The organism is Actinomadura sp. SCN-SB, assembly GCF_043906805.1.
Taxonomy (GTDB): Bacteria; Actinomycetota; Actinomycetes; order Streptosporangiales; family Streptosporangiaceae; genus Spirillospora.
This window is the reverse complement of sequence record NZ_JBIMPP010000046.1, coordinates 1-57,325: the sequence shown is the minus strand read 5'-3', so window position 1 is coordinate 57,325 and position 57,325 is coordinate 1. Positions and strand designations below refer to the sequence as shown.

The 57,325-nt window shown below is 70.4% G+C and carries 54 protein-coding genes and 1 tRNA gene (1 of these 55 cut by a window edge); 13 read left to right on the top strand and 42 right to left on the bottom strand.

What is annotated here, in order from left to right; genetic code table 11:
- Window positions 1-50, top strand: partial view of a hypothetical protein gene (locus tag ACGWYJ_RS26155; RefSeq protein ID WP_395108970.1) — the end only. It extends 676 nt beyond the left edge of the window; the window shows 50 of its 726 coding nt (coding positions 677-726); its start codon lies beyond the left edge, outside the window; the stop codon is at window positions 48-50.
- Window positions 51-121: 71 nt separating this feature from the next.
- Here ACGWYJ_RS26155 and ACGWYJ_RS26150 read toward each other — a convergent pair whose 3' ends face one another.
- From ACGWYJ_RS26150 to eccD, 9 genes are all read right to left on the bottom strand, one after another.
- Window positions 122-583 (bottom strand): hypothetical protein, encoded by a 462-nt coding sequence (locus ACGWYJ_RS26150; RefSeq protein WP_395108969.1) that lies wholly within the window; start codon window positions 581-583, stop codon window positions 122-124.
- Window positions 580-1,836 (bottom strand): hypothetical protein, encoded by a 1,257-nt coding sequence (locus tag ACGWYJ_RS26145; RefSeq protein WP_395108968.1) that lies wholly within the window; start codon window positions 1,834-1,836, stop codon window positions 580-582. Before ACGWYJ_RS26145 ends, ACGWYJ_RS26150 begins: the two co-directional genes overlap by 4 nt.
- A 585-nt stretch (window positions 1,837-2,421) precedes the next feature.
- The gene (locus ACGWYJ_RS26140) at window positions 2,422-3,816 is read right to left on the bottom strand and encodes a S8 family serine peptidase (RefSeq protein WP_395108967.1); all 1,395 of its coding nucleotides are present in this window, start codon (window positions 3,814-3,816) and stop codon (window positions 2,422-2,424) included.
- Window positions 3,817-3,919: 103 nt separating this feature from the next.
- A complete protein-coding gene (locus ACGWYJ_RS26135; protein WP_395108966.1) occupies window positions 3,920-5,176 on the bottom strand; it encodes a hypothetical protein in 1,257 nt (418 codons plus the stop codon).
- A 37-nt stretch (window positions 5,177-5,213) separates the two neighbouring features.
- A complete protein-coding gene (locus ACGWYJ_RS26130; RefSeq protein ID WP_395108965.1) occupies window positions 5,214-5,570 on the bottom strand; it encodes a hypothetical protein in 357 nt (118 codons plus the stop codon).
- A 197-nt stretch (window positions 5,571-5,767) separates the two neighbouring features.
- Entirely contained in the window at window positions 5,768-6,055 is a 288-nt protein-coding gene (locus tag ACGWYJ_RS26125) for a WXG100 family type VII secretion target (protein ID WP_395108964.1), read from the bottom strand.
- 42 nt (window positions 6,056-6,097) lie between these two features.
- Window positions 6,098-6,418: a WXG100 family type VII secretion target gene (locus tag ACGWYJ_RS26120; protein ID WP_395108963.1), complete on the bottom strand. Its 321-nt coding sequence runs from the start codon at window positions 6,416-6,418 to the stop codon at window positions 6,098-6,100.
- 287 nt (window positions 6,419-6,705) lie between these two features.
- Window positions 6,706-8,112, bottom strand: a complete 1,407-nt coding sequence (gene eccB, locus ACGWYJ_RS26115) for a type VII secretion protein EccB (RefSeq protein WP_395108962.1) — start codon at window positions 8,110-8,112, stop codon at window positions 6,706-6,708.
- Window positions 8,113-8,121: 9 nt separating this feature from the next.
- On the bottom strand, window positions 8,122-9,519 hold the full coding sequence (eccD, locus tag ACGWYJ_RS26110; protein WP_395108961.1) for a type VII secretion integral membrane protein EccD: 1,398 nt from the start codon (window positions 9,517-9,519) through the stop codon (window positions 8,122-8,124).
- 709 nt (window positions 9,520-10,228) lie between these two features.
- Between eccD and ACGWYJ_RS26105 the strand changes: the two genes are divergently transcribed.
- Window positions 10,229-11,209 (top strand): hypothetical protein, encoded by a 981-nt coding sequence (locus ACGWYJ_RS26105; protein WP_395108960.1) that lies wholly within the window; start codon window positions 10,229-10,231, stop codon window positions 11,207-11,209.
- Here ACGWYJ_RS26105 and ACGWYJ_RS26100 read toward each other — a convergent pair.
- Window positions 11,139-11,540, bottom strand: a complete 402-nt coding sequence (locus tag ACGWYJ_RS26100) for a hypothetical protein (RefSeq protein ID WP_395108959.1) — start codon at window positions 11,538-11,540, stop codon at window positions 11,139-11,141. The genes ACGWYJ_RS26105 and ACGWYJ_RS26100 overlap by 71 nt on opposite strands.
- Window positions 11,541-11,839: 299 nt before the next feature.
- Between ACGWYJ_RS26100 and eccCa the strand changes: the two genes are divergently transcribed.
- On the top strand, window positions 11,840-15,823 hold the full coding sequence (eccCa, locus tag ACGWYJ_RS26095) for a type VII secretion protein EccCa (protein WP_395108958.1): 3,984 nt from the start codon (window positions 11,840-11,842) through the stop codon (window positions 15,821-15,823).
- A 30-nt stretch (window positions 15,824-15,853) separates the two neighbouring features.
- On the opposite strand, the gene ACGWYJ_RS26090 is transcribed toward eccCa, so the two are convergent.
- From ACGWYJ_RS26090 to ACGWYJ_RS26045, 10 genes are all read right to left on the bottom strand, one after another.
- Entirely contained in the window at window positions 15,854-17,005 is a 1,152-nt protein-coding gene (locus tag ACGWYJ_RS26090; protein ID WP_395108957.1) for a S8 family serine peptidase, read from the bottom strand.
- A 104-nt stretch (window positions 17,006-17,109) separates the two neighbouring features.
- Window positions 17,110-17,502, bottom strand: coding sequence for a hypothetical protein (locus tag ACGWYJ_RS26085; protein WP_395108956.1), 393 nt, complete (start codon window positions 17,500-17,502; stop codon window positions 17,110-17,112).
- 136 nt (window positions 17,503-17,638) lie between these two features.
- Window positions 17,639-17,947: a DUF1416 domain-containing protein gene (locus ACGWYJ_RS26080; RefSeq protein WP_395108955.1), complete on the bottom strand. Its 309-nt coding sequence runs from the start codon at window positions 17,945-17,947 to the stop codon at window positions 17,639-17,641.
- Window positions 17,948-17,993: 46 nt separating this feature from the next.
- Window positions 17,994-18,833 carry a sulfurtransferase gene (locus ACGWYJ_RS26075; RefSeq protein ID WP_285699094.1) on the bottom strand — a complete coding sequence of 280 codons (840 nt, stop codon included), beginning with the start codon at window positions 18,831-18,833 and terminating at the stop codon, window positions 17,994-17,996.
- Window positions 18,834-18,879: 46 nt separating this feature from the next.
- Window positions 18,880-19,320 carry a DUF4395 domain-containing protein gene (locus ACGWYJ_RS26070; protein WP_395108954.1) on the bottom strand — a complete coding sequence of 147 codons (441 nt, stop codon included), beginning with the start codon at window positions 19,318-19,320 and terminating at the stop codon, window positions 18,880-18,882.
- Window positions 19,321-19,638: 318 nt separating this feature from the next.
- Entirely contained in the window at window positions 19,639-19,953 is a 315-nt protein-coding gene (locus tag ACGWYJ_RS26065) for a thioredoxin family protein (protein ID WP_395108977.1), read from the bottom strand.
- Between the two features lie 211 nt (window positions 19,954-20,164).
- Window positions 20,165-20,905: an anti-sigma factor family protein gene (locus ACGWYJ_RS26060; RefSeq protein ID WP_395108953.1), complete on the bottom strand. Its 741-nt coding sequence runs from the start codon at window positions 20,903-20,905 to the stop codon at window positions 20,165-20,167.
- A complete protein-coding gene (locus ACGWYJ_RS26055; protein ID WP_395108952.1) occupies window positions 20,902-21,417 on the bottom strand; it encodes a sigma-70 family RNA polymerase sigma factor in 516 nt (171 codons plus the stop codon). The genes ACGWYJ_RS26060 and ACGWYJ_RS26055 overlap by 4 nt, the downstream gene beginning before the upstream one ends.
- A gap of 75 nt (window positions 21,418-21,492) precedes the next feature.
- A complete protein-coding gene (locus ACGWYJ_RS26050; protein ID WP_395108951.1) occupies window positions 21,493-22,197 on the bottom strand; it encodes a DUF2993 domain-containing protein in 705 nt (234 codons plus the stop codon).
- Between the two features lie 122 nt (window positions 22,198-22,319).
- A complete protein-coding gene (locus ACGWYJ_RS26045) occupies window positions 22,320-22,580 on the bottom strand; it encodes a MoaD/ThiS family protein (protein ID WP_395108950.1) in 261 nt (86 codons plus the stop codon).
- A gap of 218 nt (window positions 22,581-22,798) precedes the next feature.
- Here ACGWYJ_RS26045 and ACGWYJ_RS26040 point away from each other — a divergent pair, with 218 nt between their 5' ends.
- Window positions 22,799-23,515, top strand: a complete 717-nt coding sequence (locus ACGWYJ_RS26040) for a response regulator transcription factor (RefSeq protein ID WP_285699085.1) — start codon at window positions 22,799-22,801, stop codon at window positions 23,513-23,515.
- Window positions 23,516-23,662: 147 nt separating this feature from the next.
- Here the strand turns inward: ACGWYJ_RS26040 and pstB are convergent, their stop codons facing one another.
- From pstB to mshD, 5 genes are all read right to left on the bottom strand, one after another.
- Window positions 23,663-24,439 (bottom strand): phosphate ABC transporter ATP-binding protein PstB, encoded by a 777-nt coding sequence (pstB, locus tag ACGWYJ_RS26035; RefSeq protein WP_395108949.1) that lies wholly within the window; start codon window positions 24,437-24,439, stop codon window positions 23,663-23,665.
- Window positions 24,440-24,518: 79 nt separating this feature from the next.
- Window positions 24,519-25,439, bottom strand: a complete 921-nt coding sequence (gene pstA, locus ACGWYJ_RS26030) for a phosphate ABC transporter permease PstA (RefSeq protein WP_395108948.1) — start codon at window positions 25,437-25,439, stop codon at window positions 24,519-24,521.
- A complete protein-coding gene (pstC, locus tag ACGWYJ_RS26025; RefSeq protein WP_395108947.1) occupies window positions 25,436-26,416 on the bottom strand; it encodes a phosphate ABC transporter permease subunit PstC in 981 nt (326 codons plus the stop codon). Before pstC ends, pstA begins: the two co-directional genes overlap by 4 nt.
- A 101-nt stretch (window positions 26,417-26,517) precedes the next feature.
- Window positions 26,518-27,624: a phosphate ABC transporter substrate-binding protein PstS gene (gene pstS / locus ACGWYJ_RS26020; protein WP_395108946.1), complete on the bottom strand. Its 1,107-nt coding sequence runs from the start codon at window positions 27,622-27,624 to the stop codon at window positions 26,518-26,520.
- 269 nt (window positions 27,625-27,893) lie between these two features.
- Window positions 27,894-28,781, bottom strand: a complete 888-nt coding sequence (gene mshD, locus ACGWYJ_RS26015; protein WP_395108945.1) for a mycothiol synthase — start codon at window positions 28,779-28,781, stop codon at window positions 27,894-27,896.
- Window positions 28,782-28,921: 140 nt separating this feature from the next.
- On the opposite strand from mshD, the gene ACGWYJ_RS26010 reads away from it, so the two are divergent.
- Window positions 28,922-30,598: a bifunctional metallophosphatase/5'-nucleotidase gene (locus ACGWYJ_RS26010; RefSeq protein WP_395108944.1), complete on the top strand. Its 1,677-nt coding sequence runs from the start codon at window positions 28,922-28,924 to the stop codon at window positions 30,596-30,598.
- A 71-nt stretch (window positions 30,599-30,669) separates the two neighbouring features.
- Here the strand turns inward: ACGWYJ_RS26010 and ACGWYJ_RS26005 are convergent, their stop codons facing one another.
- The 5 genes from ACGWYJ_RS26005 to ACGWYJ_RS25985 form a co-directional block, all read right to left on the bottom strand.
- The gene (locus ACGWYJ_RS26005; RefSeq protein WP_395108976.1) at window positions 30,670-31,695 is read right to left on the bottom strand and encodes an inorganic phosphate transporter; all 1,026 of its coding nucleotides are present in this window, start codon (window positions 31,693-31,695) and stop codon (window positions 30,670-30,672) included.
- 182 nt (window positions 31,696-31,877) lie between these two features.
- Window positions 31,878-32,495: a DUF47 domain-containing protein gene (locus tag ACGWYJ_RS26000; protein ID WP_395108943.1), complete on the bottom strand. Its 618-nt coding sequence runs from the start codon at window positions 32,493-32,495 to the stop codon at window positions 31,878-31,880.
- Window positions 32,496-32,952: 457 nt separating this feature from the next.
- The gene (locus tag ACGWYJ_RS25995; protein WP_285699075.1) at window positions 32,953-33,168 is read right to left on the bottom strand and encodes a hypothetical protein; all 216 of its coding nucleotides are present in this window, start codon (window positions 33,166-33,168) and stop codon (window positions 32,953-32,955) included.
- Window positions 33,169-33,293: 125 nt separating this feature from the next.
- Complete coding sequence (locus tag ACGWYJ_RS25990) at window positions 33,294-37,265, bottom strand: hypothetical protein (protein WP_395108942.1); 3,972 nt, start codon at window positions 37,263-37,265, stop codon at window positions 33,294-33,296.
- Window positions 37,266-37,352: 87 nt separating this feature from the next.
- A complete protein-coding gene (locus ACGWYJ_RS25985) occupies window positions 37,353-37,874 on the bottom strand; it encodes a gamma carbonic anhydrase family protein (protein ID WP_395108975.1) in 522 nt (173 codons plus the stop codon).
- 436 nt (window positions 37,875-38,310) lie between these two features.
- On the opposite strand from ACGWYJ_RS25985, the gene ACGWYJ_RS25980 reads away from it, so the two are divergent.
- Window positions 38,311-39,507: a DivIVA domain-containing protein gene (locus tag ACGWYJ_RS25980; protein ID WP_395108941.1), complete on the top strand. Its 1,197-nt coding sequence runs from the start codon at window positions 38,311-38,313 to the stop codon at window positions 39,505-39,507.
- Window positions 39,508-39,599: 92 nt separating this feature from the next.
- Entirely contained in the window at window positions 39,600-40,133 is a 534-nt protein-coding gene (gene def, locus ACGWYJ_RS25975) for a peptide deformylase (RefSeq protein ID WP_395108940.1), read from the top strand.
- 12 nt (window positions 40,134-40,145) lie between these two features.
- Here the strand turns inward: def and arfB are convergent, their stop codons facing one another.
- The 6 genes from arfB to ACGWYJ_RS25945 all read right to left on the bottom strand — a co-directional run bounded on the left by arfB (window position 40,146) and on the right by ACGWYJ_RS25945 (window position 45,911).
- Window positions 40,146-40,571 (bottom strand): alternative ribosome rescue aminoacyl-tRNA hydrolase ArfB, encoded by a 426-nt coding sequence (arfB, locus tag ACGWYJ_RS25970; RefSeq protein WP_395108939.1) that lies wholly within the window; start codon window positions 40,569-40,571, stop codon window positions 40,146-40,148.
- A gap of 181 nt (window positions 40,572-40,752) precedes the next feature.
- Entirely contained in the window at window positions 40,753-41,757 is a 1,005-nt protein-coding gene (locus ACGWYJ_RS25965) for a S1C family serine protease (RefSeq protein ID WP_395108938.1), read from the bottom strand.
- A gap of 132 nt (window positions 41,758-41,889) precedes the next feature.
- On the bottom strand, window positions 41,890-43,374 hold the full coding sequence (locus ACGWYJ_RS25960; RefSeq protein WP_395108937.1) for a sensor histidine kinase: 1,485 nt from the start codon (window positions 43,372-43,374) through the stop codon (window positions 41,890-41,892).
- Window positions 43,374-44,102, bottom strand: coding sequence for a response regulator transcription factor (locus ACGWYJ_RS25955; RefSeq protein ID WP_395108936.1), 729 nt, complete (start codon window positions 44,100-44,102; stop codon window positions 43,374-43,376). The genes ACGWYJ_RS25960 and ACGWYJ_RS25955 overlap by 1 nt, the downstream gene beginning before the upstream one ends.
- A gap of 261 nt (window positions 44,103-44,363) precedes the next feature.
- Entirely contained in the window at window positions 44,364-45,128 is a 765-nt protein-coding gene (locus ACGWYJ_RS25950) for a crotonase/enoyl-CoA hydratase family protein (RefSeq protein WP_395108935.1), read from the bottom strand.
- A gap of 9 nt (window positions 45,129-45,137) precedes the next feature.
- Entirely contained in the window at window positions 45,138-45,911 is a 774-nt protein-coding gene (locus ACGWYJ_RS25945; protein WP_395108934.1) for an SDR family NAD(P)-dependent oxidoreductase, read from the bottom strand.
- A gap of 157 nt (window positions 45,912-46,068) precedes the next feature.
- On the opposite strand from ACGWYJ_RS25945, the gene ACGWYJ_RS25940 reads away from it, so the two are divergent.
- Both ACGWYJ_RS25940 and ACGWYJ_RS25935 read left to right on the top strand, forming a co-directional pair.
- Window positions 46,069-46,917, top strand: a complete 849-nt coding sequence (locus ACGWYJ_RS25940) for an SDR family oxidoreductase (protein WP_395108933.1) — start codon at window positions 46,069-46,071, stop codon at window positions 46,915-46,917.
- Between the two features lie 37 nt (window positions 46,918-46,954).
- Window positions 46,955-47,974, top strand: coding sequence for a DNA topoisomerase IB (locus ACGWYJ_RS25935; protein WP_395108932.1), 1,020 nt, complete (start codon window positions 46,955-46,957; stop codon window positions 47,972-47,974).
- 95 nt (window positions 47,975-48,069) lie between these two features.
- On the opposite strand, the gene ACGWYJ_RS25930 is transcribed toward ACGWYJ_RS25935, so the two are convergent.
- The 5 genes from ACGWYJ_RS25930 to ACGWYJ_RS25910 all read right to left on the bottom strand — a co-directional run bounded on the left by ACGWYJ_RS25930 (window position 48,070) and on the right by ACGWYJ_RS25910 (window position 50,736).
- A complete protein-coding gene (locus ACGWYJ_RS25930; RefSeq protein WP_395108931.1) occupies window positions 48,070-48,837 on the bottom strand; it encodes a metallophosphoesterase in 768 nt (255 codons plus the stop codon).
- Window positions 48,834-49,091 carry a BON domain-containing protein gene (locus ACGWYJ_RS25925; RefSeq protein ID WP_395108930.1) on the bottom strand — a complete coding sequence of 86 codons (258 nt, stop codon included), beginning with the start codon at window positions 49,089-49,091 and terminating at the stop codon, window positions 48,834-48,836. The genes ACGWYJ_RS25930 and ACGWYJ_RS25925 overlap by 4 nt, the downstream gene beginning before the upstream one ends.
- Window positions 49,088-49,699, bottom strand: coding sequence for a hypothetical protein (locus ACGWYJ_RS25920; protein WP_395108929.1), 612 nt, complete (start codon window positions 49,697-49,699; stop codon window positions 49,088-49,090). The genes ACGWYJ_RS25925 and ACGWYJ_RS25920 overlap by 4 nt, the downstream gene beginning before the upstream one ends.
- Window positions 49,700-49,750: 51 nt before the next feature.
- Complete coding sequence (locus tag ACGWYJ_RS25915; protein ID WP_395108974.1) at window positions 49,751-50,194, bottom strand: family 1 glycosylhydrolase; 444 nt, start codon at window positions 50,192-50,194, stop codon at window positions 49,751-49,753.
- Window positions 50,195-50,325: 131 nt separating this feature from the next.
- Complete coding sequence (locus ACGWYJ_RS25910) at window positions 50,326-50,736, bottom strand: PaaI family thioesterase (RefSeq protein ID WP_395108973.1); 411 nt, start codon at window positions 50,734-50,736, stop codon at window positions 50,326-50,328.
- A gap of 30 nt (window positions 50,737-50,766) precedes the next feature.
- On the opposite strand from ACGWYJ_RS25910, the gene ACGWYJ_RS25905 reads away from it, so the two are divergent.
- The 3 genes from ACGWYJ_RS25905 to ACGWYJ_RS25895 all read left to right on the top strand — a co-directional run bounded on the left by ACGWYJ_RS25905 (window position 50,767) and on the right by ACGWYJ_RS25895 (window position 55,954).
- Entirely contained in the window at window positions 50,767-52,050 is a 1,284-nt protein-coding gene (locus ACGWYJ_RS25905; protein WP_395108928.1) for a cytochrome P450, read from the top strand.
- A gap of 43 nt (window positions 52,051-52,093) precedes the next feature.
- A tRNA-Lys gene (locus tag ACGWYJ_RS25900) sits at window positions 52,094-52,166 on the top strand.
- A gap of 485 nt (window positions 52,167-52,651) precedes the next feature.
- Window positions 52,652-55,954, top strand: a complete 3,303-nt coding sequence (locus ACGWYJ_RS25895) for a hypothetical protein (RefSeq protein ID WP_395108927.1) — start codon at window positions 52,652-52,654, stop codon at window positions 55,952-55,954.
- Window positions 55,955-56,356: 402 nt separating this feature from the next.
- Here ACGWYJ_RS25895 and ACGWYJ_RS25890 read toward each other — a convergent pair whose 3' ends face one another.
- On the bottom strand, window positions 56,357-56,614 hold the full coding sequence (locus ACGWYJ_RS25890; protein ID WP_395108926.1) for a hypothetical protein: 258 nt from the start codon (window positions 56,612-56,614) through the stop codon (window positions 56,357-56,359).
- Between the two features lie 413 nt (window positions 56,615-57,027).
- On the opposite strand from ACGWYJ_RS25890, the gene ACGWYJ_RS25885 reads away from it, so the two are divergent.
- On the top strand, window positions 57,028-57,325 hold a 298-nt coding region (locus ACGWYJ_RS25885; protein ID WP_395108925.1), incomplete at its 3' end, for a hypothetical protein.

Genomic DNA, 57,325 nt, shown 5'->3' with positions numbered 1-57,325 from the left:
CCGGAGAGCTCGGCGTCGAGGTCACCAACACGCTGCGCTTCACCACCTGAACCCGGCCGACCCGCGACCTCACGACCTCATGCGCCCGCCGCGGCCGACCGGCCGCGGCGGGCGCTTCGTCTCAGCCGCCGATGACCCCGCCGGGCACGGGCGGCTCGCCCGGTCCCGGCAGCCCCCCGCTCCGATCGGACACGTCGGACGCGCGCCAGCTCAGCGCCGGGACGTCGGGACGCCCATCGGGGAAGCTCGTCCCACCCACGTAATGCACGAGCGCGTCGGTGAACTTGCGGGCGATACGGATCGCGTCGGGCATGTCCCCGACCGCCCTGACCTCCACCCACCACACGGGCGTGCCGACCCGGGACGCGAACTCGGGACCCAGCAGCCGCGCGATCTCGCTTTGCAGCGTGACCTGCACCGGGTCCTCGATGGACACCAGCAGGCGGCCGTCACCGTCGTACAGCCGGGTCGCCTCGGGCTCCCCACCGCGCAGCTCCAGCGGCTCCCCCATGGCGACCAGGCCGTCCGCCACGGCGTGCACGTCCGGGCGCCGGCGCACCAGCGCGATCAGGTCGTGGCTCATCGGGACGTCCCGGGAACCGACAGCGAACGCGCGAACACCTCGTGCACGATCCTGTTCACGGCCGACCGAGTGTTCGCGCCGACCTTCGTCATGTCCAGCGCGCTGCCGGTGGCGGCGTGCCGGTCGTAGGGGACGTGCACCACGGGCAACCCCCAGGCCGTGAGCATCTGCTGCGCCCGGTCCAGGTCGGCGCCCACCTGTTGCGCGTGCGAGACCATCGCGATGACCGTGCGGGGCAGCAGGTCCTGCTGGTTGTTGCCGGCGAACCATTCCAGGGCGCCGCGCGCGCTGAGCGCGCCGTCCACCGTGCCGGGCGTGACCAGGACCAGGCCGTGCGACGACTTGAGGATGCCCCGGTTGAGCTCGGTCAGGATGCCCGCGCCGCAGTCGACCACGACCGCCGACAGGTACCGGGTCACCACGCTCAGCGCCGTCTGGAAGGTGCTCAACGTGAACTCCCCGGCGATTCGCCCGCCCCGGGTGGACGACATCACCCACAGCCCGTCCGGCGTCCGTGACAGGAACTGCGCGGCCTCCTCGAACGTCCGCGGGTGCGTGGTCGCCAGGTCGAACAGCGACCGCTCCGCGTGCACGCCCAAGCGCAGGGGCAGCGACCCCAGCTCGGCGTCGGCGTCGGCCGCCAGGACCCGGTCGGCGCGGTGCCGTGCCAGCTCGGTCGCCACCAGCGCGGCCATCGTCGTCTTGCCCGCGCCGCCGCGTACCGACGCGACCGCCAGTTGCCGGCAGCTCGGCACCGACTGCCGCATGAGCTCGGCGAACGCCGCCTCCTGCTGCGCGTTCTGCGCGCCGCCGCCACCGACGGCCTTGCGCACGCCACGGCCCATCCGCCGCACGAACGGGTCGCCGTGCCGGACCTTGCGCACCAGGTCTTCGGCGGGAGGCCGCGACTGCCCGGCGACGGGCTGACCGGGCGACGCCTGCGGGTACTGCTGATGGGGCTGCGCAGGCTGGACGGGCTCCTGCGTCGCCGTGCCGGGGTCGTACTCCTCGTCCGGTTCCACCCCCGCCAGCACGCCGAACGCCAGGGACGCGCCGAACGCGCCGGTCTCGGGCCTGACCACCGACGGGAACTCGGGCGCCTGTTCCTGCGCCGCCTGCGCCCCGGTCTGCTGCCGGTCGCCCGCGTCCTGTCCACCGTGGAACGGCGGCGGTGGAGGCGGAGGGGGAACGACACCCTCGCGCTGCTGAGGCTGCGCCTCGGGAGCGGACGCGGACGCCGCTGCGGACGCCACGGGCTGTTCCAGCACGGGCGGGGCAGGCGGCGGCTCCGCGACCGGCGATTCCACGACCGGCGGCGGAGTGGGAGGAGGCGATGGCGGCGGCGGGACGGCGGAGGCCGCCGTCGACTGACGCTCCGGCGTGGAGGCCACGGGCGGAGGCGGCGGGGGTGGAGGAGGCGGGGGCGGGGGCACCGCGTCAGCGGTATGCGAGTCCGCCGACGGCGAGGGAGCGGGAATGGGCTCGGGACGTGCCTCCTCCGTGGGAGAGTCCACATCCCACGGTTCTCGCCTCGAAGGCGGTGAGGACGGCTCAAGGGCCGCCAGTCCCCGCTGAGACGCACCGAGCTCCCGCAACACGCTCTGCTGCCACCCCGACTCGGACACCTGCCTCCTTTCTCCGCCGCCAGCGTACGAGACTCCCGGCCACCCCGCACCGCCAACCCCCGAGAGATCGCAACGCGAGGATCAAAGGGCCGTAACGGACCCGGGGCCGCCACCATGGAGACACCCAAACGGACCCCACGGACAGTGCGCCGACCGGCGCAGGCGGAGAGGTACGCCCGGAAGCGCGCTAGACGAACTCGGCGGAGCCAGGCCCTACTGCGGCGGCGGCTGCTGCGGAATGTCCTGGTGGGTCTGCGGCGGGTAGCCCTCTTGGACGGGCGGCTCGAAGCGTGGCCGCTGCCCCGGGGGCGCCGACTGCGGACGACCCTCCATGCCCTGGGACGGGTACGCGCCCGAGCCCGGCTGCGACGGCTGCCCAGGCCCGGGATAGGGCCCCGTGCCGAACGTCGGCGGCGCCCCCGGCACCGGCCCCACCGGCCCCGCGGCGGCCGGCTTGGACCTGCGGGTCTTGTACAGCGCGAAGAGGATGGCCAGGACCACGACGAGCAGCATTCCGAGCATGCCGAACAGGCCCGTCCAGTCCGTCAGCGGCTTGTCGTCAGAGCTTCCGCCACCGGCGGCGTTCTGCGGATCCGCCTCTTCCTTATGCGTGGCCGCCCACTTGTCGTACTCCTCGAACACCGGGTTGGGGGTGCTCTTCGGGATCATCCCCTCGAAGATGCGATAGGGCCGGGTGAAGCCGTACCCGGTCTGGTCGTCCTTGCCCTTCGGGCCGATGTCCTTCGCGGACGCGACCAGTTGGCGGACGACCTCCCGGTTGTTCCACTCGGGGTGCGCCGACCGGATCAGCGCCACGATGCCCGAGGTCAGCGCCGACGCCTGGCTCGTCCCCGCCTTGTTGAAGTTGAGGCTGCCGTCGGCGGAGACGCCGGACGCCAGCACACCGGGACCGGCCACCTTGACGTACGGCTGGCGCTGGGTCCGCACCCACGGCTTGGGAGTGATGTCCGCCGCGCCGACCGAAAGGACACCGGCACAGTTCGCGGGGTTGTTGGACGCGTTGGCGCCGTTGCCGTCGTTGCCCGCGCCCGCGACGACGACCGCGTCCTTCCTGATGGCGTGGGCGATCGCCGCCTGCATGTCGGCGGGGCACGGCCCCGGCGCGGCCTGGGACAGGTTGATGACCTTGGCGCCGCGGTCGGCCGCGAAGCGGATCCCCTTGGTGAACGCCGGGCTCGACTGGCCCACGACCGGCAGGATCTTCGCCTCCGGCGCGACGCCGAGCAGGCCCGTGCCGGTCCCGCGTGAGGCGATCAGCGTGGCCATGCGGGTGCCGTGGCCGCCATCGGAGAAGCTCTGGTTGTCCGTGCGGGCGTCGCCGCCACTCCCGGTCTGGAAGTCCGCGCCGGGCAGCACCGCGCCGGACAGGTCCGGCAGGGTGGCTTGGACGCCGGTGTCGATGACCGCGACCGTGACGCCCCGCCCCTTGCCATGCGGCCACAGGCTCTTCTCGACGTCCCAGATGCCGAACCACCATTGAGCGGGATGCGGTTTCCGCGCGGCCGCGGCGGCGCCGGGAGAGGCCGTCGCTCCGATCATCAGGACGGCCAGACCAGCGCTGACCGCCGCTCGGCTCCACCGTCGCATCAGCGTCCTCGCAATTCAGCTCGCACAAGTGGCGACATGGGAGAGTCAGCGTAATACGCAGCCTCTTCCCATGCCGCCACAATCGGTCAACCCGCCTGAAAAGTCACCCGATCACCGGCGGGGCGGTCTCGTCGTCACCGCCCCAGACGTCCTCGTCCTCGGTCAGCCAGGTCGAACGCTCATGCTCCTCGTCGTTGCCACGTCCACCGGCGCCCGCGCCCATCGGCATGCCGCCCATCGGCATGCCTCCGGCGCCCATGCCGCCACGGCCGAGCGCTCCGCCACCGGGGAAGGCTCCCCCGGCCCCGCCGAGGCCCGCACCGGCCGGCATGCCGCCGGGACCACCGCCCGGGGCACCGCCTGGCAGACCGCCCGGTGCGCCACCGCCGAGGCCGCCACCCGGACCGCCGCCCAGGCCGCCACCGCCCAAGCCGCCACCGGGCATGCTCGCCAGGTCGCTGCCGGGACCGCCACCAGGACCGCCGGGGAAGCCCGGACCGCCGGGCGGGTCGCCGATGCCACCCGGGCCGTTGGGGCCGCCGCCGGGGCCGCCGCCGGGGCCGCCACCCGGACCCGGGAAATCACCGGGGCCGGTACCGGGCGGAGCACCACCGGGCGGACCGCCGGTGTTCGGCATGCCGCCGGGAGGCGGGCCGCCGCCGGGCATCTCGGGGCTCCCCGGAGGCTGCCCGGGGGGCGGAGGCGGCGGCGGCCAAGGCGTATCGACGTTGGTGGACGGCATATTGATCGCAATTTCCCCAGGAAACTGGTCGTTCGTCTCCACCGTGCCCTGGTTGATCTGCTGCAGCACGTCCTCGGCCTGCGCGTTGTTGCCGAGGAAGGCGGAGACGGCGGCGGGGCCGAGGCCGGTGATGCTCACGGCGCGCTCCGCCCACACCGAGACCTCATGCACCCAGTTGTCGTTGGCTCCGCCCGATCCGTACTGCTGCTTCCACTGGGTCTGCTTGTTCTTGTGGTTGTTGAGCGCCGTCTGGCTCTGCCTGCTGGTCTCCTGGATCTCGATGGCCTGGCGGTACGCCTTGTTCATGTTGTCCAGGGCCTTGCGGGCGGCGTCGTCGCTCCCCCAGGCGTCGATCATCCGCTCGGCCTGCCGGTACAGCAGGTTGATGGTCGTCTCCATGCGGGAGGCGAGACTGCCGTACGTGTTGGCGGCGGTGGCGAGCTTGTCCGGCTTCATGCCGTCGACGATCCGCTTGAGATCGTCGTAGTGGTCTTCCCAGAGCTGGATCTTGTTCGTCCAGCCGGAGATGCCTTCGTCGTGCGTGTTGAGCTGGCTCTGCCGGATCTGCCCGCCCCCGATGGAACCAGGCGGTGGGGGCGGCGGGGATGGAGGACTCATTCGCGATCACACCCTCTCTTGTCAACCGCCTGCGACATCAGTCGAGCCTCGCACGGTTACGGACGCCGGCCGCAGAGTTGTCGTCGGCGTCGCGGTAATTCTGCTCCGAATTCTCCAAAGCGGTGATCACTGCCTCGTACGCCTGGACGAATGCCTGGTGCGTATTCCCGATCTGGTCCCTGGCGTTTCTGATCGTCTGGTGCAGTGACCTGCCCGCCGTGTAGTCACCCATGGCCTCGACCGGAGGGAAGGAGTCGTCGATCTTCTCCTTCCACCGGCCGTCGTGCAGGTTGTTCATGTCAGCGCGCAGAATGCGCGCGATATCCTTGAGCGTGTCGTGATCGATCCTGACTTCTCTGGTGCCAAGCGGCGGCAGATTTCTGGGGTGCCCCACGTCTTTTCACACCTCCTGTCGGCATTTCGCCGACTGATTCATCCCCATCGGCCGTCACCACAAGTCAGGACGGCACATCATGCGTTCGTCCAAGGGGACCGGGCCGGGCCCTGGTCGGTCAGGTGACCAGGGCCCGCTGGCCGGTCAGGAGGCCGGCACGCGCTCGCGCGTATCTCGGCCGGGTCCCATACGGGAGCTCAGCTCCAGATGGTGGAGTTCGACCGTTCGGCCTGCTGGTAGTTCTCGTTCGCGTCACGGATCGCCAGCCCGAGCTGGGCGACGACGTTCTGCATGTCCTTGGCGGCGGCGTCCCACTGCTTCTGGAAGACCCAGTAGGCCTCCTGCGCCGAGCCCTCCCACTGGTTGAGCTTCGTGCGCAGCTTGCCCTCCAGGTCGTTCAGCTCGTCCATGAGGGCGCGGGCGGCCTGGCTGAACTGGGCCTCACCCTCGGTGAGGCCACCGAAGTTGGCCCTTGTGTAGCTCATCTCTCTCCTTCAATCCAGAGTCGATCACCGTGCGGGTGAGTGTCAGGTACTGCCGTTGAGCAGGGCCTGCACCTTGTTCACGGCCTGCTGGGACATCTCTTCCTTGGACTCGTAGGTGATCTTCGTCTGGACCAGGCTCTCGTGCATTCCCTCAAGGGCCCTCAGCACCTTGTTGAAGTCCTCGTTGAAGCGGTTGAACACCTGCTCGAACGCCATGGAGGCTTCGCCCTCCCACATCGAGCGGACCTGGTTCTTGTGTCCCTCGAGCTGGCTCTGGAGCCCCTTGATGATGTTGGCCGACGCGTCCACGTCGTTGGCCGCCTGCTGCATCGCTGCTCTGTCGACGGCAGACTGCTGTCCCATCCGTCACCTCCAGTGACTGGTTGTCAGGACCCGCGGAGATCGTGCGGGCAGAGGCGCCCGGGTCGTCGCGCCGTATGCCCCCGGGTTTCGGCAGCACGAAAGCCCCTGTGGCTGATCTTGAGCGGGGGGTCGCGCGCCGCAGAGTATCCACCAGAATACGGTCTTGATCGTAGGGTGTCCATCCCCTTACCGGGGGCCAGGACGCCTTACTTCTCGCACCCTCTCCTTTCACAGTTCGTTGGACGATCGTTGATCAGTCGCGGTTCGGCCGGATCCGCAAATTCTGATCAGTTCGCTGATTGAGCATTCAACGGAACGGTGGTCGACACGGCGGCCGGATCGAGCACCGGTCCCTGAGCGATCAGGTCCAGAACGCCGGCCGGGACCTTCGAGGCGTCCCCCGGCAGCGCGTACCCGAGGCTCTCCGCCGCCTGAGCGTCCTTGATCGGGAACCGCTTGCCCTCGGCCACCAGGTAATACGTGGTGACCTCGGCGGCCTTTCCGGGGCTCGGCACCCGTCCGGCCAGCGCCGCGCTGCCGGGCGGGAACACCATCTGGTCGGCGCCCACCGGCTGCGGCCCGCCCGGCGGGGACGGCAGCGACCCGCCGATGGCCAGCTTGGCGTCGGAGTTGCCGGTCGGGTCGTCGTAGACCGCGCACAGCGCGCTGCTCTCCTGGTACGGGGCCATGGCCGGCGCCCTGCCGTCCAGCCGCGCGTCCCGCACCTGCTGCCGCGACTGCGGCGTGGAGTTCACCCGGCCCGCGTCCACGGGGATCGCCTGGACCTGCTGGTTGCCGTACGCGGCGCGGGTACGCGGGTCGGCGACGAGCAGGTCCCGCTGGATCGTGGTGATCGGCGCCAGCCCGTCGGCGAGCAGCACGTACGCGGCGGCGTTGCCGGAGGAGGTGTTCACGCCGAAGACCTGGCCGACCCGCCCCGGGCCGAGCGGCCCCTGCGCGGGCTGTCCCAGCCCGGCGATCGGCGGCGCCGCGTAGTCGGGCCCTTGCGACACCGAGTCGAGCCACTTGCCGGAGATGGTGACCGGCGTCCCGCCGAGCGTGGCCAGCGCGTACTGCGGCATCCGCATCCGCATGTTGCGCCACAGCAACCAGTTCTGGCCGTCCGCCTGGACGACGACCGCCTGGTCGTTGCGCAACGGGGTGCCCCCGACCCGCCGCCCCGCCAGGAGCGTCACCAGGGACTGGCGTCCGGCCGAGGTGGTCGTCACCGCGCGCACGCACACCGACCAGGGATTCTTCGTCAGCTTCTTGGGCTCGGGCAGGGTGTTGGGCGCGCCCTGGATGCCGATCAGCGGCCCGCGCTCGAACTTGCTGAGGGAGTTGGTGGAGACGGTGCGGCGGCTCTTGGAGTCCTTGCCCGCGACGAGCCTCGCCGAGACGTAGTTGGCGACCGGGCACAGCTTGCCCTCACACCAGATGTACCGGGCGCCGGTCTCCTTCTCGACCAGCAGCATGCCGGGCTTCTCCAGCCCGGTCGCGCCGCCGGGACGGATGATGCCGAAGATGCCGAAGGCCGCGCACACCAGAATCGCGATCATGATGCCGCTGAACGCGCCGACGTTCATCCTGCGCAGCGGCAGCTCGGGGTTGTCGGGCTCTCCGGTGATCAGCGCCAGCGAGGCCCGCTGGGTCATCAGCCGGTGGGCCTGCAGCAGGTCCTTGCGTGTCTGCATGGCGACCCCCTAACCGGCCAGCCCGCGCATGTACGAGAACAGCCCGCATTCGCCCGCCGCGAGCGGGATGAGCACGATCAGCAGGAACAGCTCCAGGATGTCGCCCGCACGCCCCCAGAACGGCGAGGGCTGCCGGCCGGGCAGCCACAGCCCGACGCCGGCCACGATCGCGCTGAACGCCAGGACCGGCACCACTCCGCCGGCCACCACCATCACGATGGAGCCGTCCATGGAGATGGCGAGCGCCAGCGCGCCGAGCCCGGCCATGCCGGGGACGAGCAGCGCCAGCCTCTGCACGCGGCCGCGGAACAGCCGGGAGCGCAGCAGCATCAGGAACGAGATCACCGCCGCGGTGATCGGGCCGAGCCAGCCGTCGTCGAAGGCGGAGGGCAGCAGCCCGAGGAACCCGGTCAGGCCGAGACCGACGGTGAAGCCGGTGATGAACCGGTCGGCGAGCGCGGTGCGGGTGAGGACCTGCTGGCCGTCCACCATGATGGTGTCGCGCCGCAGGTCCTCGGCGCTCTGCGGGACGGGCGGCAGCGTCACCTTGGAGAACCGGAACGCCAGGGTCGGGGTGAGCGGGGTCAGCATCATCGCGACCACCACCACGAACGCGGCGATCCCGGCGGGGTCGAGGTTCTCGAACAGCAGCGAGATCCCGGAGCCGATGGCGCCGAGGAGGCCGCCGACGACCGTCCCCCAGAACACCGAGGCGCCCTCGGTGACCGCCGCCGCGGCGATCATCGCGACCAGGACCACGGCGCCGAACCCCGCCAGCACGTGCAGCGCGCCCAGGTCACCGAACGCGGTGTCGCGGGCGGGAGCGAGCAGCCCGGCGAGGAAGGCGTGCGGGATGGCCGCGAAGCCGAGAACCGTTCCCGCCCGCGCGTCGCCCGCCGCGCGCGAGACCGACACCGCCGCGATCACCAGCAGCAGCGCGATGGCGCCCGCGCACGCCGCCGGGACGATCCAGGACGGCCCGGACAGCAGCAGCATGACCGCGGCCACCGCGGAACCGCCCGCGCCGACGCCGAGCGCGAAGTTACGCGTCCATTCGGGACGCCACCGGTCACGCCGGTCCCTCACCGCGGTCGCGACCACGTCCGGGACGTCGTCGAACGCGAGCTCCGGCAACTGCGACATCCCGGGACGCAGGTAGAGCACCTCACCATCGCGCAGACCGGCCTGCGCGGGCGTCACCCCACCGTCGAGCGGGGCGTCGTCCAGGCGCTGCAGCACCCAGCCTCCGTGCGCCAGACCGGCGTCGGCCATGCGGTTGCCGGAGTAGTGCAGGATCGCCGGGAACAGCTGAGCGAAGGGGACATGCGCGGGCAACGAGATGTCGATACGGCGCTTGGGGGCCACGACCGTGACCCGGCACAACTCCGCCCCCGTGACTTTAGCCACCGTTCTCCCTACCTAAGCTCACACGGGCCGCACAGAACGGTCCGACACGGCGGAAACCGTAACAACATAGAGCGTGGCTTAGTAGACGCGCGACACGTTGTGCTCCCCCGCGCCCCGAATGGTTACGGCACACAACCGTGACCTCCGCCTGCCGGCACGGACACTCGCCCCCAAGCGTCCAACCCCAACACCGCTGGTGCACCGCTCCGGACGCCCCCTTCCGAACCGACCGTCTTGTACGGTCATCCGACAACCCCGAGGCATTGTCGACCACCCAGATCGCCACGCGGACGAGACCGGCTCGCAGACTGGAGGCCCCGTGGGCAACAACAGAATCGCCAACTACCTGAACGGCCCCAACCCACCCCCCGCCCGTCGCCGTCGCAGGGTGGGGGCGGCTCCGGCAGCGGGGAGGTCCGCTTCGACCCCGCCGAGCTGAGAAGGCTGGGCGGGCAGATCGAGACCGAGCTCACAGAGATCTTCAAGCAGGCCCCCTACAAGCTCAACGCCGAGCCCCGCAACGTTCAGCCGGACTCCTACACGATGTTCGCGATCGAGGCGGCGCTGGCGTACACGCAGTTGATCGAATTCGCCGACCAGGACCTCATCCAGAAGTCCCGGCACGCGATCGACATCCGCGACCGGATGGAGACCACGGCCGCCACCTACGCCAAGGCCGAGGACTCCTCCACGCTCAAGGAGGGGAACTATGGACCACTACTCCGACCAGCTCGACTTCGCCATCGTCATGGCCTGGTCGGTGACGGTCGCCCTGTACATCCTCGCGGTCCTCATCGGCGTCTTCATCTACCTGATGTTCGTCGTCACGACCCTGCTGGCGATCTTCGCCACGGGGATCGCCATCGCGGCCGCGACCGTCGTCGGCACTCCCGCCGCCGCGCAGCTGATGGCCCAGGCGAACCAGTTCGCCGGCGTCTGCTACCGCGTGCTCAGCACGGGCTCGACGGTCATCACGCAGATCTCGCGTGGCACTGCGGCCATCTGGACCGCGTTCCTCGGCACCAACGCCGTCGGCCAGCACTTCAACGGCAACGCCCAGGTCCGGGCGACCGCCGTCCAGGCGTCGATCAACGGCGCCGATGACATGCTCAAGGGTGCCGTCAACTACCTCCTCGTCAAGCGGACGTCCGAGGCCTTCGGGGCCAACCCCACCACCAAGCTGGGTACGCCGCTGACGTCGCGCATCGCGCCGTTGACCTTCGGGGAAAAGTTGGCGGCCACGCTCGGCACAGCCGACGCGCTCAACGGGTCGCCCGTCCTGGGCTCGTTCTTCAGCGACTGGGGCCACTCCTACGGGACGGATGAGGACGGCAACCCGGCACCAGGCCACCTAGAACCCGATCCAGGCCCTGTCGTGCTCAGCCAGGGCCGGGCCTGGATTTACCCAGGTCCGAGCGCAGGCCCAAGCGCTGCTGCAAATCGTCGAGCATCCTCTGCGCCTGCTGGCCGGTCTGCCGGAACATGTCCTGCATCTCGTTGCGGACTGCGGCCAGCTTCCGCGCCCGTTCCCGCGACTCCCGCAGCATCCGCTCGATGTCCATGTCTCCGGCTGGGAACATTCTCTCCTCGCGTACTACGGCTTGGCAAAGGCGCCCTGGTCACCACCCGTCATCTCGGATCCAGCGTGGCAGCAGCCTGCGGGGCGCGAAGACGTACACCAGCGCTATGAGATTCAGGACGATGGCGCATCCGACGAGGATGACGCCCAAGGCCATCGGAAGACCGTCGAGCACCACGTCCAGGCCCGCCGCGAGCAGCATGAGAAGGAAGGCGCCCGCCCCCCATGGCATGGCCAGTGGCGAGTACCACTGGGTGGTCCTGTTGGGATACCAGGAACGCCACCGTCCCGTGTACGCCATCACTCCGGCTACGACACACCCCACGAGGAACACCACGAAGGCCGCCAAGGCGATGTAGGCGAAGACGGGATTGTCGATGCCCGGCCGTTCGGGGCTCGTCAGGCCGGCCTCGGCCCAACCGGGGCGCACGTACGCGATCATCTCCCGTGTCTCCCCTCGCCGAGCGATTCACCAAGCGATCCAGCGGGGTTCGAGGAACCCTACTCGACCATCGTGAACGTTTCAGGCCCCTGCCGCGTCGGATCTCGGTGCCGCTCGCCCGGGACGGAAACGTTTGTACGTGCCTCAGGAACGGGCGGTTGCGGTTGGGATGAGCACGAGTGACCATATACGCACGGTCATGACCTTGAATGGGGCATGACCTTCACCCCGTCGCTCGCGTCCGTAGGATGTCCAGCCTTGGGTGGGCGCATGCCCAGGGATGAGGGGAGCTTGAGCCAGTGAGCACCGTCGTGGTCCGGCGCAAGGAACGGCGCAAGCCACCGGAGTTGCCGCGGGGTGAGATCCTGCTGGAGTCCCCGCCTGAGTTGCCCGAGGTCGTCAGCGACGGGTTCCGGAACGTGATGACCTACCTGCCGATGGCGGCGGGGTCGGGCGCGATGGCCTTCATGTTCCTCAACCCCAATTCCAACCCGATCCAGATGGTCGCGGGCGGGATGATGGGGCTGTCGATGTTCGGCATGATGCTCTCGCAGGTCGGGCAGCGCAGCGGGGAACGCAAGTCCAAGCTGAACGCCGACCGGCGCGACTACCTGCGTTACCTCGGCCAGGTCCGGGCCAAGGTGCGCAAGGCCGCCGCGCAGCAGCGCGAGGCGCTGGAGTGGTACAACCCCGACCCGTCGCGGCTGTGGTCGCTGGCGATGAGCGCGCGCATGTGGGAGCGGCGCCCCGAGGACGGCGACTTCGGGCAGGTGCGGGTCGGCGCGGGCCCGCAGAAGCTGGGCGTGCAGCTGATCGCGCCGGAGACGAAACCGGTGGAGGACCTGGAGCCGATGAGCGCGGGCGCGCTGCGCCGGTTCATCCGCACCCACTCCACCGTCCCGGCGCTGCCGGTGGCGATCAACCTGCGCTCGTTCTCGCGGATCTTCCTGTCCGGGGACGGCGAGGCGACGCGGGCGATGGTGCGGGCCATGCTGATGCAGCTCGCGACCTTCCACACCCCTGACGACGTGCGCATCTCCGTGTGCACCTCGCAGGAGCAGCTCGTCCACTGGGACTGGGTGAAGTGGCTGCCGCACGCGCTGCACCCCACCGAGTACGACGCCGCCGGGCAGGTCAGGCTGATCGCGCCGACCATGTCGGAGCTGGAGGTCATGCTCGGGCAGGAGGTCAAGGACCGCGCCCGGTTCGTGGCGGGCCGCCCCTCCTCCGAGCTGCCCCTGCACGTGGTGGTGGTGGACGGCGGCATGGCGTCCTACGACTCGCAGCTCGCCGCCGACGGCATCGAGGGCGTGTGCGTGATCGACCTGTCCCAGACCGTGGGCAGCACCACCGAGGCCGGCACGCTGCGGCTGAACGTCGCGCCCGACCGCGTCCACATGCTGAAGAAGGACCGCACCGGCAAGGACGTCCCCACCCCGATCGGCAAGCCCGACAAGGCGAGCGTCGCGCAGTCCGAGGGGCTGGCCCGGCAGCTCGCGCCGTTCCGGAGCAGCGCCACCGACACCGAGGTCGAGGACGACGTCCTGTCCGGCAACATGACGCTGACCTCGCTGCTGGGCGTGGACAACCCGTACGCGGTCGACCCGCAGCAGGTGTGGCGGCCGAGGGCGCAGCGCAACCGGTTCCGCGTCCCCATCGGCCTGGACGCCGACGGCCGTCCGATCGAGCTGGACATCAAGGAGTCGGCGCAGGGCGGCATGGGTCCGCACGGCCTGTGCATCGGCGCCACCGGTTCCGGTAAGTCGGAGCTGCTGCGCACGCTGGTGCTGGGCCTGGCGATGACGCACTCGCCGGAGATCCTGAACTTCGTCCTGGTCGACTTCAAGGGCGGCGCGACGTTCCTGGGCATGGACGGCCTCCAGCACGTCTCGGCCATCATCACGAACCTGGAGGACGAGCTTCCCCTGGTCGACCGCATGTACGACGCGTTGCACGGCGAGATGGTGCGGCGCCAGGAGTACCTGCGGCAGATGGGCAACTACGCCTCGCTGCGCGACTACGAGAAGGCCCGGCTGGACGGCGCGAACCTGCCGCCGATGCCGACGCTGTTCCTGGTCCTGGACGAGTTCTCCGAGCTGCTGCAGGCCAAGCCGGACTTCGCCGAGCTGTTCGTGATGATCGGACGGCTGGGCCGTTCGCTGGGCGTCCACCTGCTGCTGGCCTCGCAGCGCCTGGAGGAGGGCAAGCTGCGCGGGCTCGACACCCACCTGTCGTACCGGATCGGCCTGCGGACGTTCTCGGCGATGGAGTCGCGGGTCGTGCTGGGCGTCCCGGACGCCTACGAGCTGCCGCCCGCGCCCGGCAACGGCTACCTGAAGTTCGCGACCGAGCCGATGGTGCGGTTCAAGGCCGCGTACGTGTCGGGGCCCGTGGACGAGCAGCCCGGCCAGGCGCAGAACGGCAACACGGGCAGCCAGATCGCGGCGCAGGTCGTCCCGTACATGTCCGGGTACATCCGCCCGCAGGTGATCGAGGAGCCGGGCGCGCGGCAGCAGCCCGAGCCCGAGGACAACAAGAACAAGGCGTCGCTGTTCGACGTGGTCGTGGGGCAGCTCGCCGGGCACGGTCCCGCCGCGCACCAGATCTGGCTGCCGCCGCTGGACGACCCGCCGCCGCTGAACCAGATGCTGCCGCAGCTGTCGGTGACCCCGGAGCACGGCCTGACCACCGCCGGGTGGGAGGGGCGCGGCAAGCTGTACGCGATGGCCGGGATCGTGGACAAGCCGTTCCACCAGCGGCGCGACCCATACTGGCTGGACCTGTCGGGCGGCGCGGGCCACATCGGCATCGCGGGCGGGCCACAGAGCGGCAAGTCCACCGCGATCCGTACGCTGATGGCGTCGCTGGCCCTCACCCACACCCCGGCCGAGGTGCAGTTCTACTGCCTCGACTTCGGTGGCGGCTCGCTGGCGGCGATGGCCGACCTGCCGCACGTCGGCGGCATCGCGACCCGTCTGGACGCCGACCGCGTCCGCCGTACCGTCGCCGAGGTCAGCTCGCTGCTGGAGCAGCGCGAGCGGGAGTTCGCCGAGCGCGGCATCGACGGCATCGCCACGTACCGGCGGATGCGTGCGTCGGGCGAGTACCGGGGGGACGGCTACGGCGACGTCTTCCTGATCGTGGACAACTGGCTGACGCTCCGGCAGGACTACGAGGCCATCTCCGACACCATCACGCAGCTCGCGGCGCGCGGGCTGGGCTACGGCATCCACATCGTCGCCGCGTCCAACAAGTGGACCGAGTTCCGCACCAACGTCCGCGACCTGCTCGGCACCAAGCTGGAGCTGCGGCTCGGCGACCCGTACGAGTCGGAGATCGACCGGAAGCTGGCCGGCAACGTCCCCGAGAACCGTCCCGGCCGCGGCCTGTCCCGTGACGGCTTCCACTTCCTGACCGCGCTGCCCAGGATCGACGGCGGCGGCGCCGACGAGTCGCTCAACGACGGCGTCATGAAGATGTGCCAGGCCATCGCGCAGAACTGGCAGGGCCCGCGGGCGCCGCAGGTGCGGATGCTGCCGGACGTGCTGCCCGCCGCGCAGATGCCCACCCCCGCCGAGACCGGCCTGCGCATCCCGATCGGCATCGACGAGGACTCGCTGTCCCCCGTCTTCCTGGACTTCAACTCCGACCCGCACTTCATCGTGCTGGGCGACACCGAGTGCGGCAAGTCCAACCTGCTGCGGCACATCACCACCGGCATCACCGACCGGTACACGCCCGATCAGGCACGCATCATCTTCATCGACTACGGCCGTTCGCTGCTGGACGTGGCCACCACCGAGCACCAGATCGGGTTCGCCGCGTCCGCTCCCGCCGCGGTGTCCCTGGTGAACGACATCCGCGGCGCGATGATGGAACGCCTCCCCCCGGCCGACCTCACTCCCGACCAGTTGCGTTCGCGCTCCTGGTGGACGGGTGCCGAGCTGTTCCTGATCATCGATGACTACGAGATGGTCGCCACGTCCGACAACCCGCTGCGTCCGCTGGTCGAGTTGCTGCCGCAGTCCCGCGACATCGGCCTGCACATCATCCTGGCCCGCGCGATGGGCGGCGCGGGACGCGGCATGTTCGACCCGGCCATCACCCGCATCAAGGAGATGGCCTCGCCCGGCCTGGTGATGTCGGGCAGCAAGGAGGAGGGCGTCCTGCTGGGCAACGTCAAGCCGGAGAAGCTGCCCGTGGGCCGGGGCTACCACGTCGACCGCCGCACCGGCACCCGCCTGATCCAGACCGTCCTCCGCGAGGAGACCCCGCAGGCATGATCCCGCCGGACGGCGCCCGGCTCAGGGGGGTCAGGTGCCGGAGCGCCAGCCTCGGCGGCGGCCCGCGGGGATGACCACGGCGCCCGCGGCGACGGCGGCGGCAGCGGCGAGGGTGCCGCCGGCGATGGAGAGGGCGATGACGCGGCCGGCGCGGTCGTCCGGCGGCGGCTGGTCGATCCTGACCTTGTGCGGGACGGCGGCCACGGCGGCCTGGCCGCGGGCGACCGTGGTGACGGCGCGGAGCGGGTTGACGATGCCCGAGCCGGTGCCGGCGCCCCGGGAGCCGTCGGCGGTCAGCTCGATCTGCCGTTTGACCTGCTCGCGATTCATCTTCGGGTGGTACGAGCGGATCAGCGCCGCGGTGCCCGCCACGAACGGGGCGGCCTGGCTGGTGCCGTCGGACATGTGGTACGTGCCCTGCGGCCAGGTGCTGACGACCGACTGGCCGGGCGCCGTCACGGTGACCGGGGTGGTCTGGTTGGAGAAGGTCGCCAGCGAGCCGTCCTTGTTGAGCGCGCCGACCGCGATGACGCCCTCGTAGCTGGCCGGGTAGGCGTTGCGCGGCGTCTGGCTCTGGTCCCTGATGTTGCCGGCCGCCGCGACGATCACCACGTCCCGGTCCAGGGCGAACCGCACCGCGGCGCGCAGCTCCGGGTAGTCGGGCGACTGGGACGACATGTTGATGACCTTGGCGCCGAGGCTCACGGCGCGGCGGATCGCCAGCGGCGCCCACTTGGGGTCGTTCTGCTGGCCGCCGGTCGCCGCCTTGATCGAGATCAGCTCGGCGGCGGGCGCGACCCCGAGGAACGGGATGCCCTGCGCGCGCAGGTCGGCGGCGCCGATGATGCCCGCGACCTCGGTGCCGTGGCCGACGCAGTCCTCGTTGCCGGTGTTGGTGACGTCGTACTGCTTGACGCGGCCCCGCAACTGGGGGTGCGACGCGTCCACACCGCTGTCGATGATCGCGACCTTGACGCCCTTGCCCCGCGTCAGCTCCCACGCCTCGGTGAAGTTGAGCTGCTCCTGCGGCCAGAGCTGGGGCGGGAGCTGCTGCCTCGGCTGCCCGGCCTCGCGGGGCTGCTGGCAGGGGGCCGCCGCGTTCGCCATGGGCGCCAGCGGGGGAGCCCACGCCAGCCCGAACCCCAGAGCCGACACCAGAGCGGCCCACCGTGCACGCCTCAATGCCACCACTCCCCTGGGGCGAATCAGAGCCACCGCCTGCTGCCGGGAGCACATGTTGTCATAGCGGTGCGAATCGCAATTCTAAGCCCGCGCCGCGAAGCGCTTCAGCCGATCCTGCCGAGGGCGTCGTTGATCGCCTGGGTGAGCTGCTCCATCTGCTTCAGGCCCTGCTCCGGCGAGCCGGACGCCTCGTCCCCGTCCGTGGTGGACGGGACGGGGCGCAGCCCGTCGAGCGCGGCGTTCACCGCGGTGACCACCAGTCCGGCCAGCTCCTCCGACGGCAGGTCGCGCACCTTCTCGTCGAACGCCACGGCCGTCAGCCGCCCGTGCTCGGCGGTGGCCGTGACCCGTCCTCCCGCGTCCCCCGTGGTCGCCTCGCCCACCGCCGTCGCGCCGTCACCGCCCGCCACCACCGGACGGTCGGCGCGCATCTCCTCCAGCGTCGCCCGCGCCTCGGCCAGCAGCCGGTCCAGGTCCGCACTCGAGAACTCGGTCAAGCCGGTCATCCCTCCCTGATCAGCAGCGATCCCGGGACGAGCATAGTCATCCCGGACGCGACGGGCCCCGCCGTCCGCGCGAACGCGGAACGACGGGGCCCGTGCGAACCGGCTCCGAATCAGAGCGTGCTTCGCGTCAGATCGCCACCTCAAGGGCCGCGACCTCGCCGGTCTTGGCACTGACGGTGCTGTCGACGCTGACGCCGCCGGCGGCGAGCACGCGCACCGTCCACTCACCGTCGGCGGCGAAGAAACGGAACACGCCCTCGTCACCGGTGACGACCTCGGCGGTGAACTCGCCGGTCGAGTCGAGCAGACGGGCGTAGGCGCTGGACACCGGAACGCCGTCGCGCGTCACGGTGCCCTGGATCACGGCTTCCTTGGACAGGTCGACGGTCGCGGGCAGGTGCGCCGTCTGCGCGGGCGCTGCGCAGCCCTGGGTCATGACTCCTCCTTTTCCGCCGTGCTCGGCGGCCGTACTCCGCGGAAGGTTACTTCGGCTCGCCGAGCTCGACGGGAACGCCGACGAGCGAGCCGTACTCGGTCCAGGAACCGTCGTAGTTCTTCACGTCCTCCAGGCCCAGCAGCTCGTGCAGAGCGAACCAGGTGTGCGAGGAACGCTCGCCGATGCGGCAGTAGGCGATGGTCGGCTTGCTCAGGTCCACACCGGCCTCGGTGTACAGTTCGCGCAGCTCCTCGTCGGACTTGAACGTGCCGTCGTCGTTGGCCGCCTTGGACCAGGGGATGCTGCGCGCGGTGGGCACGTGACCGGCCCGCTGCGCCTGCTCCTGCGGCAGGTGCGCCGGGGCCAGCAGCTTGCCGCTGAACTCGTCGGGCGAGCGCACGTCGATCAGGTTCTTCTTGCCGATCGCGTCCACGACCTCGTCACGGAAGGCGCGGATGCCCAGGTCCTGCTCCTTGGCCGTGTACTGGGTGGCGGGACGCTCGGGCACGTCGGTGACCAGCTCGCGGGAGTCCAGCTCCCACTTCTTGCGGCCGCCGTCCAGCAGCTTGACCTTCTCGTGCCCGTACAGCTTGAAGTACCAGTAGGCGTAGGCGGCGAACCAGTTGTTGTTGCCGCCGTACAGGATGACCAGATCGTCGTTGGCGATGCCCTTGCCGGACAGCAGCTGCTCGAAGCCCGCCTTGTCGACGAAGTCGCGGCGGACCGGGTCCTGCAGCTCGTTCTTCCAGTCGATCTTCACGGCGCCACGGATGTGGCCCTTGTCATAGGCGGACACGTCCTCGTCGACCTCGACGAGGACGAGGCCGGGGGCGTCGAGGTTGGCCTCGACCCATTCGGCGTCCACCAGAACGTCTGAGCGGCTCATGCGGGAACCTCCCTGTCGGAGCGGATCTTTGCGGTGATGCGGCGGATCAGTGTTGCCGGAGGGGGGACGACCCGCGCCCCCCGAACCGGCCTCGTCGGAGCAAGAGGTACACCTCGCAGCCCAGGCAGAACCCGAACGCCGCGTTCAGGAACGCCGCCGCCAGCGCGAGCGCCGTGGCGCCGATTCCCAGCCAGGTGGCCTCCAGGGCGTATCCGAGCGTCCCGGCCAGCGCGAACGCCAGCCCCACCCCCTGCGCGAACCGGGGCGGGGCCGCGTCCTCCAGCTCGGCGGGCGGGCCGAGCCGGGGACGGATCAGCGCCTGGTACACCAGCCCGTACGGCGCGTACCTGAGGCCGAAGACGGTCGCGATGGCGAACACCACGGCCTGCGCGGCCAGCAGGATCCAGCTTCCCGTCACCAGGACGACGATCAGGACCAGGGTGGTCAGGGTCGCGGCCCATCGCTGCCCACGCGGATCAACCTGCATCGGGGTCTCCTGGCGGAGGGAGTCTGTGCGTTCGGCTGGAGGGTCGGCATGCTCGGGCGGGCCTTGGAGGCGGCGCCATGGGGCGGTGCACCCTGGGAAGGGCGGACCCGGCGGCCCGGCCGGGCGGCGAGGCGCCTCAGGCCGAGCGACAGAGCGAGGTGGACACGCGGCAGAAGTCGACCGCGCGTCGCTTCGTGAGCAGCTGCTCTGTCCGGTAACGCACGGTCCGATGGTAAGCCGCGCCCCGTGGTCCTGTCACATCCGTCTCGCTCCCCGAGACGAATCCATGGACCTTTTCGCAGGTCAGCGTTGCCCTGGTCATGATGTGGCCACACCGAGGGCGGCGATCACGTCGGCCTTGCGCGGGGCTCCGGAGGCGCGGCGGACGATCCGCCCGTCGGCGTCCAGCACCAGCACGGTCGGGGTGCGGACGACGTTCAGCCTGCGGACCAGGTCCAGATGGGACTCGGCGTCGAGCTCCACGTGCGCCACCCCGTCCACCATGCCCGCGACCTCGCCCAGCACCCGCCGGGTGGCGCGGCAGGGGGCGCAGAACGCGGTGGAGAACTGCACGAGGGTGGCGCGCTCGCCGAGCCGCGAGCCGATCTCCGCGGCGCCGAGCCGCTCGTCCATCCCGCCGGTCACCCCCTCGGCTCCGCCTTGCGAACGTCGTGGACGTTGTGGACGTCTCGGGCGCTGTGGGCGCAGCCTGCCGTCCCGGGCGCGCCGGACGAGGCCGAACACCGTCGCCGCGGCGAGCACCAAGATCGCGACAATCGCACCTTCCACACCTGAACCCACGCCTGGATCAAACCATGCCGGCGCCGGTTCTCTTCCCCTTCCGTCACGCCGGAATGGTGAGAATGGGCTGTCCGTCGAGCGTGACGATCCGTATCGAGACGAGCTGGTCGCGCTGGAACATGGTGGAGCTCTCGTACACGCCGAAGCCCTTGTCGTAGGCCACATGCCAGCTACCGAGCATGTCGCGCTCCCCGTCCCGGGACACCGCGTACCAGCGGCAGTCGCCGCCGCGCGGCACCCCCGCCAGATGCAGCTCGACCTTCGTGCCCCACTTCTTCCTGTAAAGCACGAGGATGCCCCGGACCCCGCTGCTCGCGTCCGTGGCGCTGAGCCGTTCGCCTCCGGCGGTGGCGGCCGGCGCGGTGGGCACGGAACGGGCGGCGGGAGGCGTGCCGCCGTCCCTCCAGGCCGTCACGAACCCGCCCAGCAGGCCGCCGATGACCAGCAGGGCGCAGGCGGCCAGGGCGGCGGGCGCCCACCAGAGCCGCCCTCCGCCGCCGGAGGGGCGGACGAGGGCGGCGAGCCGCGCCCGCGGGCCGCGCCGCCGTTCGGCGGCGCGGGCCAGCAGGGAGTCGAGCAGTTCCGGCGGAGGGCCCGCCACCTGGGCGAGCTGTGCCTCGTTCACCCGGCCGAGCAGGGCGGGCATGCCGGCGAGCCCGGCCAGCTCGTCCCGGCAGGACGGGCACGACTCCAGGTGGGCCTCCAGCCGGGAGCGTTCCGCCGGGTCGATCGCGCCCAGGACGTACACGCCCAGGGAGGTCCGCAGCTCCGCGCAGTGGGTCACGGCGCCAACCCCCGTTCCTCCAGGACGAGTTTGAGCGCCCGCAACGCGTAGTACGAGCGGGACTTGACGGTACCGGGCGGTATCCCGAGCACCTTGGCGGCCTCGGCCACGGACCGGCCCCGGTAGTAGGTCTCCACGATCACCGCGCGGTGCTGCGGGCTGAGATCGGCCAGCGCCTCGGCGACCGTCCACGACTCCAGCGCCCGGTCGATGTCGTCGGACCCGGCCGCGGTCATCACCACCTGCTCGTCGATCCCCGTCTCCGGCGGCCTGGCCCGCCGCGCCCGGTGCGCGTCCACCACCAGGTTGCGCGCCACCGTGAACAGCCAGGGACGCACCGGACGCCCGGCGAGCGCCTCGGGGTGCCGCCAGGCGCGCAGCAGCGTCTCCTGGACGACATCCTCGGCCTGAGGCCGATCGCCGCCCGTCAGGCGCAGGACGTAGCCGAGGAGAGGACCCCCATGCTCGTCATAGAGCGCGCGTAGCAGCCCCTCATCCGCGGTCGGACCCACACAATCAACACGTACGACCCCACAGAGGGGTTCACAACCCTTGGGACCGGGTTTCCCGTCCGGGGCGCGGGCTCATCAGTCGCCGCTGAGGTTGTTCAGGCTGAGGTTGCTGGCGGTGGCGGTCACGCGCAGGCCGTCCCCGGTGGGCCGGATCTCGCTGATGCGGGACCCGACCGGCAGGCTGGTCAGGGGGACGTTCCAGGTCAGGCGGCTGCGGACCAGGCTGAGCGGGATCGGGACGCCCGAGCCGCTCGGGCTGACCGACACGGGCGTGATCACGATGCCCCTGGCGGTGGCCCGGACCGACAACACCGCGGTCCCGGACAGCGGCACGCCCAGCAGCCGGCCGCCCAGGTCGACCTGGAGATCGTCGCCCTTGGGCTGGATCTTCTTGATCTGTTCGGCGGCGCGCAGCCGCAGCACGTCGTACGGGACCAGAGCGGAGGCCGTGGCGGCCTGGACGGTGACGTTGTTGACGTTGCCGGAGGCGATGTCGGGCAGCGCCGCGCCGATCCGGCGCATCTGCACCGTGACGTCCCTGACGGTGATGCCCGCCTGCTTCCAGTCGCCGATGGCCACGTCCACCTGCTTGTACTCGCCGCCCACCGCCTGGGTGAGGAACGGGAAGCCGTGGATCCGCACGTCGGGCCGCTGCGGCAGCGCGTACTGCGCCGCGACCTGCCTGGCGATCTCGTTCTCGGCGATCCGCACGCCGATCCGGTCCACGGCGACCACGAGCCCGACCACCATGATCAGGAGGACGATCAGCACTTTCCGCATTGCACTCCTCAGGAACTCGTGGCCGGGCGCCGTCGGCCACGCGCTCCGGTCGGCCACACATTAGTGGGACGAATCGGGCACCGTGTCCCTCCAGGGAGTGACATGAAACGGGAAGTGTGAGATCAGCCACCCGCGAACGGCGGCAGCACCTCGATCACGGCGCCCTCGGACAGCTCGATCGCGCCGTGCGGGCGGGTGCCGACCGGGGCCCCGTCCACCAGGAACGAGCTGCGCCGCACGACCCGGTCGAAATCCGCCGACCGCCCGGATCTACGGGCCGCCTGCGCCAGCGCGACCTCAAGGGTGGGCGCGTCGAAGGGCTCCTCGTCGACGCCCGCCGCGGCCTTGGCGGCGGCCCAGTACCTGATCGTCCCCTTGGCCATGGTCTCGGCCTCCCCTCCCGTTCATCGCGCCGACCCGCCCCCTGGCCCCATTGCCCCATGAGGCGCCTGGGATATCCTCTAGGGAGAGGGATCCGGGCGATGGGGCCATGGAGTTCATCGAAAGTCCAGCATGGCACCACCTCGCGAGCCGTGGCCGTGCCGGGGCTCGACGATGAACCGCCTGGGTCCTGACGTCTTTCTGGGCGAGGAGGCGGCACTTGAGCAGCTTGCTCCTGCTGACCAACGCTTTGGAACCTTCCGATGAGGTCCTGCCGGCGCTGGGCCTTCTGCTGCACTCGGTCCGCGTGGCGCCCGCAGAGGCGTCCGCGCTGATCGACGCGCCGCCGGCCGACGTGGTGCTGGTGGACTGCCGCCGCGACCTGGTCCAGGCCAAGAGCCTGTGCCGGCTGCTGCGCACCACCGGACTCGACTGCCCGCTGCTGGGCATCGTCACCGAGGGCGGCCTGGCCGCGCTCAGCCCCGAATGGGGCCTGGACGACGTGCTGCTGCAGACCGCGGGGCCCGCGGAGGTGGAGGCCAGGCTGCGGCTCGCGGTCGGACGCGCCGCCGCGGTCGCCGAGGCCGACGACGTCCCGGGCGAGATCCGCAGCGGCGAGCTGACCATCGACGAGGCCACCTACACGGCCCGTCTCCGCGGCCGCGTCCTCGACCTGACCTTCAAGGAATTCGAGCTGCTCAAGTACCTGGCGCAGCACCCGGGCCGGGTCTTCACCCGGGCGCAGCTCCTCCAGGAGGTCTGGGGCTACGACTACTTCGGCGGCACCAGGACGGTGGACGTCCACGTCCGGCGGCTGCGCGCCAAGCTGGGCGCCGAGTACGAGTCGCTGATCGGCACCGTCCGCAACGTCGGCTACCGCTTCGTGCCCGACCACCGTCCCGGCGACCCGGAAGAGGCCACCCCGGTCAACGCCTGACACGCCTGATCGCCGCCCTGGACGCTCAGTCATGCGGTCGGCCGAGCCCCGTGAGGTGCCCGCCCGGCTCGCGAACTCCTCCGCCGACACGGCCGCGCCGATGGCGCGCCAGGCCCCGGAATGAGCCGGGAGGAGGGGCCGCGCGGCTCAGCCGAAGCGGCCGGTGATGTAGTCCTCGGTCGCCTTCTCCTCCGGGTTGGTGAAGATGGTGCTGGTCTCGCCGATCTCGATCAGCCGGCCCGGCCTGCCGGTCCCGGCGATGTTGAAGAACGCCGTACGGTCGCTGACCCGGGCCGCCTGCTGCATGTTGTGCGTGACGATCACGATGGTGTACCGGCTCTTCAGCTTGGCGATCAGATCCTCGATGGCCAGCGTGGAGATCGGGTCGAGGGCCGAGCACGGCTCGTCCATCAGCAGCACCTGCGGCTGCACCGCGATCGCGCGGGCGATGCACAGCCGCTGCTGCTGCCCGCCGGACAGGCCCGCGCCCGGCTTCCCCAGCCGGTCCTTGACCTCGTTCCAGAGGTTGGCGCCCTTGAGCGACTCCTCCACGATGTCGTCGAGCTGGGACTTCCTGCGGACGCCGTTCAGCTTCAGCCCGGCCGCCACGTTGTCGTAGATCGACATGGTGGGGAACGGGTTGGGCCGCTGGAACACCATGCCCACCAGGCGGCGCACCGCGACCGGATCCACGGAGGGGGCGTACAGGTCCTCGTCGTCCAGCATCACCTTGCCCTCGACCCGGGCGCCGGGGATCACCTCGTGCATCCGGTTGAGGGTCCGCAGGAAGGTGGACTTGCCGCAGCCCGACGGCCCGATGAACGCGGTCACCGAGCGCGGCTCGATCGTCATCGAGATGTCCTCGATGGCGTGGACGCCGCCGTAGTAGGCGTGCAGCCCGGACACTTCGATCCGCTTGGCCATGGGGTGAATGCTCCTTGCTCGGTTCGGCGGCCGGGGCGGCCGTGGTCGGGGGGCCGGAGGGGCGCGGGGCGGGGACGGATCAGCGTCCTCCGGCGGGGCGGTAGAGGCGGGCGATCATCCGGGCGCCCAGGTTCAGCAGCATGATGATCAGGATCAGCACCAGCGCGCCGGTCCAGGCCCGGTCGATGGAGTTCTGGTTGGGGTCGGCGGCCTGCTCCCAGATGAAGGTCGGCAGCGAGCCCTGCGGCCCATCGAACGGATTGGTGTTGATCGCCTTGGTGAAGAAGATGGTCAGCAGCAGCGGCGCCGTCTCGCCCATCACCCGTGCCACCGCCAGCATGATCCCGGTGACGATGCCGGTCATCGCGGTGGGCAGCACCACGAAGCAGACCGTCCGCCAGCGCGGCACGCCCAGCGCGTACGACGCCTCGCGCAGATCGGCGGGGACCAGCTTCAGCATCTCCTCGGTGGCCCGCACCACGGTCGGGATCATCAGGATGGTGAGCGCCAGCGAACCGGCGAACCCGGAGAACTCGAACCCGAAGGTCAGCAGCCACAGCGCCAGGATGAACAGCCCCGCCACGATGGACGGGATGCCGGTCATCACGTCCACGAAGAAGCTGATCACGCGCGCCAGCCGGCCGCCGTTGCCGTACTCCACCAGGTAGATCGCGGTGAGCACGGCGATCGGCACCGCGATCAGGCTGGTGATCGCCACCTGCTCCAGGGTGCCGACGATCGCGTGGTAGGCGCCCCCGCCCGGGTCGCGGCCGCTCAGCCCGTTCATGGAGAACCGGAAGAACGTGCCGTCCAGCCGGGCCAGCCCGTTGGCGACCACCGTCCACAGGACCGACACCAGCGGGATCACCGCCAGCGCGAAGGCCATGTAGACCAGCACCTGCACCAGCCGGTCCTTGATCTTGCGGCGGAGGGAGACCGAGGTCAGCTCGGACCCGGTGCGGGTGGGCTTGCTCAGGCCGGTGGCCGGTGCGGCGCTCACACGAACTCCCTGCGGCGGGCGACGACGGCGCGCGCCGCCATGTTGACGATGAGGGTGATGACGAACAGCACCAGCCCGGAGGCGATCAGCGCGCCCTGCCCGGTGCGGGTGGCCTCGGCGAAGCTGTTGGCGATGTTGGCGGCGAAGGTGGCGCCGCCGTCCTCCAGGATGTGCGGGTTGATGCCGGGGACGAAGGTCAGCACCATCGCGACGGCGATGGTCTCGCCCATGGCGCGGCCGAGCCCGAGCATCGACGCGCCGATCATCCCGGAGCGGCCGTACGGCAGCACCGACATCCGGATCATCTCCCAGCGGGTGGCGCCCAGCGCCAGCGACGCCTCGATGTGCGCCTGCGGCACCTGTAGGAACACCTCGCGGGAGATGGACGAGATGATCGGCAGGATCATGATCGCCAGTACCACCGAGGCGGTGAAGATCGAGTTCTTGCCGGGGCTGTCGCCGCCGAACAGCGGGATCCAGCCCAGCGCGCCGTTGAGGAACGAGCTGATCCCCTCCATGTGCCGGGAGAGGAAGATCAGGCCCCACAGCCCGTACACGATGCTGGGCACGGCCGCGAGCAGGTCCACCAGGTAGCCCAGCCCGGCCGCGAGCCGGCGCGGCGAGTAGTACGAGATGAACAGCGCGATCCCGATCGCCACCGGGGTCGCCATCAGCATGGCCAGCAGCGAGGACACCACGGTCCCGAACGTCAGCTGCGCGATGCCGAACCGGGGCGGCGTCGCGTTGGGGTCCCAGGTCTGCGAGGTCAGGAAGTCGGCCTGGTTCTCCCGCAGCGGGCCGATCGCCTTCCAGATCAGGAACACCGCGATCGCCGCCATGATGGCCAGCACGATGATCCCGGAGCCGCGGGCGGCCCCGGCGAAGACCCTGTCCCCGGCCCTGCCGGTGCTCATCCGCCGTCCGGCGGCCCGGTGTTCGGCGCCGACGCTCGACTCGACGCCGGTCTGCGTGGTCACGGGTGATCCTCCTCTGCTGCCGGAGCCTGCGCCCCCGGAACCCGGGACGGCCCCGCCACCGAGGTCGTCGGTGGCGGGGCTGCCGTCGTCGGGATCGGTGCTCAGGACAGCGCCTTGATGGATGTCTGGACCTTCGTCAGCACCTCGGCGGGAAGCGGCGCGTACCCGATGTCGGTCAGCACCTTCTGGCCGTCCGCGCTGGCGGTGTAGGTCAGGAACGACTTGACGAACCGCGCCTGCTCGGCCGGCAGGCCCTTCTCACAGGCGATCTCGTAGGTCACCAGGACGATCGGGTAGGCGCCCGGCTCCTTGGTGGCGTAGTCGATCTCCAGCGCGACATCGTTGCCGGTGCCGACGACCTTGGCGCCCGCCACGGCCTTGGACGCGGTGTCCGCGCTCAGCGCGGTGTACTCGCCCGCACCGTTCTTGATCTTGGCGGTCTGCAGCTTGTTGGTCTCGGCGTAGGACATCTCGACGTACGAGATCGTCCCGGCGCCGTTCTTCACCTGCGCGGTGACGCCGTCGGACTTGTTGGCGCCCTGGCCGGCCCTGCCCGGCCACTTCTTCGCCGGCTCCCAGGTCCACGCGCTCGGCGCGGTGGCCTTGAGGTACTTGGTGAAGTTCTCCGTGGTGCCGGACTCGTCCGCGCGGTACACCGGCTTGATGTCGCTCGCGGGAAGGGACGCCCCGGAGTTCTCCTTGGCGATCGCCGGGTCGTTCCACTTCTTGATCTTGCCGGAGAAGATGTTCGCCAGGGTCTCCGGCGAGAGCTGGAGGCCGTCCACGCCCCGCAGGTTGTAGATCACGGCGACCGGGCCGACCACCATCGGCAGGTTGACCGCGTCCGAGCCCTGGCAGCGCTGCTTGGCGGCCGTGGCCTCCTCGGGCTTGAGGGCCGAGTCCGACCCGGCGAAGGCCACCTGGCCCTGAGTGAACGCCTGGATACCCGCACCCGAGCCGCTCGGGTTGTAGTTCAGGTTGGCTCCCGCGCACTTCTGCGCATAGATCTTGGTCCACTCCTCGATGGCGTTCTTCTGCGCGCTGGAGCCGGCGGCGTTGACCGTCGCCTTCGCGCAGTCGATGGCGCCGGTGGGCACGCTCGACGCGCCGGCGGCGCCCTGGTTGCCGTCGCTCCCGCAGGCGCTGAGGGCGAGCGCGCCCGCCACGACCACACCGCCAAGGGCGGCGAGCCGAGAACCGTTCTTCACCGGTAGGTCTCCTCTGAGTTCATGGTCAGGCGGTGTCCCCGACTGCGGGCTGGGGCGATTTGCCCAGGTAAGGGGGTCACCGTCGGAAGAGACCGTAGGCAGGGGAGATGACTAGTCCCCCCGAACCAGATGAACGAGACATGAACGCCACTTGCAAGGGGGGCGAAGAGTGCCTCGCGGAACGGTGGACGTGGAGTTAACGCCGCAGGTCATTCCGCCCAAGAATCCGCAAGAACCGGCGGACATACCGGGACTTTTCGGACTGAATGTCAGGCGGTGCCGTACATGACGTCGACGATGTGACGGGTGAAGCCCAAGGACTCGTAGAGGCGGACGGCCGCCGCGTTGGACTCGTCCACATAAAGCAGGATGTAGGGCACGCCGCGCTGCTGGAGATGACGCAGACCGGCCAGGGTCAGGACACGCCCGAGGCCGTGGCCCTGGGCGTCCGGATCGACGCCGACCACATAGACCTCCCCGGCGCCGTCCGGGTGGACCTTCGTCCAATGGAAGCCCAGCAACTTCCCGGTGGCGACGCCTTCGGCCAGGAAGAACCCGGACGGGTCGAACCAGGGCTCCCGCTCGCGCTGGCGGACGTCCTCGATCGTCCAGGCGCCCTGCTCGGGATGGTCGGCGAACGCGCGGCGGTTGACCTCCAGCCACGCCTCCTCGTCCCGTCCCGGGACGAACGTGCGCAGCCGCACATCATCGGGGACGCGGAACTCGGGCAGCGGATCGGCGGCGGGGCGGCGCATCTGGAAGAGCGCCCGGACACGGCGCAGGCCCTCGGCCTCGGCCAGCGCCGCCGCGGCGGGCAGGTCGCCATGAGCCCACACGCGGAGGGGACCACCAGCCTCGTCCCGCAGAGTGCGCAGCAGCGCGCGACCGTACCCTTGGCGGCGATGCGACGGATGGACGACCAGTTCGGCGGAGGCGCTCTCGTCCTCCGTGGCCGGATCGAGGTGCGCGTACGCGACGACCGTGCCGGACGGATCGGCGATCGTCAGGCCGTGGCCGCCGTTGCGGAGCCGCAGCAGCGCGTGCTCGGACAGGGGGGCCACCCCGTCCTCCTCCGTGGCCGCCTCCACCAGGGAGAGCACCTGGGAGATCTCGGAGTCGGACAGCCTCTCGGTCATGCTCTCGCCCCGTTCGCTCATGCCACGTCACCGCGCCCGGTCATGATCGGGACTCTACGCGGCCGCACGGGGACGATGCCCGGCGGCTCCTGGCAGAACCGTCACGAAAACGTCATGTGGCCGCCGGACGACCGTAGTCGAGCCCCTTCTACGGTGCGGGAATGACTCGACGACGGATCCTCATGGCGTGCGGGACCGCGGTCGTCGCCGCGGTGGCGGTGGCGGCGCAACCCGCCTCCGCCGGCCCGGCGCCCACCGCGTCCGTGCGGCTGCTGTCCCTGAACGACTTCCACGGCAACCTGGAACCGCCGACCGGAAGCTCGGGCACGGCCATCGACGAGAACGGCGCGTCCGTACCGGCCGGAGGCGCCGCCTACGTGGCCGCCCACCTCAAGCGGCTGGCCGGCCGCGACACGCTGACCGTGGCGCAGGGCGACCTGATCGGCGCGTCCCCGCTGATCTCCGCCGCGTTCCACGACGAACCCTCGGTCGACTTCCTCGGCCGGGTGGGGGTCACCGCGTCCGCGGTCGGCAACCACGAGTTCGACGAAGGCCAGGACGAGCTGCGCCGGATCCAGAACGGCGGCTGCCACCCCGTCGACGGCTGCTCCCCCGCCGGGAAATGGAAGGGCGCCAAGTTCGACTACCTGGCGGCCAACGTCCTGCGCAAGAACCACAAGCCCATCCTCAAGCCCTGGACGATCCGCCACGTCAACGGCGTGCGGGTCGGATTCATCGGGGTCGTCACCAAGACCACGCCGACCATCGTCACGCCCCAGGGCATCCAGGGCCTGACCTTCGACGACGAGGTCAGGGCCGCCAACCGGGCCGCGGCCGAACTCAAGAAGCGCCACGTGAAGTCGATCGTCCTGCTCGTCCACGAGGGCGACCAGGTCCCGTCCGGCCAGCGCCCCGACGCCTGCGGCGTGGAGCCCGGCGCGGGAACGCGGATCGCCAGGGACGCCGACCCGGAGATCGACGTCGTGCTGTCCGGGCACACCCACCAGCAGTACGTGTGCACCGTCACCGACCCGAAGGGCAAGCCGAGGCTCTACTCCTCCGGCTCCTCCTTCGGACGGGTCATCACCCAGGTCGACTTCAAGGTGAACCGGCGCACCGGGGACGTCGTCCGCTCCTCCCTGAAGGGCGACAACCACGTGGTGACCCGGACCATCCCGCCGGACCCGGCGACCGAGGCGTTCGTCCAGACCTGGAGGGACCGGGTCGCCGAACGCGCCGGCCGGCCGATCGGCACCATCACCGCCGACCTCACCCGCGCCCCGTCCCCGTCCGGCGAGACCGCGCTCGGCGACGTGATCGCCGACGCCCAGCTGGAGTCCATGAAGGGCGAAGGCGCCCAGATCGCGCTGATGAACCCCGGCGGCGTCCGCGCCGACCTGACCTTCGCCGCCGGCGGCTCCGAGGGCGACGGCGTGGTCACCTACGGCGAGGCGTTCCAGGTGCAGCCGTTCAGCAACCTGATGGGCGTCGTCACCCTCACGGGCGCCCAACTGGACGCCCTGCTCGAACAGCAGTGGACCAGCGCGGGCGAGAAGATCCTGCAACCCTCCTCCACGCTGCGCTTCACCATCGACCGCGGCCGCCCCGTCGGGGACCGTGTCTCGGGCATCACCGTGGACGGCACCCCCGTCGACCCGGCCGCGTCCTACCGGGTCGCCGCCAACAACTTCCTGCTGGGCGGCGGCGACGGCTTCACGGTCTTCACCGAAGGCACCGACCAGGTCCTCGGCCCGATCGACCTGGACGCCTTCGTCGCCTACATGACCGCCAACTCCCCGATCTCACCCCCACCCCTGACCCGCATCTCAGGGGAGTAAGAGTGACCCCGGTGTAGGGGCTCCGCCCCTACACCGGGGTCTTCGCCCCTTGTCCCCGCGCGGGGCGTGGCTTATGCCCCGAAGAGATGGACCAGCCAGTAGACCAGGGCGGCTACTGAGGCGGCCATGGGCATGGTGAGGACCCAAGCGGTGACGATGTTGCCCGCCACGCCCCAACGGACGGCCGACAGGCGTTTGGTGGCGCCCACGCCCATGATCGATGAGGTGATGGTGTGGGTGGTGGAGATTGGAGCGTGCCAGAAGTACGCGGTCGCGTACAAGATCATCGAGGCGGTCGCTTCGGCGGCGAAGCCCTTGGGCGGGTCGAGTTCGATCACGCGGCGGCCCAGGGTCCGCATGATGCGCCAGCCGCCCGCGTACGTGCCGAGCGACAGTGCGCCGGCACAGGAGACGATCACCCACAGCGGGACGCCTTGGCCGTCGGAGTGCCCGGTGGTGACGAGCGCCAGCACGATGATGCCCATGGTCTTCTGGGCGTCCTGGAGGCCGTGGCCGAGGGCCATCGACGCGGCGGACACCGACTGGGCGATGCGGAAGCGGCGGCCGACCCGGCTGGGCTGGGCCCGCCGGAAGATCCACAGGATCGCCACCATCACCAGGTAGGCGAGGCAGAACCCGGCCACCGGGGACAGCACCATGGGGATGGCGACCTTCTCGGCGACCGTGGTCCAGCTCACCGAGGACGCCGACGCGAGCCCCGCGCCCACCACGCCGCCGATGAGGGCGTGGGAGGACGAGGAGGGCAGCCCGAAGTACCAGGTGATCAGGTTCCAGGTGATCGCGCCGAGGACGCCGGCGGCGACCACGGTGAGGCCGTGCAGCCCCGTCGGCGGGGTGATCACCTCGCTGACGGTCTTGGCCACCTCGACGCCCAGCAGCGCGCCGATCAGGTTCATCACGGCGGCCATCAGCAGCGCCGCGCGGGGTGTCAGGGCCCGGGTGGACACCGAGGTGGCGATGGCGTTGGCCGCGTCGTGGAAGCCGTTGGTGTAGTCGAAGACCAGCGCGACCACGACGACCAGGATGAGCACGGCGAGCTGCGCGTCCGAGCGGAGCCCCAGCGCGCCGGCCAGCATGACCAGCAGCACGCCGACCAGCAGGACGGGCCAGAACTTGACCGGGCCGCGGCGGGCCTGTTCGGCGAGGGAGGGTTCGGCGGCGGGACGGCCCGCGACGATGGTCGCGCCGTCCCCCGGCTCGTCCTCCGGGGTCGCGGGACGGGGGTCCGGCGGCGCGCTGCGCACCTCTCCGGACGAGCTCATGATTCCTTGACCGCGATGGTCTCGACCGTGTTGGCCACGTGCTCGAAGGCGTCGGCGGCCTCCTCCAGCCGGTCGATGACCTCCTTCAGCTTCATCACCGTCAGCGCGTCGTACTCGCCGCCGTACAGGTGGGCCAGCAGCTTGCGGTACGCCTGGTCGCCCTGGTTCTCGAGCCGGTTGATCTCGATCCAGTACTCGTTGAGCTCCTTCATGGAGCGCAGCCGCGGCATCGCCTCGGCGGTGAGCTCGGCGGCGCGTTCGAGCACCTCGACCATCGACACGATGCCCTTGGGGAACTCCTCGATCTTGTAGAGCACGACCAGGTCGGCGGCCTCCTCCATCTCGTCCATCACGTCGTCGATCGTGGAGGCCAGGCGGTAGATGTCCTCACGGTCGAACGGGGTGATGAACGTTTCGTTCAGCCGCCGCATGATCGCGTGGGTGCACTCGTCGCCCGCGTGCTCGCAGGCGCGCATCTTCTCCGCGATCGCCTCCCTGTCGCTGCCGTCGCTGATGAGCTCCACGAGCAGCCTGGCTCCCGTCACCAGGTTGTTCGCCGAGTCGGCGAACATGTCGTAGAAGCTGTCCTCGCGAGGCGTGAGACGCAATCGCACGTCGTACTCCTGAAGTGCCGGAACGGTCCGGTGAGGATCGTAGGCGCAACCAGGCGTAAAAAGAACCTTTGCCCCATCTTCGGCTGGTGTCCGCCGACCTCTCACCTACAAGGGTGCCCTAGCGGCATCAATGCACACACGCGGGACACCTCCGGTCCGGAGCCCGCAGGCCCTATGGCGCCGGGGTTCCGGGCGTCTCCGGCCCCGCCGGTCACCCTGGGTGACCGCTCCTGACCCAGGAGGAACATAGGTGAGATTTTTAACATTCCGGCTACTTCAGGGATCGGGACCCCCGTCCTAGGCCGATCGGGACCGATCTAGGACACATCCAAAGGAATCGGGAGACACGGTCCTCCCGGGGGGACCAACCGGGGGCCTACCGGGGACCAAGGGGGACGTCCGGCGCACAGGGGGGAGCCGGGGGCGCCTTCTCGGGCGGCCCCGGCCCGCTGCGGTATCACTGGTCCTGCGGCGACAGCTCGCGACGACCGGCCTCACCGGAACGCACCCCGAGCACCATGTCGATCTCATCCAGCGTCAGCGGCCCCTCGGACGCCGCCACGGCGCTGAGCATCTCGGCATAGAGCTCGATCTCGTCCAGCGCGACCCGGTCGTGGACGCGAACATCAAAGATCTGTTGGCACACCGCGTCCACCTCCGTTCGTTCCCCCACACCCCTACCGAGGCTACGCGCACACCCCCCGCGGGCACATGACCCAAGAGGGCCATTCGCGGACCACTCTGGTCACGGGTCTTCCCGGCCATGGAGCCGGATAGCGAACTATCTCCCGATGGTCACTAGCGCTGCCGGAAATCGCCCATCATCTGCTCCAGCGGCGACTCCGGCAGATCGCGGGCGGTCAGCCGGGCCACGGTGGCGGCGTTGACGTCCGCCCCGGCCAGCCGGGCCGCCTGCCGGGCCACGGTCTGCTCGAACAGCGCCCGGACGGTACGGGCGAACGCGAAGCCCGGGTCGCCGCGAAGCCGCTCGAACCGGGACATCAGCTCGACCCGCAGCTCCTCGTCCAGGGTGTAGAGATCGCGCTCGGCGTAGGACTGGAACAGGCGGACGAGGTCCCGGTCGCCCATGCCCTCGAACTCCAGCGTCCGCTGGAACTCGTCGCGGAACGCCGGGTTGCCCGCCAGGAAGCCCTCCATTTCCGGGGCCAGTCCCGAGCACACCACCATGAGCCGCCGGCCTCGCCGGCGCATGGCCCGCAGCAGCTCGTTCACCACGGCGGGCACGCGGTCCAGCAGGTGCGCCTCCTGGACCAGCAGGACGCCGCCCAGCGCCTGCTCGACCATGCCCGCGACCCGCCTCTCGACGTCGAGCTGGTCGCGGCCGGCCAGATGGACGGGACGGCACGCCACCACGTGCCCGGAGTCCAGCAGGCCGAGCGCCGCGTAGATGCCGCCGAGCAGCCCGGCCACGGTCGTCTTCCCGGTGCCCGACGGGCCCAGGAAGATCAGGTGCAGGGGACGCCCGCCGCCCACGCCGTGCCGGGCGCGGTCGGCCTCCAGCACGGCCGCCTCCGCCAGCTCCCGTACGGCCTCCTTGACCTCCTCCAGACCGATCAGCTGGTCGAGCCGGGCCAGGTAGCCGTCGATGTCGCCGGGCGGGCGCAGCGCGGGCTCGATGCCCTCGGCGACGCCGGTGAGGTCGTCGGGCGTCAGGACCAGCCGATCCCTGGACGCGCCGCCCGCGCGTTCGAGGTGGCGCTGGCAGGCGAGGTCGAGGTACGCCTCGACGAGCCGCGCGTTCACCAGGTCGCCGGGCCCGCGCAGCCGTTGCAGGTCCTCCCTGGCGACCTCCAGCGCGGACGCGCCGATGGTGACGCGCCGCTCGTCGGCCAGCAGGTGCAGCAGCGTCATCCGGCGGTCGGGGTCGCCGAAGTCGGGCAACCGGTACACCCGGAACACCTCGACAAGGCGCGGATGCTCTTGCAGCAGCCTCTTGTAGGCGGCCGGCTCGCAGGTCGCGATCAGCGGCGCGGAGGTGGCGGGCAGGCGGCGGGCGCGGCGCACCGCCGCCGCGGCGGCGGCCGGGTCGGCGGCCGAGGTGACCGCCACGTCCAGCCGCTCGAACAGGATGGCGGGGCCCTGCCGGCCCAGCAGCTCGGGGAGGCGCTGGGCCGCCGCGTCCCGGACGTCGCCGGCGTCATGGGCGCGGATCGACCCGTCCCCGATCCCGGCGTCGGCGAGCGTCAGCGCGATCAGCCTGGCCAGGCGGCGCTGCCCGCTGTGCGGGGCGCCGACGATCAGCACGTTGGGCACGCCGGAGTTGGGTCCCGGGGCGCGGCCCCCTGCGCCGCCGTCGGCCCGCGTCATCCCGCCGGCGCCGCCGTCCAGGCGGGTGGCGGGCCCGGCGCCGCCGTCCAGGACGGTCTCGGGTCCGCTGTCCGCGCGGGTCTGGTCCAGAGCGGCTCCGGGTGACTGCCACTCCTGGACCTGGGCGCGCAGGCCGTCGAGGAGCTGGGCGGCGTCCTGCGCTCCGGAGATGAAGCTGATGCCGAACCGCGCGAAGGAACGCGGCTCCGACCTGTCGCGCGGGGGCGGAATCTTCTCGACGGGCGTCTCCGGCGAGGGCGTGTCGTCGAGGAAGTCGAAGTTGCCGACCATGGTCTCCGACATGACCCGCGTACCGGAGCCGAGGTCGCCCCCCTGCCCTCCGGGGGCGGGCGGCGTCGGAGCCCTCTGGTCCTCTGGCGGCTCTTCCAGGTCCCCTGGACCCAGTACGCGCGTGCGTGGGCGCTCCTGAGGCTCTGGCGGCTGCTGAGGCGGACCCTGCGGCGGGCCCTGCGGTGGACCCTGTGGTGGTCCCTGTGGCGGGACGGGAGGGCCCTGCTGGGACGGCTGAGCCGGAGATGGGGGCGGTTGCGCAGGTCCTGACGGCTGGTACCCGAGCTGGGTGTAGGGCGGAACGTGGTCCGCTTCCGCCTTCTGCTCTTCGAGGGACGCCGGGACGGGTGGGCTCGGAGGCGGCGGAGTCGGCGTGGACGGGCTCGGGACCGGCGGAACGGCAGGAGCCGGCGAAGCGACGGGGCTCGGCGGGGCGGCGGGGCTCGGGGGGACGACGGGGGGCGGTGGAGCGGCGGGGGCGGGGGTCGGACGCTGGAAGCCCAGTTCCGTGTATGGCGGGGCGGCGGCCTTGTCGTCACGGTCCTCGCCGGGGGCGGCAGGGGAGGCGAACCCTGCCGCAGGCGGCTGCTGGGACGCGGGCTGGGCGGGCGGTTGGACGAAGGGACGGTCCGGTTGCGGCGGAGGCGGAACGGCTTGACCGGCGCCAGGAGGGAACCCGGGCTGCGACTGCGCCGCGTACGGCGACGGCGAAGCGGGCTGCACCGGTGGTGGGGGCGCAGTGGTGGACGTACGGGCGGACGCGCGAACACGATCGCGTCCCAGAAGGGAGGCGGCCACCGCGCTCGGCACCGGGAACCCCCTGGGACGCGCGGGCATCCCACCGGCCAGCCTGCACCAGGCCAGGTCCAGTTCGTACATCGTGGCCAGCAGGGTCTCCGCGCCCTTCCCGGTGACCGAGCTCAAAGGGCTGGAGAGGCGGAAGTCCTTCGGCCAGAGGCGCCTCAGCGGGTGGCCGTTCTGCTGGAGCACCGCCTGGACGGTGTAGCGGACCTCGGGGTCCAGCCAAGGGACCACCGTGCCCGCCACGTCTTTGCGTACTACGGCGAGGTCGGCGGCCAGCAACGCGGCGGCGACCAGCCGGGGCTCGATGTAGGACGGGTCGGCGGGGTTCCCAGCGTGCCGCGCCACCTCTTCGGAAAGGGCGTAGAAGGCGTGCCGGAAGTTGTCCCCTGGCGAGCTTTCGTTGCGCAGCGCGGGCACGAGGTTGGGCGGGCAGCGGGTGAGCCACTGCTGCACAATGGCCTGGTCCCCGTACGGGAGCGCGCCATAGTCCACGGTGGGGTTGCTCAGGGTGGTGCTGAGCATGGCCAGGAGGGCGTCGGCGCGCACACGGAAACGCTTGTCCTCGCGTAGGGCGCTGGCCACGGCCCACATCGTCCGCAACACGACCACCGCGGCCTCGACACGTCCGGCCCGAAGCCGTTCCGCGTAGATGCCGACCAGCGTTTCGAGGGGTGGCGGGGTGAGCCAGCGGGGACCGTCCACCTCGGGCAGCGGCTTGGCGCGGTACTGCTTCCAGTGGTCGAGCATCTGCGCGTCCATGCGCGCGTCGAACACCGGTGCCGTCGAGCACCACAGCATCACGCCCCAGGAGGCCACCACCGTGGATGGGGTCTGCGGTGTGAAGTCCTTCGACCAGTGGGGGTACTCCTGGACGGGCAGCGCGGCAGCGGAGTCGACCGTGGCGCGTACCCGGAGGCTCAGATCGTTGTCCAGGGGGCGTCCGACGAACGGACGCGGGCGCGGCGGCGCGTAGGAGAAGTCGGGACCCGCTGGCACGACATGGGGCGGCAGCGGGGGCGCGGGGCCGCCCCCTTGGGCGGCGGGCCGGGCCGCCATGCGCACCTGGGGCGCGCGGGGTGGCGGGCAGAGGTACCACTGCTGGTCCGAGGGGTGCAGGCGGTACCACCGGGCCCACGCCCCGAAAAGCCACCAGGTGCCGTCGGGCAGGACGAGAACGCGCCCACCGATGGCGTGCTGGCGCTGGTGAGGCGCTGCCGACGGCCACCATCCGGCCGCCACCATCGCCCTCGTGTCACGCTCCGCCGCCGCGAACGGATCCTCCCCCATCGCGGGCCCCATCGAGGGGTTGGGCGGCGGCGCGCTCCCATAGCCCGGTCCCCACACCACGTGGTCATCGTAGTCAGACGGCGGGCGGCAGAACCTCCCATGACCACGGATGATTCACGTTATCGCAGGTCAAAAGGGGTCATTCGGTCAGGTCCAGCGGGCGGAGCGGTGCCGCGCGGCCTTCCGCACGTACGAGTCCGGCGTGTGTTCGAGAACGAGCCGGTCGTCCTCGCCGAGCTCGCGGACCACCTTGCCGGGCACGCCGGCGACCAGCACCCCGGACGGGATCTTCTTGCCCGGCGGCACCAGCGCCCCGGCGGCGACCAGCGTCCCGGATCCGATCCTGGCGCCGTTCATGACGATCGCGCCGATCCCGATGAGCGAGCCCGTCTCCACGTGGGCGCCGTGCACCATGGCCTTGTGGCCGAGGCTGACCCGGTCCTCCAGGACGGCCGGGGTGCCGGGATCGGCGTGCAGGCAGCACAGGTCCTGGATGTTGCATTCGTCGCCGACCACGATCTCCTCGTCGTCGCCGCGCAGCACCGATCCGTACCAGACGTTGGACGCGCGCCCCAGCGTCACCCGGCCGACCACCACCGCACCCGGCGCGACCCACGCCTCAGGGTGGATCCTCGGCGCGTCTTCGCCCAACGCTCCGCGATAGCTCATACCGTGATGGCTCATACCGTTCTCGATGCCGCCCTCGCTCATGAGGCCGATGGTAGGGGGACGGCGGAACCCCGTTCCGCGGAGGGGTGCCCGGCGGTGCCCGGCGGGCGGGCCGCCGGTAGGTTGCCCCATGGCCGTAGGCGCGAAATGTCCCAAAATCGTGTGACTTCGAGTCGTGGTCCGGACGAAGAAACTGCAGCGAGAAGAGGCATTCCGGTTGCGCGAATGGGGTGGACCGGACAAGAGTCGACCCTGGATGTTCAAGTTGAGACGGAGCCCGCCGTGACGCCCGCGGCCGTGTCGCCCGGACACGCGCGGCGCCCGGACGGTCCCGGCCCTGTAAGAGCCTGTCCCACACTGCCAGTACTGGTTCCAGACCCGGTGCTGTCTCCGACCCTGACGGGGTGATATCCCCGCCAACGACCCCCAAGGCACCATGAGCAACGAAGCCGAGATCCTGCCGAACCTCCTCCGCGAGGAAACCTTCGAGATCGTCATGCGCGGCTACAACCGCCGCCAGGTCGACGAGTACATCGCCCGCAGCCAGAACCAGATCCGCGAGCTGGAGACCAGGCTCGCCCGCGCCCTCGACGACGTGGAGCGCACCCGCCGGGAGATGGCCGAGGTCCGCGAGGCCCGCAAGCCCACCGGCGACGATCTGTCCGACCGGCTGCGGCAGATCATCAACCTGGCCGAGGACGAGGCCAAGGACAAGGTCGCCGAGGCCGAGAGCAAGGGCGCGCAGATCCGCAAGGACGCCGAGGCCGAGTCCAAGCGGATCATCGAGGACGCCCGCGCGCACGCCGACCGCGACCTCGCGCAGGCCGAGCAGAAGGCCGAGCAGGTGCTGGCGGCGGCGAAGAAGGAGTCGGACAGCGTCCTGAACACCGCCACCCAGGAGGCCGAGCACATGGTGACCAGCGCCCGGCTGGAGGCCGAGCGCACGCTCACCACCGCCGAGCGCCGGGCCAGCGTGATCAACGAGGGCGCCACCCAGCGGCTCACCCAGCTGACCAAGAACCACACCCAGGCGCTGCAGCGGCTCACCGAGATCAGCGAGACCCTGGTGCGGCTGCTGACCGCCGAGAACGAGGCGGGCCCGCTGGAGAAGATGGTCGAGGACGCCGTCCGGCAGCACGCCGGCCCGCCCCCGTCGGCGCCGCAGCGCAAGGCCCCCGCGCCCTCCGCCCAGGCCCCGGCGCCCAAGCAGGCGGCCCCGGCGTCCGCGCCCGCCGCCCCCGCCAAGCACGCCGCCACCCCGTCGCCGTCCCCGGCCCCGTCGGCATCGTCTTCGTCGCCCTCGCCGTCTTCGTCGCCGTCCTCGGGCACGCAGGCCCCGTCAGGGCCCAGGCACGCGGCCCCGTCGCCGTCCGCGGGCTCGCCGTCCGGCGGGCAGCCGTCCGCGCCGTCCGGCCCCTCTCAGGGGCCGCTCTCCGGTCCCGGGACCGGCTCCGCGCCCGGCGAGCAGCACCCGCTGAAGAAGGCCGAGTCCACGCTGATCGACAAGCCGGGCCCGCAGATCCCGACCCAGCCCAAGAGCGCCCCCGCGGTCGACCCGGGCGACCCGGACGACGGCCCGCTGCCTCCGTCCGGCCGCGGCGCGCACGGTGGCGGCCACGGCGAGACGCACTGACACCACGCCACGCGATGTGTGCGGTGCCCGGTGATCAACCGGGCACCGCACACGCGTTTATGGCCTCTTCGCTGCTTCTATAGGCTTTTCGCGTGAGCAAGCCGGAAGCGGCCCGTGGGCGGGGCACGGTGCGTCCCGTCCGGCGGCTGGGCGACCCTGTCCTGCGCACCGAGTGCGACCCCGTCCGCGCGTTCGACGCCTCCCTGGAACGCCTTATCGACGACATGTTCGCCTCCATGTACGAGGCGAACGGCGCCGGGCTCGCGGCCAACCAGATCGGCGTCCCGCTGCGGGTCTTCGTCTACGACTGCAAGGACGACGAGGGACGACGTCATGTCGGCCACGTCGTCAACCCCACGCTGGTCGCGGCGGACGGCGACACGCTCGAAGAGCCGGAGGGCTGCCTGTCCCTCCCCGGCCTCAACTTCCCCACGCCCCGGTACGCGCACGCGGTGGTCGAGGGCGTCGACGTGAAGGGCGAGCCGGTCCGCGTCGAGGGCACCGGCTACTTCGCCCGCTGCCTGCAACACGAGACGGGGCATCTGCGCGGCCAGGTCTACATCGACGTCCTGTCCGGTGAGGCCCGCCGCGAGGCCATGCGCGCCATCCGCGGCGGCCGCGTCTGACCCGCCGGGACGTCAGGACCAGCGGCCGGAGCGCTGGCGCTTGATCTCGGAGCGGCGGCGCTTGTTCTCCAGGCGGCGTTCCTTGACGGCCCGGGGCACCTTCCTGGGGATCCGCCTCTTCGGCGGGGGCGCGATGGCGTCCGAGAGGAGCGAGATGAGGCGGGCGCGGGCCGCGTCGCGGTTGCGGGCCTGCGAGCGGTACTCCTCGGCCCGGATCGTCAGGACACCGTCCGACAGCCTCCTTGCCAGGCGCTCCAGCGCCCGCCGCTTGTACGGCTCGGGCAGCGAGGGCGAGCCGGCGACGTCGAAGGACAACTCGGCCGCGGTCGCGCTGGTGTTGACGTGCTGGCCGCCCGGCCCCGAGGAACGGGAGAAACGCCAGCGCAACTCGGACTCCGGGATGGAGACCGAGCCGCGTATGGGAAGGTCGCCGGGCATACCCCCGATTATCCCCGCTGCCCGTGGATCATGCCTTCCCATTTCCCGCGGCTGACCCTCCGGCCGACCCCACGGCGACGCCCGGTGGCCCCAAGAACGTGGATTGGCGGCCACGCAAGGCCCCCTTGACCTCGCATAGCCGCCGCTTCTTTACCTTCCCCCCGTCCCCCCGTGGGATGTTCTAGCCGGCCCGGATGATCGACTGGGCGGCCTTACGGGCGTCGTTGATCGGGATCGCGAAGCCCACCCCGATGTTGCCCGAGTCGTTGCCGGACGTGGCGATCGCGGTGTTGATCCCGACCACCTGCCCGGCCCCGTTGACCAGCGCGCCGCCCGAGTTGCCCGGGTTGATCGCCGCATCGGTCTGAATCGCGTTGGCGATCACGCCGCTCTCCCGCTCGGTCAGCCGCTGGCGCAGGAACGGCGGCACCTGCCGCGGCCCGTCGTCCTCCTGGACGTTCCGGCCCAGCGCGCTGACGATGCCCGCGGTCACCGAGCCGTCGAGGCCGAGCGGGCTGCCCACCGCCAGCACCGTGTCGCCCACCGCGAGCGCGTCGCTGTTCCCCAGCGAGGCCGGCTTGAGCCCCGACACACCCGACGCCTTGACCACCGCGATGTCGATGTCGTCGGAGGCGCCGACGACCTCGGCGGGCGCGGTCCGGCCGTCGCTGAACCTGACCTTGACCCGGTCCGCGTTCGCGACGACATGGCGGTTGGTCATGATCGTCCCGTTGGCGTCGATGATGACGCCGGAGCCGCCGGCGGTGCCCGCCCCCGATTGGGCCGTGATGGAGACCACGCTCGGCTCCACCGCCGCCGCGACCTGCGCGATCGTGGCCCCCTGCCGCACCCCCGTCACCGGCGCCGAGCTGCCCACGACGGGCTCGTCACCGTTCAGCGCGACCACGGCCGCCGCCCCCACGCTTCCGGCGCCGAGCGCGATCGCCACCACCGCCGCCGCCGCCGCGACCTTCCGGCGCAGCCCCCATCCGGTGTACGCAGGGGGAGCGGCGGGGGCGCCGGTGGATCCGTACCCCTGCCCCTGCCAGGCGCCGTGGTTCGGCGGGTAGCCGCCGTGGGGCGTGTGAGGGGCCGGTCGCCCCTGTGGACCGGCCCATCGCTGCCCGCTCTGGTGCGGTTCCTGTCCCTGCCGTGGTTCCTGTTCGTTCGGAAATTCGCCGCTCATGCGATCCCCCTGACCTTCTCACCTTCAGGTTGTCCACTTCGTCTGTAATCGACCTGGAATCAAGCTGAAAGTCCGCTGAATAGCCCGGAGTCCGGATCGCCAGGCCAGGACGCGCCTTCAGGTCGCGCGGGCTCAGGTGGCGAGCGGCAGGATGACGCGGAAGACGGCTCCCTCACCTGGGGCCGAGTCCACCTCGACGCGTCCCTCGTGCGCCGCGACCAGGGCCGCGACGATGGCCAGGCCGAGCCCGGTGCTGCCGTCCTCACGGCCCCGGGACGGGTTGACGCGGTAGAAGCGCTCGAAGACCCGCTCGGCCTGTTCCGGCGACAGCCCAGGCCCCTCGTCGGCCACCTCGCACACCACCGCGGGCGTCGCCCCCAGGGATCCGGGGCGCAGCCGTACCGTCACCCGCGTGCCGGGCGGTGTGTGGGTGACCGCGTTGGTCAGCAGGTTGCCGAGCACCTGCCGCAGCCTTGGCTCGTCCCCGAGCACCTGGTACGCCACGCCGCCCTCGACCGACAGCTCGATCGGGTGCTCGGACGCGACCATGCGGGCCTCCTGGACGGCGTCGGCGGCGACCGCGAGCAGGTCCACCGGGGCCTTCTCGATCGGGCGCTGCTGGTCGAGCCGGGCGAGCAGCAGCAGGTCCTCCACCAGGAGGCCCATCCGCTCGGCGGTCTCCTCGATCCGCCCGATCAGCCGGTCCAGCTCCTCGGGGGTACGGGCGGCGCCCTGCCGGTAGAACTCGGCGAAGCCACGGATCGCGGTGAGCGGCGTCCGCAGCTCATGGCTGGCGTCGGCCACGAACCGCCGCATCCGCTCCTCCGAGCGCCGCGCGGTCTCCTCGGATCGGCGCGCGTTCTCCTCGGACCACCGCGCCGCGGTCTCCGACTGCGCGCGCGCCTGGAACGCCGACTCGATCTGCGCGAGCATGCTGTTGAGCGACCGGCCGAGCCGTCCGACCTCGGTACGGGAGTCGGCCTCGGGCACCCGCTGGGACAGGTCGCCCGCCGCGATCGCCCCGGCGGTCTGCTCGATCGCCGCCAGCGGGCGCAGGCTGGCCCGCACCACCCAGACCCCGACCGCGGCCAGCACCGTCACCACCACCAGGCCCACGATCACATCGATCACGATCAGCCGGCTGACGGTGCGCTCGACCTCGTCCAGGCTCAGCCCGAGCACCACGAGACCGCCTTCGGGCAGCGGCTGCGCGATCACCCGCCAGGGCGCGCCCGAGCCGGCCTGGGACGGGACGGTGAACGGCTCCCCGAGCCGCCGTTCCAGGTCCGCGGGCAGGCGGGGGCTGCCGGAGGCGGCGAACGGCGGGATGTAGTCGACCCGGCGCCCGGCCTCGTTCTCCACCATCACGAACATCTCGGCGGGCACCCGCACCCGCTGGGCGGGCAGGCCGCGCTGCCCGACGATCTCGTCGATCACCCGTTCGGTGTTGGTGACGAGCTGGTCGTCGGACCGGCCGACCAGGTACTGGCTGAGCACCGAGACGCTGGCGCCGCTCATCACGGCCAGGCCGAGCGCCACCAGCACCAGCATGCCCGCGATCAGCTTGACCCGCAGCGGCGTGCGTTCCGGCAGTGCGCGCAGCGCCTCGAACGCCATCAGCGCCTGTCCGGCGGCAATCGCAGCACGTACCCCACCCCCCGCAAGGTGTGGATCAGCCGGGGCTCGGTGTTGTCGACCTTGCGGCGCAGCGCCGAGACGTACGACTCGACGATGCCGACGTCACCGCCGAAGTCGTAGTTCCACACGTGGTCGAGGATCTGGGGCTTGGACAGCACCCGGCCGGCGTTGGCCATCAGGTAGCGCAGCAGCTTGAACTCGGTCGGCGACAGCTGGACGGGACGCCCGCCGCGCCACACCTCGTGGCTGTCCTCGTCCAGCTCGATGTCGGCGAAGACCATCCGCGGCGTGGGTTCGCGGGCGCCGCCCCTGACCCGCCGCAGCACGGCGCGGATCCGCGCGATGACCTCCTCCAGGCTGAACGGCTTGGTGACGTAGTCGTCGCCGCCGATGGTCAGCCCCTTGATGCGGTCCTGGACGGCGTCGCGGGCGGTGAGGAACAGCACCGGGGTGTGGTCGCCGCCCGAGCGCAGCCGCCGCGCCACGTCGAACCCGTCGATGTCGGGCAGCATCACGTCCAGCACGATCAGGTCGGGCCTGCGCCGCCGCGCCGCCTGCACCGCGTCCGCCCCGTTGGTCGCGGTGATCACCTCGAAGCCGGCGAAGCGCAGGCTGCCGGCCAGCAGCTCCAGGATGTTCGGCTCGTCCTCGACGACGAGCAGGAGCCCTTCGGGCGTCCTGCCCGCGTACGCCGTGCGTTCCGCCACGGTCAGCCCTCCTCCGCCATCCTCACCGAGGGTGCCAGCCGTTCCTGAAAGCCCGCTGAAGATGCCCTGAGCCTTACCAGGAAACCCGAAGAGGTGGCGGGAACGCGAACGGCCCGCCCTCCGAAGAGGACGGGCCGCTGGGCCGAACGAGCTTCCCCACTCGCCGACTCCGGTCAAGGATACTCCGGGACGGCCCCGTGTCGTACTCCCTTGGCGTCATCGGCATGCCGTGTTCCGGCGGGGCGGGTCAGCCCGTGAGGGTCACTCGCCCTTCCAGACCGGCTTGCGCTTCTCGGCGAAGGCGGCCGGCCCTTCCTGGGCGTCCTTCGACGTGAACACGGGCAGGGTGATCTCGCTCTGCTTCCGCCACATCTCCGTGGAGTCCCAGTCCGCGGACTCCACGATGATCTTCTTGGTGGCGGCCAGCGCCAGCGGGGCGTTCTCGGCGACCTGGAGCGCCAGGTCCCTGGCCCCGGCCAGCGCCTCCCCCGGCTCGGTGAGCCGGTTGACCAGGCCGAGCCGCGCCATCCGCTCCGCCGGATACTTCTCGCCGGTCAGCGCGATCTCCATGGCGATGTGGAACGGGATGCGCCGGGGCAGCCGCAGCAGCCCGCCCCCGCCGGCGACCAGGCCGCGCTTGGGCTCGGGCAGCCCGAACTGGGCGTCCCGCGCGGCCACGATCAGGTCGCAGCTCAGCGCCACCTCGCAGCCTCCGGCCAGCGCGTAGCCCTCCACCGCGGCGATCAGCGGCTTGGCCGGCGGGCGCTCGGTGATCCCCGCGAACCCGCGGCCCTCCACGATCGGGTTGTCGCCGGTCAGGAACCCCTTGAGGTCCATGCCGGCGCAGAACGTGCCGCCCGCGCCGGTCAGGACGCCGATCGACAGGTCCTTGCGGGAGTCCAGCTCCTCGGCGGCGGCGGCCAGTCCCTGCGCCACCGCCCCGTTGACGGCGTTCCTCGCCTCAGGACGGTTGATGGTGATGATGAGGACGGCGCCCTGTTCCTCGGTCAGTACTGCGTCGGCCACCTTGGTGCCTCACTTCGGCTGGAAGCGGATGCCGCCGTCGAATCGGATGGTCTCGCCGTTCATGTAGTCGTTCTCGATGAGGGACTTCACCAGGTGCGCGAACTCCGACGCCTTGCCCATCCGCTTGGGGAAGGGCACCGGCGCGTACAGCTTGGCCTTGAACGCCTCGGCGGCCTCGCCCTCGCCGTAGATGGGGGTGTCGATGATGCCGGGGCAGATGGTGTTGACCCGGACGCCGATCGCGGACAGGTCGCGGGCGGCGGGCAGGGTCATGCCGACGATGCCGCCCTTGGAGGCGGAGTAGGCGACCTGGCCGGTCTGGCCCTCCAGCGCCGCGACCGACGCGGTGTTGATCACCACGCCGCGCTGCCCGTCCTCGTCGGCGGGCTCGGTCTTGGCGATGGCGGCGGCGCCGATCCGCATCAGGTTGAACGTGCCGATCAGGTTGATCCGGATGACGGTCTCGAACGCGCTGAGGTCGTGCGGCGTGCCGTCCCTGTTGACGGTGCGGGACGCCCAGCCGATGCCGGCGCTGTTGACGATGACGCGCAGCGGGGCGCCGGTGTCGACGGCGGCGCGCACGGCGGCCTCCACCTGGGCCTCGTCGCCGACGTCGGTCTTGACGAACACGCCGCCGATCTCGTCGGCCAGCGCCTTGCCCTTGTCCTCGTTCAGGTCCGCGACCACCACCTTGACGCCGTCGGCGGCCAGTTCGCGTGCGGTGGCGGCGCCGAGGCCGCTCGCTCCACCGGAGATGACGGCGGACACTCCGTTCAGGTCCATAAGCAGCACCTTACGTGAGACCGAATGTGGTTCGGGAGATGTTACCCAGGAGTCACGATACGGGTGGTGTTTGCCCCCTCGCCTCCCGGGCATGCGCGTCCCGAAAACGTCCCGCACCACGCGTCCGGAACGCGCCGGACGCGGACAGGAGGCGACGATGAGCGAGCCACCCGCACAGGACCAGCCTTACCCGGGCCGCACCGCCGACATGACCCCCGAGCCGCGGGACGAGATGCGCGACTACGAGGGACGCGGCCTGCTCGGCGGACGGCGCGCGCTGATCACCGGCGGCGACTCGGGGATCGGCCGGGCGGTGGCGGTCGCGTTCGCCAAGGAGGGCGCGGACGTCGCGATCACCTACCTCAGCGAGGACGACGACGCCCGGCACACCGCGGCGCTGGTCGAACGGGAGGGCAGCCGCTGCTTCACCATCGGCGGCGACCTGGCCGAGGAACGGCACGCCCGGGAGGCCGTCGTGCACGCGGCCCGCGACCTGGGCGGCCTGGACGTGCTGGTGCTGCACCACGGCACGCAGACGCCGGTCAAGGACGTCCGGGAGATCGACGACGCGCAGTTGCGCCGCACCTTCGACGTGAACACGCTGTCGCTGTTCTGGATCGTCCAGGAGGCGCTGAACCACCTCGGCGACGGGTCCTCGATCGTGTTCACCGGCTCCATCAACGGGCTGCGCGGCAACAAGAGCCTGATCGACTACTCGGCCAGCAAGGCCGCCGCGATGACGTTCGCCCAGTCGCTGGCGCAGAACCTGCTCGACCAGGGAATCCGGGTGAACTGCGTGGCGCCCGGCCCGGTGTGGACGCCGCTGATCCCCGCCACCTTCGACGAGCAGAGGGTCGAGGGCTTCGGCGGCCAGTCGCCCATGGGAAGGGCGGCCCACCCCGACGAGGTGGCGCCGTCCTACGTGTTCTTCGCCGCCGACAGGCTGTCGTCGTACTACACCGGCCAGACGCTGGTGCCCGCGGGAGGAGAGATCCACCCCGGCTGACCGAAGGTGGCCCGTAGCAGCACGGGAGGTGGGGGACGTGCGGCGCAGTGACCCCTCCGAGCCCGGCCTGACCCGGCGGCGGCACGGCCGCGGCTTCCGCTACCTCGGCCTGGACGGCTGCACCCCGGCCGACCCCGAGCAGGTACGGCGGATCAAGGACCTGGTCATCCCGCCCGCGTGGAGGGACGTGTGGATCTGCCCGGACGGCGACGGCCACATCCAGGCCGTCGGCATCGACGACGCGGGACGGCGCCAGTACATCTACCACGCCGAATGGCGGGCCCGGCGCGACCGCGAGAAGCACGACCGGGTGCTGGAACTGGCCGCCCGGCTGCCCGCGGTCCGGGCCGTCCTCTCCGGCCACATGGCCGGGCGCGGCTTCACCAGGGAACGGGTCCTGGCCGCCGCGGTCCGGCTGATCGACCTCGGCTTCTTCCGGGTCGGCGGCGAGGAGTACGCCGCCGAGAACGGCACGTTCGGGGTGGCCACCGTGCTGCGCGAGCACGTCCGCTGCCGCCGCGACGTGGTGATCTTCGAGTATCCGGCCAAGGGCGCCAGGGAACGGCAGCAGGCGGTGGCCGAGGAGGAGGTCCGCCGGGTGGTCAACGGGCTCAAGCGCCGCCGCGACCCCGGCCCCGAACTGCTCGCGTACCGCAACCGGGACGGCGCCTGGCACGACGTGCTGACCTCCGACATCAACGACTACATCCGCGAGGTGACCGGCGGCGACTTCACCGCCAAGGACTTCCGTACCTGGCACGCCACCGTCCTGGCGGCGGTGGGCCTGGCGGTGTCGGTGCCGCGGGCCGGGGACGGCGAGCGGCGCAGGGCGCGGGCGGTGACCCGGGTGGTCCGGGAGGTGGCGGGCTACCTGGGCAACACCCCGGCCGTGGCGCGCGCCTCCTACATCGACCCCCGCGTCATCGAGCTGTACGAGCGGGGCGAGACGATCGCGCCCGCGCTGACCGAGCTCGGGGTGGACGCCGAGGCGGGCGAACTGGCGACGCAGGGCCCGGCGGAGCAGGCCGTGCTCGACCTGCTCCGCCCGGACGGGTGAACGGCCACCGGACCGCCCCCTCCTGCGCGATCCGCCGGCCGTTCACAGTGCGGGTGGTTCGTGGGCCGGATGTGCATCCGGGAAGGCTTGCGGGTTCAGCTCGCGCCGGCGATGGCGCCCGTGCACGCCCCCTCTCCCGCGGGTCCCGTGAGCCCGTCGAGGGCGTAGACCGTGTACGCCTGCTGGAGCACCGGCATGGCGACGTTGCGGACCCGCACCCCGCCCGGTGTCTCGCCCTTCTCGGTCCCCTTGTGCGCGTGCCCGTGCACCGCCAGCGTGACGTCCGCGCAGTCGATCGCCTCGGCCATCAGGTAGCTGCCCAGGAACGGGTAGATCTCCAGGGGCTCGCCGGCCAGGGTGTCCTCGACCGGCGAGTAGTGCGTCAGCGCGACCCGGACATCGGCGTCCAGGCCCAGCAGCGCGGTGCCGAGCCGTTCCGAGAACTCCTTGGTGTGCGCGATGAACGCCTTCATCTCGCGTTCGCCGAAGTCGCTGCAGCACTTGCCGGCGAAACCGCCGCCGAAGCCCTTGCCGCCCGCCACCCCGAGCCGGAACCCGTGGCAGTCCACCACGACGCCCTCGCCCTCGACGACGGTGATCCCGGCGTCCCGCAGCATGGCGGTGATCTCGTCCTGGGCGTCGGAGTGGTAGTCGTGGTTGCCCAGCACGGCGATCACCGGGAGGCCGAGGTCGCGCAGCTCGTCGGCGACGACCCGGCCCTCCTCGACCGTGCCGTGCCTGGTCAGGTCACCGGCCACCAGCAACACCTCGGCGTTGCCCGCCAGCCGGCCGAGCTGCGCCCGGTACGTCCCGGCGGCATCGGGCCCCAAATGCAGGTCGCCGACCGCGGCCAACCGGATCATGACAGCGTCTCCTCACCGTCCGGCTCCCGCATGGCGGTCACCGTCACCTCGTTGCGCACGGTACGTCCCTCCGCGCAGACCCGCGCGGCCTCCTCGATCTGACGCCGCCGCTCCTCGTTCACCACCTCACCGCGCAGGTAGATCACCTCACCTCTGACGTCGACCTGGATGCCCAGCTCGTGCGTCCTGGAGGTGAGCCTCTCCTGGATGTGCGCGGACACGTAGTCGGACCGGCCCTGGGAAGCGTCGCTCACAGGAATCCCCCTTCGATGACACCGAGCCTGGCCAGCAGCGTGAGGAAGGCGTAGGCGTACGGGGAGTCGGCCGTCTCCTTGCCGACCTGCGGCCAGTCGACCTGCTCCCGCAGCGCCCGGCAGACGTGCAGGTACTCGCTGAAGTCGCAGGCGGTCTCGGTGAACGCCAGCAGCCGCATGATCACCAGGTCGGTGGCGGGCAGCACCGGCATCAGCACGGCCGCGACCGACATCCGCTCCGCCCGGCCCAACAGCGCGTCGTCCACGGGACGGCCGGACGGGGTGTGGATCAGATCGATGGCGTGGTCGCCGTCGATGGCCTTGACCAGCCAGTTCTCGGGGATCCGGCGGCGTCGCATGCCCACGGCCTCCAGCGTCTCCAGCGCAGGCTCCGCGTCGCGGGGACGCAGCACGAAGTCCACATCGTGTGTCGACACGGCGGCGCCGCGCACATGCGCGGCGAACCCGCCCGCCAGCGCGAACTCGATCCCGGCCTCCTCCATGGCGGCGGCGGCCCGTCTCAGGCTGTGCAGCAGTCCCTCTTCGACCGTGCCCGACCCGGACGCCGCGACCGCCCCGGCGCCGGTCCGGAAGTGCTCGTCGCCCACGACCTCCCCTGCCTCATCGCTTCGCCGTGGCGGTACCCGGTGAGGCGGGGGTCATTCGGTTCGCCCGCTCGTGATTCGCCCTCGTCGGGACCCTCGGTAGAGCGCCCGGTACGGCGGCGTCCTGCCGAGACAGGTGGCGATCAGGTCCTCGACCGAGCACCACGCCGGCCTGCGCACCGGCACGTACCCGGACGGACCCCCGCCGTTGGCGATCACCGACTCGTCCCTGACACCGCGCCGCGGCTCGATCCGCGCCCATTCGAGGGACGTACGGAAAACGTTCAGGCCAAGACCACGGGCCAGCTCGATATCGCCGGGATAGCGGTGCCGGAAGTCGACCGAGTCGCCGTACGGAGTCTTGCCCCTCGCATACCCCGTCCAGTTGCTGTCAGGAAAGGACCCCTCGGCCTGGAAACCGGACGTGGAGACCCCGAACAAGAAACCAGAAGGGAATGTCGCGATCCTCGCACCCTCCGCGGAATGGGCCGGAGTCATCGTGACGGCGACCACAATGATCAAACGGATCCTGCCGGAGTCGGCCCTACCGGACACGAGGTCTCCTCAGGGAGCGGACCTGGGCTGCTTGACCGGATCACAAACGACACGGGACCCGCTGTCAGGAGCCGTCAGGCGGCCAGGAGCGCGTACACGGTGGTGGCGTGGGCGTACGGCTCGTGACCCCCCTCGACCGTCATCACGATGTCGGCGAAGGCCATCGTCCGTCCCAGCTTGGTGAGCTCCACCGAGACCAGCACGTCCTTCCCCACGACCGGCCGCAGGAACATGGTGTTCTGCTGGACGGTGGTCATCGGGACGAACCCGCCGCGCGCCGCCGACACCGCGATCACCGTGGCCGTGTCCGCCGCCGCCATCAACGCCTGCCCGGACATGCCGCCGCCCTCCCGCGCCAGCCGGTCCGACCACGGCAGCCGCAGCACGACGCTCCGCTCCCGCACCTCCTCCACCGTCAGGCCGAGATCCTGGACCCACGGCGCGAAGTTCTCCCGCAGGATCCTGTCGCCGTCCTCAGGCTTCATCGTCACCCCGCCATCATGCACGCTGGAGCCATGCGCGAGGAGATCTTCCTGCCCACCACCTACGCCTCGGGCGTCCCGTACGAGACGTTCCGGACACTGCGCGCGGAGGCCCCGGTCTGCCGGATCCCCGAACCCGCCGTCGGCGCCTGGCCCGCCGGACCCGGCTACTGGGGCGTCTTCCGGCACGCCGACGTCAAACACGTGCTGCGCACCCCGGAGGTGTTCTCCTCCCACCTCGGCGCCACCCAGATCCGCGACCCCGACACGCCCGAGGACCTGGAGTTCGTCCGGGCGATGATGCTCAACCAGGACCCGCCGGACCACTCCCGCCTGCGCCGCATCGTCGCCTCCGCGTTCACGCCCCGCGCGATCCGCGCCCTAGAGGCCACCATCGAGGACCGCGCCCGCACCCTGATCGCGTCCGCCCGCGGCGACGTCGACTTCGTCGAGGTCGCCGCCGACCTGCCCGTCTGGACGCTCGCCCACATCATGGGCGTCCCGTCCTCCGACCGCCGCCTCCTCTACGACTGGGCGTCCCGCGTCATCGGCTACCAGGACGCGGAGTACGCGGACCTCTCCTCGGCCACCGCCGACCCCCTGAGCCCCATGGCCCGCACCGCCCTGCGCCAGCGCCCCTCGACCCTGCTCCGCCCCGACGGCCGTCCCATGAACCCCCGTTCCAAGGCCGCCCTCCGCGACATGTTCGCCTACGCCCACGCCCTGGCCGACGCCAAACGCGACGCGCCCGGCGACGACATCATGTCCCGCATGCTCACCGGCGGCCTCTCCGACGCCGAGTTCGAGAACATGTTCTTCCTCTTCGCCGTCGCGGGGAACGAGACCCTCCGCAACGGCATCCCCGGCGGCCTCCTCACCCTCCTCGACCACCCCGCCCAGTTCGCCCTCCTCCGCTCCGACCCGTCCCTCCTGGACTCCGCCATCGAGGAGACGCTCCGCTACTGGCCCCCCGTCATGGACTTCCGCCGCACCGCCACCCAGGACGTCAAGCTCGGCCCCGCCTCCATCCGCGCCGGCGACAAGGTCGTCGTCTACCACGCCTCCGCCAACCGCGACGAGACCGTCTTCGACTCCCCCGACACCTTCGACATCACCCGCACCCCCAACGACCACGTCAGCTTCGGCTTCGGCCCCCACTTCTGCCTCGGCGCCCACCTGGCCCGCGTCCAGATGCGAGCCATCTTCCGCGAGCTCCTCCCCCTCACCATCACTCCAACCGGCCCCCCGGTACGCCTCGCCTCCAACTTCCAGAACGGCCTGAAGCACCTCCCCGTCCACCTGACCCCCACCCGGTAACCCCGATGCGAACACCCGTCCGCTCTCGATACCCTGACCCTGCGGGTCGCTAGCTCAATTGGCAGAGCTCCGGACTTTTAATCCGTAGGTTGTGGGTTCGAGTCCCACGCGACCCACCCTTGCTGACCTGGGCAAACGCGAGTTCGCCCCGGTATGCCCCCCGCCAGCTTTGCCCCGGTACGTTCCCGTGTTCGCTCGAAGTTCGCTCGCGGGGCCGAACCGGGGACGATCATGGTCCCAAGACCCCCGGCTCCATCACACCATCGCGGGCACGTGCCCCGCGTACGTGCAATCGCGGCCCGATGCACACCCTCCAGCGCCGGGCTACAGCTTGAGCTCTCTTGGGCGATGGGGGTGGGCTGGTGCCTGTCAGTTGGCGAGTGATTCGGGTTCTGCGCCGGAGGGGTCCTCGGATTCAGGATGGGTATCCCGGCCGATCATGGTTCGGTATGCCACTTGTGTCCCAGCGGTTGCTCCCTGGCCTGGCAGTGGGGGAGCGGGCGGTGACCGTGGGGATGTTGTCCTGGTGAGCTTCGTTGCCGGTCATCATGTTTGTTGACAACTGCGGCTTGCGACTAGGGTTTGACGCTATCGTCGGAGGGTGATGGCAGAGAAACGGGTAGTTTCCGCCGAGGCGACGGGCGGCGGTGGCACGCTATTCGAATACCGTGTCGCTGCTGTCTTGCTTGCGCATCTGGTGAGTGAGGCGTCACCGCAGGGTTTGCCGGTTCCTGTACGTTCTCTCGGTTTGCAACAGCGGGTGCGTGGCCATCGTCTCGACGACATCATCATCTCGGGAGATGACTCGCTTGATCACTTGACCACTGAATTTCAGGTTAAGAAATATCTGCGGGTCACAGAGAATGATAAGCCCTTCGTTGACATTGTCGAGCAGGCGCTACACGTGCTTGCGGACCGCCGCGTTGAGGTCGAGTGCGGGAACCGGGATCTCGGAGTCGCAGCCGGGGGAGCGGAGCGAAATCTGAGCGAACTCCGATGGCTTGCCGAGAGGGCGTCCTGTCACCTGGGCAGTCGCCTGTTCTTCGAGACTATCGAAAAGCACGCGGTAAAGGAGCGCTATCGCACCCGCCTGAATCATGTCAAAGCGGCGGTCGTGCTCGCACTCGGCCGGGGCGCCCCGGATCTGGGCGGCGTCGAGGAGACGACGCACGCATTTCTGTGTCGCCTTCAGGTGTGGTGTTCCTCCGTCGAGGACGGAGGTAACGACTACCTCCGCAGTTTGCACATGCTGAAGCCCATCGCTGAGTCCCTGTCGTTGACACCACAACAGGTCTTCAACGACTTGCTGGCCTACGCCCAGACAACTGGGCTGCACGCAGGAACGATCAACGCCGACATGGTGAACCGCTACATGAAGCGCCTTCGGGGGAGAGCCAGCAGCGTTCGATCCTCTCGAAAAGTGGCTGACGTTATCAGCGTGGATGCTGTTCTCAGAGGCCCGTTCAAGGCGTTGGGAATCGATGGAGAACTCGCCACCGCGAGGAGCCTTTTTAGCGACAACGACACGCGTGCGCCCGAGGCATTCGCCAAGCTCGCCAAAGCGCTACACGCTGAGGGTTTCATGCCTCATGCCCACCACATGCGGAGCGCCCAAGCATCTGCATTGCAGGCGGCTGGGAGCCTCACCCAGGCAGTCGACCTGAGCATCGGCCTGGCCTGGGACCATCTGGACAAAGCCCAGCCCTGGGACGCGCACGCGGCCTTGGGCGGCTCCGGTAGACGCCGCGACGGCATTGACCGGCCAATCGAACTGCATCGTGCTGCGAGAGCGGTGGACGAAGCGATTTGGGTGACTAAGGGGGCCGAGTTCTCCAATTTCCTCCAATCATTTGACGAGCTTGAGCCAGGCGATCCTCACAGCCTTCGCGCCGCCGTCTTCCTGTGTGAAGAAGCGATCGCAGCTGCCCGGCCAGGACTCGTCCTTGAACGGCTTGAGGCAATTCAAGGGATCTTGAAGGAACCTCAAGCCAGTGACGATGATGAAGCGAAACGATTGGTCCTCCGGGTTCAAATGTGTCTGGCTGATGCAACCGGAACCTGGGATGAACTCCTGAGGAGGGTGCGTCTACTGCACCCGCCGCAGACACTCGCATGGCTGCATGCCAGACACGGTCGGTATCTGGCGCTCCATGGAGATGGCCCGGGCGCCGAGCAGGCCTACCTGTCAGCGATCGAGCGTGCCGTTCCGGCGTCGATGTTCGACGAGGCAGCCGACTGGCTCTACGCCCTGAGGACGGCGCGCTTCTGGTACTACGACGGGGAAGACCGGGAAGACGAACACTCGATCGCGCAGACCCTGCGCCCCCTGGCCCGGACCAGCGGCCTGCCGGGTTCGCCCTATCTCCAGCAACACGCCTACTCATCCGCGCTCGATGACGACAAGACCGAAACAGCGATTCAGAGAACACTTCGCTGGCGTTGGCAGGCGGTACTCCGCGCGCAGCTCACAGAAGAAATCGACGCTGAAGAGAAACTGGGTCGACTCCTCCAGAGAAGAGGGGATCTGGCCGAGGCTAGAGATTCGCTGATAAGGGCCGGCGCATCGAAGCACATACCGTCATTGGCGAAAACCCTACCTGAGAAACGAGTCCTACTTCCGCCGCTTCGGCGTGACGCTCCACCCGTCCAGCACGCCGCCGTCTTCGCCTTCGCGGCACAGACCGCCGATCTCCTCAGCGACGACGATGCCCGTACCTGGGCTGACTGGGCGCTCGAGGAGGTGGCCAAGGATGAGAGCCGTGGATGGGCCATTGAACCATCACCCTACGTGCAGGCGTTCCAGCTACTCAAAGCGGTCGCGGGAGTCTTGGACAAGGAGCAGGTGGAACGCTTTCTCGTCGTGGCTCAGACCTTGCTCGACCATCCGAAGCCCTACTTTCGTCGGGTCGACCGGACCATAGTCCGCACCCTTGTCGCTCTGGCCCATGCAGGTTATCCGGAAGCACTCCCACTCCTGGTCGACCCTCTGACGAGTGACGAGCTCATGGGTGATGTCATCTACGCGGAGATCCCGAAGACAAAGAGGCACATAACCGAGCTAGTCGAGTTGCTTGGGCCGCTCGCGGAGACCAATCCACGTGTTTGCGGAGCGCTCATACGAGTCGGTGCGGACCCCGCGCCACTGCGCCCGTATGCCGGGGCGACACTCGAACGGCAATGGACCTCCGACAGCGATGACTCCTCAGCGATTGGCCACTGGTACGCCCCGGGGGATGCCATCCTAGCCTCGATCCTGAACATGGAAATCCGCCAGCGCTTCGCGTCAATCCTCCTTGACCGCGCGCTCGATCAAGGTCTGGCACCCATGGATCGAGGCAACAATCTTCGAGGTCTGTTCAACCTGGCTCGACGTCTGGACTCCGAAACCCAAGCTCGCTGTCGTCTGCGGCTCCTGGAACTTGCCCGCGGACTTCATGGCGGAGATCGCCCTCGCCGCCTCGATCAGACCAGTGTCCCGAACGAGGCCCTGGCATGTGCTGCTGCTTTCCAACCCGATGCGCAGCAGACACTGGAAATCGAGCAGATCGTTCTGAAGAATCTCAGGTCAAAGGGCGAATCAGAGAGTCGGACTATGGGCCACGTCCTATCTCAACTTCCCGCCCACCTGTCACAGCTGAATCCAAACCTTCTGGCGTTCCATCCATTCCCCGTAATGCGAATGATCGCCGCCTATCGGTGGGGAAGGGAAGCCGTTTCGCTCTCACCTGAGGCGGTTCATGAAATAGCAAACGACGATGCGGGCTCTGTCCGGAGAGAGACCGCGGCCGCCCTTGCCAGAAGAGTCAGCCTCAGCCCCGAGGAGAAATGCCTCAAGAGGCTTCTCCAGGCGGATGCTCGCCGAAGCGTCCGTCAGGCTGCCGCGGACCATTCCACGCAGGGCTAAGAAGAAGCCATTGGTGACAGGGGCCTGCTGGAACGCTCGTCTGCCGCAGACCTTGTACAGCTTGGTTCAGGACCCATGTCCTCGCGCTCCGACGCCGTGCCGCACCACTACCGCGCCAGTTAAAGGGTCTCCACACCCGACTCAATCGCCCATTTCGTGATCGCGTCTGTGTGCCCCCACCACCGAGTTGGAGCAATCTGCCCTTCAGTGGTGATGTGCAGGACGTCAGGATGACCGAAGGTGCGCATCAGGTCACCAACCAGGTACGCGGCCGCAGAAACGAGCTGGGGACCATCGCTGGCGAGGCCGTCCAAGGGGACAGCGCGTTCCGCGATGGGAATCGGGACGGCGCGTGTCAACGTTCCCAGCCGAGAGGGGCCCATCGCTCCGTCCGTGCTGAGCTCAACGCGGCGCCCCTGGGGAGAGCAGCAGATGAGCGGCGCGGATCAGCGCATCACCGCTGGCATAGGCGTAGTCCCGGGCGTAGCAGGCGAGAAACCGCAGGCCGGAAGGAACTGTCACCATCAGCCAGAGTTCGCCGATGCGGCAGGGCAAACCTCTGCCGGTATCCTCACGGAGCTCCCGGTTGAGATCCGGCACCCACAAGGCGAAAACTCCGGCACCGCCTGTGTGGAGCTCTGCCGCGACGCCCTCGGCCATCTCGCCGGGCTCAACCTGGACGGTGCGGTCCAGCAGCAGGCACCGCGGGCCAGGCATGATGCGCTTCCAAGCGTTGCTGCGACTCCCCGAGCGCCGAGCAGACGAAGATCCGAAAGGGTCGCGAGAGGATCAAGGCCGAGCAGGCGAAACTGCAGGCACTTCGTCCGGACTCGCGCGCCCGACGTCGCGCGGAGCTATTGGAGGAGTTGGAGAGGCTGCTGCGCGAGTACCGAGAGGTCCAGGTCGACCGGCTGACGTCCGCGAGTTAGAAGTTGTCGCTCGCATCGACCAGTTCATCTTCGAGCTTCACGAGGCGCAGACGGGTGCCCTCCCTAACCCGCGTTGGATGGCCTCCGCGCCGAGGTGAGCACCACGTCCCCCGGCTGTCCATCACCAAGCAAAGATGGCTGGCCATGGTCGCCGACCGGTGGAAGTCGCTGCTCACCCAATTCAACGATACTGAACTGGCCGCATGCATCGTCGAGATCGACCGCCGCCACACCGAGCCGGTGCTGGAGTTCAATGACTCGTTCGTGTTCATCCTTGCCCACCGACCGATATGCGCACGAGCGACAACCCAGTCCAACCTGGTGTTGCGGAGCCGACCGAATGCGTCTTCGCCTGGCCCCCAGCCCATGTTCGAAAGCCAACCGCCCTCACCCAATCTCCTGCCCGGGGAAGCCGAAGGGGACAGCCGTCCTCGCAGCTGTC

Bases quoted from the DNA above. Each gene is read 5' to 3' on its own strand.
- ACGWYJ_RS26150 (WP_395108969.1), bottom strand. From the start codon at position 583: ATGAGCCACGACCTGATCGCGCTGGTGCGCCGGCGCCCGGACGTGCAC.
- ACGWYJ_RS26140 (WP_395108967.1), bottom strand. From the start codon at position 3,816: ATGCGACGGTGGAGCCGAGCGGCGGTCAGCGCTGGTCTGGCCGTCCTG.
- ACGWYJ_RS26135 (WP_395108966.1), bottom strand. From the start codon at position 5,176: ATGAGTCCTCCATCCCCGCCGCCCCCACCGCCTGGTTCCATCGGGGGC.
- ACGWYJ_RS26125 (WP_395108964.1), bottom strand. From the start codon at position 6,055: ATGAGCTACACAAGGGCCAACTTCGGTGGCCTCACCGAGGGTGAGGCC.
- ACGWYJ_RS26120 (WP_395108963.1), bottom strand. From the start codon at position 6,418: ATGGGACAGCAGTCTGCCGTCGACAGAGCAGCGATGCAGCAGGCGGCC.
- eccB (WP_395108962.1), bottom strand. From the start codon at position 8,112: ATGCAGACACGCAAGGACCTGCTGCAGGCCCACCGGCTGATGACCCAG.
- ACGWYJ_RS26105 (WP_395108960.1), top strand. From the start codon at position 10,229: ATGGACCACTACTCCGACCAGCTCGACTTCGCCATCGTCATGGCCTGG.
- ACGWYJ_RS26100 (WP_395108959.1), bottom strand. From the start codon at position 11,540: ATGATCGCGTACGTGCGCCCCGGTTGGGCCGAGGCCGGCCTGACGAGC.
- ACGWYJ_RS26080 (WP_395108955.1), bottom strand. From the start codon at position 17,947: ATGACCCAGGGCTGCGCAGCGCCCGCGCAGACGGCGCACCTGCCCGCG.
- ACGWYJ_RS26075 (WP_285699094.1), bottom strand. From the start codon at position 18,833: ATGAGCCGCTCAGACGTTCTGGTGGACGCCGAATGGGTCGAGGCCAAC.
- ACGWYJ_RS26070 (WP_395108954.1), bottom strand. From the start codon at position 19,320: ATGCAGGTTGATCCGCGTGGGCAGCGATGGGCCGCGACCCTGACCACC.
- ACGWYJ_RS26065 (WP_395108977.1), bottom strand. From the start codon at position 19,953: ATGGACGAGCGGCTCGGCGCCGCGGAGATCGGCTCGCGGCTCGGCGAG.
- ACGWYJ_RS26050 (WP_395108951.1), bottom strand. From the start codon at position 22,197: ATGCGGAAAGTGCTGATCGTCCTCCTGATCATGGTGGTCGGGCTCGTG.
- ACGWYJ_RS26045 (WP_395108950.1), bottom strand. From the start codon at position 22,580: ATGGCCAAGGGGACGATCAGGTACTGGGCCGCCGCCAAGGCCGCGGCG.
- pstB (WP_395108949.1), bottom strand. From the start codon at position 24,439: ATGGCCAAGCGGATCGAAGTGTCCGGGCTGCACGCCTACTACGGCGGC.
- mshD (WP_395108945.1), bottom strand. From the start codon at position 28,781: ATGAGCGAACGGGGCGAGAGCATGACCGAGAGGCTGTCCGACTCCGAG.
- ACGWYJ_RS26010 (WP_395108944.1), top strand. From the start codon at position 28,922: ATGACTCGACGACGGATCCTCATGGCGTGCGGGACCGCGGTCGTCGCC.
- ACGWYJ_RS26005 (WP_395108976.1), bottom strand. From the start codon at position 31,695: ATGCTGGCCGGCGCGCTGGGGCTCCGCTCGGACGCGCAGCTCGCCGTG.
- ACGWYJ_RS25985 (WP_395108975.1), bottom strand. From the start codon at position 37,874: ATGAGCTATCGCGGAGCGTTGGGCGAAGACGCGCCGAGGATCCACCCT.
- ACGWYJ_RS25980 (WP_395108941.1), top strand. From the start codon at position 38,311: ATGAGCAACGAAGCCGAGATCCTGCCGAACCTCCTCCGCGAGGAAACC.
- arfB (WP_395108939.1), bottom strand. From the start codon at position 40,571: ATGCCCGGCGACCTTCCCATACGCGGCTCGGTCTCCATCCCGGAGTCC.
- ACGWYJ_RS25965 (WP_395108938.1), bottom strand. From the start codon at position 41,757: ATGAGCGGCGAATTTCCGAACGAACAGGAACCACGGCAGGGACAGGAA.
- ACGWYJ_RS25960 (WP_395108937.1), bottom strand. From the start codon at position 43,374: ATGGCGTTCGAGGCGCTGCGCGCACTGCCGGAACGCACGCCGCTGCGG.
- ACGWYJ_RS25945 (WP_395108934.1), bottom strand. From the start codon at position 45,911: ATGGACCTGAACGGAGTGTCCGCCGTCATCTCCGGTGGAGCGAGCGGC.
- ACGWYJ_RS25940 (WP_395108933.1), top strand. From the start codon at position 46,069: ATGAGCGAGCCACCCGCACAGGACCAGCCTTACCCGGGCCGCACCGCC.
- ACGWYJ_RS25930 (WP_395108931.1), bottom strand. From the start codon at position 48,837: ATGATCCGGTTGGCCGCGGTCGGCGACCTGCATTTGGGGCCCGATGCC.
- ACGWYJ_RS25915 (WP_395108974.1), bottom strand. From the start codon at position 50,194: ATGACTCCGGCCCATTCCGCGGAGGGTGCGAGGATCGCGACATTCCCT.
- ACGWYJ_RS25910 (WP_395108973.1), bottom strand. From the start codon at position 50,736: ATGAAGCCTGAGGACGGCGACAGGATCCTGCGGGAGAACTTCGCGCCG.
- ACGWYJ_RS25905 (WP_395108928.1), top strand. From the start codon at position 50,767: ATGCGCGAGGAGATCTTCCTGCCCACCACCTACGCCTCGGGCGTCCCG.
- ACGWYJ_RS25890 (WP_395108926.1), bottom strand. From the start codon at position 56,614: ATGGCCGAGGGCGTCGCGGCAGAGCTCCACACAGGCGGTGCCGGAGTT.